A 56952-nucleotide genomic window follows, 5' to 3' on the forward strand; every position below is an offset into this window, starting at 1 on the left:
GCCGCAGCGGCAGCGCCCAGGCGGCCACCGCCGCCGTGGCCGCCACGCCGGCCGAGACCACGCGCAGCCGGGACGTGGCCAGCGAACACAGCACCCCCAGCAGCGCCAGGATGCCGGCGAAGCCCAGCCCCCAGGACAGCGGCACCATGTTGGCCAGCAGGACGCCGGCCACGCTCGCCACCATCCAGGCCACGTAATTGACCGCGCAGTTGCCCATCAGGTAGGCCTGCTGCTGCGCCAGCTCCTCGGCATTGCGGCCAGGGTGCGGGTAGCGTTTGGCGAAAAACACGTAGCTCAGGTCCCCGGTCACGTAGCCGCTGATCAGGCGCTGCCAGCGCGGCAGGTGCATCAGATAGGGCCGCAGGTGCGCGGAAAACACCACAAAGCGCAGGTTCACGCAGAACGCCGCCGCCAGGATCACCCACATCGGCGCGCCCGCACCGATCATCGGCACCGCAGCCAGCTGGGCGCTGCCAGCGTAGACGATCAGTGTCATCAGCAGCGCCTCCAGCGGCGACATGCCCGACTGCACCATGGCCACGCCGGTCATCAGGCCCCAGGCCGCAATGCCCATGGCCACCGAGCCCTGGTCGGTGATGCCTTCGCGGAATTCCGGTCGGCGGCGGTGCTCGGCCAGGAAAAACATCAAGCAGTCTGCGCGCCGAAGACCTGTCCCGGGGTCAGCGCGAAGCCCTGCAGGAACTCCCGGGCCGGCAAACGCTTGCCACCAGCACGCTGCAGTTCCAGCAGGGTGAGCACGCCGTCGCCGGTCGCCACGCGGATGCCCTGCGCCCCGGCGGACAGGATCTGGCCGGGCGCGGCAATGCCGCCATCGGCGCTGTCAACCGCCACCCGCCACACCTTGACCGCCTCGCCGGCCAGCTCGGTGACCAGCCCGGGAGCGGGCGAGAAGGCCCGTGCCCGGCGCTCGATCTCTGCCGCCGGTCGGCGCCAGTCGATCAGCGACTCCGCCTTCTCGATCTTGGCCGCGTAGGTCACGCCCTCGGCCGGCTGAGGCACCGGCCGCAGGCCACCGCAGGAGGCCAGTTCCAGCGCCTCGACGATCATCCGCCCCCCCAGGTCGGCCAGACGGTCGTGCAGGCCGCCGGTGGTGTCGGTGGCGCCGATGGACAGGGACTCGGCCAGCAGCATGTCGCCCGTGTCCAGCCCCGCGTCCATCTGCATGATGGTCACGCCGGTCTCGGCATCGCCGGCCTCGATGGCCCGGTGGATGGGTGCCGCACCGCGCCAGCGCGGCAGCAGCGAGGCGTGGATGTTCAGGCAGCCCAGGCGTGGCAGGTCCAGCACCCACTGCGGCAGGATCAGACCATAGGCGGCCACCACCATCACGTCGGGCCGCGCGGCCAGCAGGGCCTGGCGCGCCGTGGCGGCGTCGTCCGGAAACTTGCCGTCCAGCCGCAGGCTGCGGGGCTGCGCCACCTCGATGCCCTGCGCCAGGGCGAACTGCTTGACTGGCGAGGCCTGCAGCTTCATGCCGCGACCGGCCGGTCGGTCGGGTTGCGTCAACACCAGCGGCACCGCGAAACCGGCCGCATGCAGCCGCTCCAGGGCCACACGCGCAAATTCCGGCGTGCCGGCAAACACCACGCGCATGGGTGTCATCCGCGCTGCGCTTCGCGCTGGGATTTCAGCAGCTTGCTCTTGATCCGGTTGCGCTTGAGCGGCGAGAGGTATTCCACAAACACCTTGCCCATGAGGTGGTCCATCTCGTGCTGGATGCAGACCGCCAGCATGCCTTCGGCCTCAATGACCCGGTTTTTTCCTTGTTCATCCAGCGCGCTGACGCGGATGGCCAGGGAACGCTCCACACCGTCGTAGATGCCGGGCACGGAAAGACAGCCTTCTTCGCCCTTGCGGGTTTCCGGGCTGGCCCATTCGATCACCGGGTTGATCAGCACCATCGGCTGGTCGCGCGATTCGCTGACGTCGATCACGATCAGGCGCTCGTGCACGTCCACCTGCGTGGCCGCCAGCCCGATGCCATGGGCGTCGTACATGGTGGCCAGCATGCGGTCGGCGAGTGCGCGCACCCGGTCGTCCACATCCCCCACCGGTTTTGCCACGGTGTTCAGGCGCGGATCAGGGTACCGCAGGATGGGGAGCAGTTCGGGTGCGTTCATTTCAATGCCATGGGCCGGCGGGCCATTTCGCCGGAAAAGCAGCCGTGCGGCGATTTGCGCCGGGCCACCGTTGGGTCGGGACGTTTGTCGCTATTTTCGCCACTTTTGCATTCCCGGGTGGATGCCAGGACCTATTAATATTGCCTAATCAAGGGCTTGGGCGCAAAATCAAATGCGAATTGTCAAGTCCGACGCGCCAATTTTCGCCAGCCCCAGGGGCCCACACATGCGATTGAAATACCTTCCGACTGCCCTGCGCCTGACAGGCCCCGCATCCGCCTGCCTGGTGGCCATGGCCACCCTCGCCGGCGCCGCCTCGGCACAAAATCTTCCGGTCAGCGCCAGCCAGCGCGCCACTGCCAACCAGGTGGCGCAAGCCGGCGTGCCCCTGTCGGAACTGGCCCCCAATGCGCCAGACAGCCACACGGTCAAACGTGGCGACACACTCTGGGCCATCTCCAAGATCTTCCTCAAGAGCCCCTGGCGCTGGCCGGAGCTCTGGGGCATGAACCTGGAGGAGATCAAGAATCCCCACCGCATCTATCCCGGCCAGGTCCTGTACCTGGACAGGAGCGGCGGCCGCGCCCGGCTGAGCACCCGCAAACCCGGCGATGGCAGCGACATGCCCACCGTGCGGGTGTCACCGCGCGTGCGCAGCGAGAGCCTGTCCGAATCGGCCATCCCGCCGGTGAACATGCAGGCCATCGAGGCCTTCCTGACCGAACCCCTGATCGTCGATGAGGCCACCTACGCGCGCGCGGCGCGCATCGTGGCAACGCCCGAAAACCGCGTGCTGCTGAGCCTGGGCGACCGCGCCTACGCCCGGGGACAGTACGGCGACGCCGGCAACCTCACCGAAGAGGCCTTGACCCTGGGTGCCGGCAAGTCCATCACCTACCGCGTCTTCCGCAACGCCGTGCCCCTGAAAGACCCGGGCACTGGCGAGGTGCTGGCCTATGAGGCGCAGTACGTCGGGAAGGCGGAAATCGTGCGTCCGGAAACACGCCGCGAGATCGAGGAGCCGGCGTCGGCCAAGAAGCCCGAAGGCAAGGACACGTTCAAGCCCCAGTACGAGAACACGACGCACAACTTCGCACGCGTTCCGGTTGAAGAAAAAGCCCCGCTCAAGCCCGTGGCAACCGGCGAGATCGTCCCCGCCACGATCGACATCGTCAAGGCCAAGGAAGAGATCCGCGTGGGTGACCGGCTGCTTCCAGAGCCGCCGCGCGAGTTCCCCAACTACGTGCCGCGTGCCCCAGGCAAGCCCACATCGGGCCAGATCGTGTCGGTGTACGGCAATGCGGTGCGCTACGCCGCCCAGAACCAGGTGGTCTCCATCAACCGCGGTCGCGCGCATGGCGTTGAAGAGGGCCACGTGCTGGCCCTGATCCGCGACTCCAGCACCCGCATCGACAAGACCGACGAAAGCCGCCCCCAGATCCGTCTGCCCGGCGAGCCCAATGGGCTCATGCTGGTCTTCAAGACCTTCGACAAGGTGTCCTACGCTCTGGTACTGGACATCGTCGACGGGGTCAAGGTCGGCGACCACTTCTCCAACCCCTGACGGCAGCCCATGGAGCGGGACGAATGGGCCGCCTGGCTCAGGTTGCTGCTCACCCCGGGCGTCGGCCGCGACACGGCGCGGCGACTGCTGGCGGCATTCGGTCTGCCAGCCGACATCTGGAAGCACAGTCCCAGCGCCTGGGAGACGGTCACCAGCGCCCGCATTGCGCGTGCGCTGCAGTCAGAGCCCGCAACACTCGTCGATGCCCTTGACCGGTTGCAGGCCTGGCTGACGGAAGGCAGCGACCGGCATGTCATCACACTGGCCGATCCGCGCTATCCCACCAGCCTGCTGCAGACGGCCGATCCCCCACTGCTGCTGCATGTGCAAGGTCGGCTCGATGCCTTGAGCCATCCCCAGAAGCTGGCGGTCGTGGGCAGCCGCAACCCCACCCCTCAGGGGGAAGCCAACGCGCGCGAGTTCGCACGGAGCCTGGCGGAATCGGGGCTGTGTGTCGTGTCGGGCCTGGCCCTGGGCGTCGACGGTGCCGCCCACACCGGCGCGCTGGAAGGCGGCGGCCTGACGCTCGCCGTGGTCGGCACCGGACTGGACACGGTCTACCCCCAGCGGCACGCGGCGCTGGCCTGTCGCATCGCGGCATCCGGCGCGCTCATCAGCGAATACCTGCTCGGCACGTCGCCGCTGGGAGCCAATTTCCCGCAGCGCAACCGGATCATCGCCGGCCTGAGCCAGGGCACCCTGGTGGTCGAAGCCGCGGTGCGGTCCGGATCCCTGATCACCGCCAGACTGGCCGCAGAACAGGGCCGGGAAGTGTTTGCCATTCCCGGGTCGATCCATGCCCCGCAGTCGCGGGGCTGCCATGCACTGATCCGGCAAGGCGCCAAACTGGTCGAGTCGGCACAGGACATTCTGGAGGATCTGCACCTGTCAGAGCCATCGCAGCCAAAGCACGAGCCGGCATTGCCCACGGACGAAGACGGGCTGTTGCGCGCGATGGGCTTTGACCCCATCGGACTGGATGCCCTTCAGGCTCGAACCGGACTGGACACCGCAGCGCTGCAGGCCCGTCTGCTGGAGCTGGAGCTGGACGGGCAGGTCGGGCGGCTACAGGGCGGCCTGTTCCAGCGCACCGGCCAGGTGTGACTCAGCCGAGCAGTCGCTCGGGGTTGGCGTCGAGTTTGGCCAGCGCGTCGCGGGTTGCGCGCACGGTCAGCGCCTCGTCCTCGCTGGGCACCAGCAGACCTGCCTGGAGGTAGGCGGCCACGCGCGTGGCCTGGATCAGGAAGCAGCGACCAACGCTCGTCACGAACAGGTACAGCTGTCCCCGCTCGCTGCGCCAGGCAAACTGCACGCTGTTGAGCTTGCCGTTGTGATCAAGGCCAAACCAGGACCCGATCTGCAACTCCTGGGCCCAGGCCCTCATGGCTTCGGTGGGCTGACTGCCGCCCTGGCGAATCACCTCGATGTTGGTGGCGTCCACCCCAGTGATCATCTCGATGCTTTCGTTGTCCAGGTCGAGGTCGCCGACGCCGCTGTCGGGCAGGTAGTCCTCCAGATTCGTCAGGCGATCGGACAACTTGTCCAGGCTTTCCTGTGAGATCGCCTCGGTGCGCGACATGAAGGCATCGGCCAGCGTGTCGCTCACGGACTTGATGTGTCCATCCTGCATGCTGGGCGAGTACCCCAGCAGGCTCATGCCCTGTCGCAGCCGCTGCAGCAAACCCGGCAACTGCTGGATCACGCGCGCCCGATCGTTGCGATTGGGTTTGGCACTGGCCGCCCAGAGCAGGTCGGATGCCACCCGCTTGAGCGAGGCGGTTTCTTCGTGCTTGACGCCGTACTTGACGCTAGCGACTGCCAGAACCTCGACCCAGACCTTGAACAGAAACTCGCGCACCTCTTCGCGCACGGTGATGTCGTCCAGCAGCTTGCGCAGCTCGATGGTGTACTGCACCGACAGTGTTTCCTTCTGCTCCACCTGCTGTGCGACGCTGACAAAGCGGCTGGCGCCGCCCTGCTCGGTGAGGTACGTGGACAAGAACTTCTGGAACTCGTCCAGCACAAGCTGGAACACTCGGCGGCCGGTTTCGGGGTACTGCTCGATGACCTGCACCACCCGCTTGATCTCCGCCTCCAGCGCCACAGAGCTGACATTGGATTCAAAGCCCAGCACACAGGATCCCATCCGATCGATGAGCTGGCGCGCCGGATGCTGAAGTGCACTGAAGAACTCGGGTTCGGCCAGGGCCACGCGCAACACGGGTATCTGCAAACGCGCGAACCAGACCCGCACACTGGGCGGAATCCGCTCCTCTGCCAGGATGCTCTGGAACATCAGGGCCACCACCTCGATAGTGGCCTTTTCGGAGGGCGTCGAAGCCGCCTGCTTGAGCTCGACCGTGCGCTGGCGCAGGGCGGTTGCCGCTTGGGCCACATGCGAGTGGTCCATGGGAGGAGCGACCGACCGAACGCCACCTGAGCCGGTGGTGACCACATCCGGCATCGGAATCGGGGCCGCGTCCATCATGGCCTGCTGCAGCCGCGGGGACGAGGGCAGCAGCTGTGTGGCTTCGAAGTCGCCGCCGATCTTGTCAGCCAGCAGACGCCGCAGGCGCCCCACAACACCTTGCGCCCTCATCCGGGCTCTCGCCAGCGGCGACGAATGGGTCATCATGCGGGTTTCGTCATGAACCCCCATGCCCGAGGGCGCACGCCCCGTTGGAGGGGCGCCTGCAAAGGCGCTGCCCCCGGAACCTCCGGTGCCAAGCCCGCCGCCGGACTCGCCATGGGAAAACGCTGCAGCGCCCGCTGGGGTATGACCCGACGCCCGCCCCCAGCCCGATCCTGCAGCCGGCGCTTCCGGTGTGGCGTCCCGGGCAGAGGAGGGCGCTGGTGACCGGCTGCCGGGCGCGCGCCTGACCAGCGCCTGCAGATCAATCTCCTTCATCACACCGCTGGACACAAGAAACTCGTTGGCAGCCTTGTAGGCTTCCAGCATCGACTTCGCCAACACCGGTGAAATGGCGTCCTGCACCAGTGACCAGGCCTCACGGGTCATCTGCACATCCAGCCACTGGTCCACCAGAATGCGGCACACCACATCCGGCAGCAGCACGTCGCCTCGCGGCAGCTCCTGCCGCTTCTCCAGGTGTTGAATGCGCAGCCGCAACTCGTTGAGTTCGCTGGCCACCTGCTCCAGCACACGCATGGCCAAGCGGGAGGCCAGAATCTGATCGTCGATCGCGCCTTCGGCCAGCAGCTCCAGACGGCCCGTCAGAGGCAACTGCCCGGAGTGTTGCGAAGTGGTGCGGGGCAACAGGGTGCGCTGCAGGGCCTTGCGACTCTGGTTCAGCCACATGCCCTGGGACTTCTGGAACGCGGTCCACGCGTCGCGGCGCTCCTGCATTTCACGCGCCGGGCCAGCCTGGTCCAGGATGGCTGTCAACCGGTTTTCAGCCGCCTTGACCAGTTCGGGCAAGACCCGTCCCACATGAACCACGAAGAGTTCACGCGCCTGCTTGGCCAGAGACGAAACATGCTGATCGGGGGTTGCCACAGGAAGTCAGTATGACACGAAAGACAACGCTCACATTCCTCTTCAACCCGGGCTTTTCCCTCGGCTCAAGAGCGCAGACAAACCCCGGAAGCTCAGACCACCGCCCCGCTGTTCGGATCGTCCGGATCGCCCGATGCAGACTTGGCGGACGTCTTGATCAGGTCTTCGCGCTTGATGCCCAGCCACATCGCGATGGCCGCCGCCACGAATACGGAGGAATAGATGCCGAACAGGATGCCGATGGTCAGCGCCATGGCGAAGTAGTGCAGCGTCGGGCCACCGAACAGCAGCATGGACATCACCATGATCTGGGTCGAACCGTGAGTGATGATGGTCCGGCTGATGGTCGAGGTGATGGCGCGGTCGATGATCTGGACCGTGGACATCTTTCGCTGGCGGCGGAATGTTTCACGGATGCGGTCAAAGATCACCACAGATTCGTTGACCGAATAGCCCAGCACGGCCAGCACGGCCGCCAGCACCGCCAGCGAGAACTCCCACTGGAAGAAGGCGAAGAAGCCCAGGATGATGATCACGTCGTGCAGGTTGGCGATGATGGCCGACACCGCGTACTTCCACTCGAAGCGCACCGCCAGATAGATCATGATGCCCACGATCACCAGACCCAGCGCCATGAGGCCGTGCTGCACCAGTTCCTGCCCGACCTGCGGGCCGACAAACTCGGTGCGGCGCAGCTGGACGGCAGGGTCCTGCGCCTTCAGCGCGGCCATGACCGCCTCGCTCTGCTGGCCGGAGCTCAGCCCCTCCCGGGCGGGCAGGCGCAGCAGCACGTCCTGCGAGGTGCCGAAGTTCTGCACCGGCACATCGGCGTAGCCCAGCCCCTCGATCACCGAACGCACGGACTCCAGATCGGCAGGTTGCTGATAGGCGACCTCCATCACGGTGCCACCGGTGAACTCCACCGACAGGTTCAGGCCGCGCGAGACGAGGAAGAACACTGCCAGCACGAAGGTGATGGCCGAGATCGCGTTGAGCACCAGCGCGTGGCGCATGAACGGGATGTCCTTGCGGATACGGAACAGTTCCATCTTCGTATTCCCGGTCAGTCGGCCTTGGCCACCGCACTACCGCCCTCGGGGCGCCACACCGTGCCGATGGACACGCTCTTGAGTTTCTTCTGCCGGCCGTACCAGAGGTTGACCAGGCCGCGCGAGAACACCACGGCCGAGAACATGCTGGTCAGGATGCCGATGCAGTGCACCACGGCGAAGCCGCGCACCGGGCCGGAACCGAAGATCAGCAGTGCGATGCCGGCGATCAGCGAAGTGACGTTGGAGTCCAGGATGGTGCCCCAGGCGTGGTCGTAGCCGATGTTGATCGCTGTCTGGGGCGAAGATCCGTTGCGCAGCTCCTCGCGCACCCGCTCGTTGATCAGCACGTTGGCGTCGATGGCCATGCCCAGCGCCAGCGCCATGGCCGCAATGCCCGGCAGCGTCAGCGTGGCCTGCAGCATCGACAGCACCGCCACCAGCAGCACGAGGTTGAAGCCCAGTGCCAGGCTGGAGAACACGCCGAACAGCATGTAATAGATGCACATGAAGACGACGATCACGACGAAGCCCCAGATCACGCTGTTGAAGCCTCGCTCGATGTTCTCTTTGCCCAGGCTCGGGCCGATGGTGCGCTCCTCGATGATTTCCATCGGCGCGGCCAGCGAACCGGCGCGCAGCAGCAGCGCGGTGTCGTTGGCTTCGACCGTCGTCATGCTGCCGGAAATCTGCACGCGCCCGCCGCCGATCTCGGAGCGGATCACCGGGGCCGTCACGACCTCGCCCTTGCCCTTCTCGAACAGGATGATGGCCATGCGCTTGTTGATGTTCTCGCGCGTCACGTCGCGGAAGATGCGCGCGCCCTTGCCGTCGAGCGTCAGGTGAACCGCCGGCTGCTGCTGGTCGTCGAAGCCGGCCTGCGCGTCGGTGAGGTTCTCGCCCGTGAGCAGCACCTCGCGCTTGACGATCACCGGGCGGCCATTGCGCTCCAGGTACTTCTCGGAACCGAAGGGCACCATGCCGGAACCGCTCTCGGCCGCCAGACCTTCCGTGCTTTCGTCCACCAGGCGCAGCTCCAGGGTGGCCGTGCGGCCCAGGATGTCCTTGGCCTTGGCCGTGTCCTGCACGCCGGGCAGCTGCACCACGATGCGGTCGGCGCCCTGCTGCTGGATCACCGGCTCGGCCACGCCAAGTTCGTTGATCCGGTTGTGCAGTGTGGTGATGTTCTGCTTGACCGCCTGGGACTGCACCGCCAGCGCGGCCTGCGGCTTGAGCGTGGCGGTGAGGCGGAATTCGGCGCCGTCGGGTGTGCGCACCACCTGCAGATCGGCGAACTGGTCGGCGATCAGGTTTTCGATGGCCGTGGCGGTCGCCTCGTCGCGGGCGCGCAACTCGATGGTCGTCGCGTTGCGCTGAATGCCACCGTGGCGCACGTTCTTCTCGCGCAGCGCGGTGCGCAGGTCGGTGGCCAGCACATCGGCCTTGCGCTGCAGCGCCGCCGGCATGTCGACCTGCAGCATGAAGTGCACCCCACCGCGCAGGTCCAGGCCCAAGTACATCGGCGACGCGCCGATGCTCGCCAGCCAGGCCGGTGTGCGCGGCACCAGGTTCAGTGCCACCACGAAACCCGGGTTGGCCGGATCGGGGTTGAGCGTGCGCTCGATGGCGTCGCGGGCCTTGAGCTGGTTGTCGGTGGAATCGAAACGGGCCCTGACCGAGCCGCCCTCCAGCTGGATCAGCGTGGGCGCCAGGCTCTCGCGCCCGAGGGCCTGCTCCACACGCGTCAGCGTGGTCTCGTCGACCTTGACGGAGGAGCGGGCGGCCGAGACCTGCACCGCCGGCGATTCGCCGAACAGGTTGGGCAGCGAATACAGCACCCCGACCACCAGCGTGACCGCGATGATCAGGTACTTCCAGAGCGGATAACGGTTCATGTCAGGGCCTTCGGCGCCGGCTGGTTACTTGATGGTTCCCTTGGGCAGCACCTGGACAACCGCCGTGCGCTGCATCTGGACTTCCATGCCGTCGGCGAGTTCCACGCCGATGTAGGTTTCACCGATCTTGGACACCTTGCCCAGGAAGCCACCGGCGGTCACGATCTCGTCGCCCTTGGCCAGCGCTTCGATCATGGCCTTGTGCTCTTTCTGGCGCTTCATCTGGGGCCGGATCATCACGAAATACAGCACCACGAACATCAGCACCAGGGGCAGCATGCTGATCAGGGTGCTCTGGGTGTCACCGGCGCCAGCGGCGGCCTGGGCATAAGCAGAAGAAATGAACACGGGACGGTCTCCAACGAAAAGGTCAGGGGACAAACCGAAGGCCCGGCGGGCGCACCCAGCCGGGCCTTGCGGCGGAACCGGTCATTGTAAGTCGCGGTCTCCCCCGGCCGGCGACCGGGGGATTGGCCGGAAAGGGCCGCCTCAGGCGGCTTGGCTGCGCAGCGCACCAGCGGCACTGTCGCGCCACTGGGCCAGCAGCTGCTCGCGCCGGGTCTGCACGGCCGCCAGGTGCCGGGCCTTGACGTGGCCGAAGCCGCGGATCTGCTCGGGCAGGCGCGCGACCTCCAGCACCAGGGCATGCGAGTCGGCGTTGAGACCGGCCAGCAGGCCCTCGATGTCGGCGCGGTACTGCACGATCAGCTCGCGCTCGGTGCGGCGCTCCTCGGTGCGGCCGAACACATCCAGCGCGGTGCCACGCAGGCCCTTGAAGCGGGCCAGCACCGACATGGCCTTGAGCATCCAGGGTCCATAGGTCTGCTTGATCAGCTCGCCCTTGTCGTTCGTCTTCGCGAACAGCGGCGGCGCCAGGTGCAGCTGCAAGCGATAGTCGCCCTCGAACTGCTCGGCGATCTGCGCCCGGAAGGCCGGGTCGGTGTGCAGGCGCGCCACCTCGTACTCGTCCTTGTAGGCCATCAGCTTGAACAGGTAGCGCGCCACCGCCTCGGTCAGCGAGGTCTTGCCCAGGCGGCTCTCGGCCTGACGCACCTTCTCCACGAAGTCCTGGTAGGTCTGGGCGTAGGCGGCGTTCTGGTACGCGGTCAGGAAGTCCACGCGGCGGGCCACCAGCTCCTCGACGGTGTCGCGCTTTTTGAACTGGATCACCTGCGCCGGGGTGGCCGGCGCCAGCAGCGCGGCCATGGCCTGCGGGTCGTGGGCCGCGCGGCGGCCCCAGTCGAAGGCCTGCTTGTTCTTCTCCACCTGCACCGCGTTGAGCTCGATGGCGCGCATCAGCGACTCCAGCCCCAGCGGCACCCAGCCCTTCTGCCACGCGTAGCCCAGGATCATGGGGTTGGTGTAGATCGAGTCGCCCATCAGGCGTGTGGCAGCGGCTTCGGCGTCGAAGCGGCCGACCGCGGCCTCGCCCAAGGCAGCGACCAGCGAGTCCACGCAGGCCTGCGCCGGGTTCTGCCACTGCGGGTTCTTCACAAACGCAGCCGTGGGGGTGGCGCTGGTGTTCAGGGCCACATGGCTGCGGCCCGCGCGCAGGCGCTGCAGCGTCTCCTTGCCGGCGGCCACGAGGGGGTCGCAGCCGATCACCAGGTCGGCCGAGGCCGTGCCCACGCGCGTGGTCCGGATGTGGTCCTGGCTGGCACCGATGAGCACATGGCTCCAGGTCGCGCCGCCCTTCTGCGCCAGGCCCGCCGCGTCCTGCGTGACGATGCCCCGGCCCTCGATGTGGGCAGCCATGCCCAGCAGCTGACCAATGGTGATGACGCCCGTGCCCCCCACGCCGGCCACCACGATGCCCCAGGCCTCGTCGGTCAGCTGGGGCAGGCGTGGCAGCGGCGGCTCGGCGCCGGACCAGGCCAGGGCCGCACCCTTCTTGTCCTTCTTGCGCAGCTGCCCGCCCTGGACGGTGACGAAGCTGGGGCAGAAGCCCTTGACGCAGGAGAAGTCCTTGTTGCAGCTGCTCTGGTTGATGCGGCGCTTGCGACCGAATTCGGTTTCCAGCGGCTCGACGCTCAGGCAGTTGCTCTGCTCGCCACAGTCGCCGCAGCCCTCGCAGACCAGCTCGTTGATGACCACCCGCTTGTCGGGCTCGACCATGGTGCCGCGCTTGCGGCGGCGGCGCTTTTCGGTAGCGCAGGTCTGGTCGTAGATGATGACCGTGGTGCCCTTGATCTCGCGGAACTCGCGCTGCACCGCGTCCAGCGTGTCGCGGTGCTGGATCGCGATGCCGCTGGGCAGGCCCTGCACGGACGCGTACTTCTCCGGCTCGTCGGTGACGATGGTGATCTTCACCGCGCCCTCGGCGCGCATGCTCTGCGCGATCTGCACCACGCTGTGGCCCTCGGGCCGCTCGCCGACCTGCTGGCCGCCGGTCATCGCGACCGCGTCGTTGTAGAGGATCTTGTAGGTGATGTTCACGCCCGCGGCGATGCTCTGGCGCACCGCCAGCAGGCCGCTGTGGAAGTAGGTACCGTCGCCCAGGTTGGCGAACATGTGCTGGTCGCTGCTGAAGGGCTGCTGGCCGACCCAGGGCACGCCCTCGCCGCCCATCTGGGTGAAGCCCACGGTGGCGCGGTCCATCCAGATGGTCATGAAGTGGCAGCCGATGCCGGCCATGGCGCGCGAGCCTTCGGGCACGCGGGTCGAGGTGTTGTGCGGGCAGCCCGAGCAGAACCAGGGCTGGCGGTTGGCGTCGGCCGAGGCACCGGCCAGCAGGGTCTGGGTCGAGCGCTCCTGTGCGTCCAGGATGGCCAGTTGCGCATCGATGCGGGCCTCGATGTCCGAGGGAATGCCCAGTTTCTTCAGACGCCGCGCGATGGCCCGAGCGATCAGGGCCGGGTTCAGGTCGGCGTTGGCGCGCAGCAGCTGGTTGCCGCTGGGGTTGGGCCGGCTCCATTCGCCGCCCGAGTAGTCGCCCTCGACCTCGTCGAACTTGCCCAGCACGTTGGGGCGCACGTCCGGCCGCCAGTTGTAGAGCTCTTCCTTGAGCTGGTATTCGATGACCTGGCGCTTCTCTTCCACCACCAGAATCTCGCGCAGCCCGGTGGCGAACTCGCGCGTGATGCCCGCCTCCAGCGGCCACACCACGGCCACCTTGTGCAGGCGGATGCCCAGCTGGCGGCAGGTGGCGTCGTCCAGACCCAGGTCGAGCAGGGCCTGGCGCGTGTCGTTGAAGGCCTTGCCGCTGGCGATGATGCCGAAGCGGTCGTGCGGGCCGGCGATCACGTTGTGGTTGAGCTTGTTGGCGCGCACGTAGGCCAGCGCCGCGTACCACTTGTAGTCGAACAGCCGGGCCTCCTGGTCCAGCGCCGCGTCGGGCCAGCGGATGTGCAGGCCGCCCGGCGGCATGTCGAACTCGGGAATCACGATCTGCACCCGCTCGGGATCGATCATGGCGGTGGCGCTGGACTCGACGATCTCCTGGATCGTCTTCATGCCGGTCCACACGCCGCTGAAGCGGCTCATGGCAAACGCGTGCAGGCCGAGGTCGAGGATTTCCTGCACCGTGGACGGGAAGAACACCGGCAGGCCGCAGGCCTTGAAAATGTGGTCGCTCTGGTGCGCGGCGGTCGAGCTCTTGGCCACGTGGTCGTCGCCGGCCACCGCGATCACGCCGCCCCAGGGCGTGGTGCCGGCCATGTTGGCGTGCTTGAACACGTCGGAGCAGCGGTCCACGCCCGGGCCTTTGCCGTACCAGATGCCGAACACGCCGTCGAACTTGTTGCTGCCCTTGGGCGCGAAGCCCAGCTGCTGCGTGCCCCACACGGCCGTGGCCGCCAGCTCTTCGTTGACCCCGGGCTGGAACACCACGTTTTGCTGCTTCAGGTAGGGCGCGGCCTTCTGCAGCGCCTGGTCGTAGCCGCCCAGCGGCGAGCCCCGGTAGCCGCTGACGAAGCCCGCGGTGTTCTTGCCGACCATGGCGTCGCGCTGGCGCTGCAGCATCGGCAGCTTCACCAGGGCCTGGACCCCGCTCATGAAGGCGGGCCCGTGGTCGAGGGCGTACTTGTCGTCCAGCGTGACGGTTTCGAGCGCGCGACGGATGTGCTCGGGCAGTGGGGCGTTCATCTTGTTGTCTCCTGCGGGGGTGGAAGTGCCCGCCTTGTGGGCGGATCGGTGACCAACAGACAGCCGGGTAGGCTGGTGCCAGTGTGCCGCTCAGTGTATGGCCCGGTCGCCGACAGGTGTTTGCTTTTCGTGCCCAGTTTTGCGATATTTAAGAAAGAGTCTTTCTCAAAATACGGATTCATGGAAACACTGGACAAGTTCGACCTGGCCATCCTGAACGAACTGCAGGCCGATGGCCGTCTGACCAACGCCGAACTGGCCAACCGCGTGGGCCTGTCGGCCGCGCCCTGCTGGCGCCGGGTGCGGGCGCTGGAAGAGGCGGGCTTCATCACCGGCTACCGGGCCGAGCTCAACCGCAACAAGATCGGCCTGGGCGTGCTGGCCTTCGTGCGGCTGGACGCCGAACGCAACAGCGGCGACGCGCTGGGCCAGATGGAGAAGGCCATCCGGCAGATCCCGGAGATCGTCAGCTGCCACTACATCAGTGGCTCGGGCACCTTCGAGCTGCAGGTGGTGTGCCCCGACCTGGCCGAGTTCAGCCGTTTTGCGCGCGAGGTGCTGATCCACCTGCCCAACGTCAAGGACCTGCACACCAGCTTTTCGCTCGGGGAGGTCAAGGCCAGCAGCGCGCTGCCGCTGGGACATCTTGTGAACCAAAGTGTCGACTCGGCGAACCGCACCAAAACTTGAGCACTTTTTGTTACCGTTTATCCCCTTGGTTTGACCGCCGGGTCGGAAATGGCGGCCAAGTCTTTGAAAAGTGTGACTTTTTCCCACCGTGTCTCTTGGCTCCAGGGGACTGGCTGCGTACAGTGCGGCCTGCTCAGCAGCGGGACGATGGCATCAGAAAGTGTTCATCGGCGCTGCGCAACCCTGAAGAAGGAAACGTCGTGAACAAGTCCTCCCTGATCCTCAAGTCCGCCCTGGCCCTGGCCCTGGCCACCCCCCTGCTCGCATCGGCCGAGTCGCAGCTGACCGTCGGCACCGGCGATGCCAACGCCCGTCTGGATTTCCGCATCGTGGTCCCGCGCGTGCTGTTCCTCGGCGTGGGCACCGGCGCTGCCGGCCTGACCGCCAACTCCACCATCGACACGGTGACCTTCGACTACAGCAGCAACCCCTCGGCCATCGGCACGGGTGCGGCGGCAGGCGCCATCACCGGCAACGTGGTGCCGGTGCGTGTGGTGGGCAACAACGGCCAGATCACCCTGACCGCCAACACCACCGGCGCCCTGACCAACGGCACGGCCGACACCATTGCCTGGTCGCAGATCACGGCCACCTCCAGCCTGGCGGCCCTGCCCAGCCCGGCCATCCCCCTGACCGGCGCCGGCGTGGCCAGCAACGTCACCCTGTCGTCGGGCACCAAGATCACCGACCGCTCGGCCAACTGGACCTTCAGCTACGCCAACTCTGCCGTGGTCGCTCCCGGCACCTACGGCACCACCAACGGCCGCGTGACCTACACCGCGGCCATGCCCTGACCCGGCGCCGCCCGACCGCTGGCCGGCCTGCGCCGGCGGTCGCCCGCTCCCAGGTGTCCGCACCACCGGTGGCGGAACACGACACAGCCATGAAGACCGCCCCGACCCCCTCCCTGCTGCGCCTGATCGGCGCCGGTCTGGTGGTGAGCGCCGGGCTGCAGGCGCTGCCGGCACAGGCCTGGTCGCTGACCATCGCCGCGGCCTCGCGCCGGGTCTTCCTGCACGTCGGCAACGGCACCGCCGACGACAACAATGGCACGGTCAATCGCGTCTCGGCCAACCTCACCGCCGCCCAGCTGCTGTCGGGCGCTCCGCAGGCCATGACCAGCAACAGCACGCAGTCCGCCAGCCTCTACGGTGACAACTACAACACCTGCCCGACACCGTCCGCGCAGGTGATGATCGGCGCCTCCTACCGGCGCAGCAATCCCGGCAACGGGCCCGCCAGCGCCATGCTGCGCGTCACCTCGCCCGCCAGCCTGACCACCACTGCGGGCGACACCATCCCGTTCAGCGAGATCAGCTGGACCGTCTCGGCGGCGGGCAGCGGCGTGCCCAACGTGATCCCGGCCGGGACCTTCAGCGGTGGCACCCAGACCCTGACCACGATCCCGGCCAATACCTATATAGAGAACTGTCACACGTTCCGCTACGCCAACAGCGCCATCCGCGCCGCCGGCACCTACGACGGCCGGGTGACCTACACCCTGAGCAGCCCGTGAACACAAGTCTCCTGACCGGCCTGGTGCTGGCCCTGGCCTGCGCCTCCGCCAGCGCGGGCACCCACCGCCTGGACGACTCGCTGAGCCACACCACGCCGCCCACCGCGCAGATGGAGTGGCTGCCCCAGACCCCGGGCGACCGCGACGGCGGCATGGAAACCTGGGTCCGTGTGCACCTGCACATCGACACCCGCGACTGGGTGGGCCGCAGCGGGCGCATCTACATGGTGCTGCCGCTCGACCAGGCCTCGTCCATCGAAGCCGTGTGGACCACCAACGGCCCGCTGCGCTCGGGCCGCCTGGTCTCGGGCGAGCGCGCGCTGGTCTGGGCCGGCACCATCGGCGCCGACAGCCTGCGCGACCAGATGCAAGTGCGCCTGCGCTCCGGCCCCGACTGGCAGAGCGCCAGCCGCCGGCTGAACTTCCACTTCGAGTTCGACACCGACTGACCCGCCGACATGCGCCGCCTCGTTTCCCTCTGCCTGCTCGTCCTGTTGCCCGCGATGGCCTGGGCCCAGGGCTTTGCCGCCTTCATCTCGCCGCCGCGCTTCGAGGTCCGGACCGCGGCCGGCCAGCCGCTGCGCCAAGTGCTCGAAATCCAGCACGTCGGCCGCGCCGCCGGCAACTACCGCATCTACACCAACGACTGGACGCTCGATGCCGACCACCAGGTCGCGTTCACGAACGAGCTGGCCCCGGACAGCTGCCGCCCCTGGGTGGCGATCGAACGGCGCGAGCTGACCCTGCAGCCCGGGGCCCGCTACCGCTACCGATTCGAGATCGCCCCGCCGGCCGGCACCCCGCCGCGCGAGTGCCGCTTCGCCATCATGGTCGAGGGCCTGGAGGCCGCCAAGGTCGAGGGCGCGGTGAGCTTCCCCGTGGGCGGGCGCATCGGCGTCATCGTCTACGCCGCCATCGGCGACGTGGCGCCGGCCCTGTCGATCGCCGGCACCGAGACTGTCCAGGCCAACGGCCAGCCCACCGCCACCGTGCGGGTGCGCAACACCGGTACCGCCACCGGCCGGGTCGAGGGTTTCCTGGACGCCACCGACGCTGCCGGCCAGAGCGCCGAGATGTCGCCCGCCGACCTGCCCATCCTGCCCGGCGAGACCCGCCGCATCGCCCTCGCGCCGGTGGCGGTCGACGGCAAGAACGCACCCACGCTGCGTTTTCCGATCAAGGTCCGGGGCCAGCTGGAATCCGGCAAGAACAAGCTGCCGCTGGACGCGAGCTTCGCCCCATGATCCGGGGAGGTTGGCTGCTGGCCGGCGCCCTGGCACTGGGCGCGGCGCAGGCGCAGGCGCAGAACGCGGCCAACGCCCCCGCTCCGGCGCCCTACGAGGACCGGATCATTGAGGGCCTGGCGCCACTGGCCGACGAAAACGACGGCCAGAACGACTACGACCGCGGCGGCTGGCCGCGCTACCTGCGCCTGGAGACCCGGCTTGGCAACCAGGCCTTTGACGCCTCGCGCCGCACCCGCCTGGCCTACGCCCTGGAAGGCCTGATCGAAACCCCCAACCACGGCATGCTGTCGATGGACGGCAGCGTCTCGCCCAGCCCGCGCGAATACACCCTGACGCTGCGCCAGCGCGCACTGCCGCTGCCCGGCGGCTGGACCGGCGACCACGATCTGGGCGTGATCACCGCCCCCGGCACCGACCTGTCGCGCCTGCCCTCGCGCGTGCTGCTCCCGAGCACCCAGCTGCGCGGGCTCAGCGGCCAGTGGGAACACACGGGACAGGGGCTGCAGCTGCTGGCCGCGGGCGGTGAGCCCGGCCAGCTCACCAGCCAGCCGGTGACCGGATTCCAGGGCCTGGGCGGACGGCGCCACCTGGCTGGCGCGCAGTGGCGCAGCCCCGGCGCGCGCGCCACCGAGCCGGACGGCTGGACGCTCGCCCTGCAGCACGAACGCGCCACCGATGTGCTCACCAGCGCCACGCTGGACAACCCCTCGGGACGCACCGACGCCGACGCCAGCCACCTCGCCCTGCGGCGGGACAGCGCCAGCCACCGCAGCCAGGCCCAGCTGGTGAGCAGCCGCACCGGCGCGGGCGGCGTGAGCGCCCAGGGCGTCTGGGTGGACAGCGAATGGGACGAGGGCCCGCGCCAGCACGGCCTGAGCCTGTACCGGCTCGACCCCGGTCTGAGCTGGGCCGCGCAGGCCATGCCCTCGGACGTGCAGGGCGCCACCCTGCGCAGCCAGTGGCGCACCCGCCAGTGGTCGGCAGAAGCCTCCTACGACTGGCTGCGCTCGGTCAGCGGGCGGGTGGGCAACGGCAGCTACGCCTCGGCCAGCGCGCGCTGGCGCATCGACCGGGACAACCAGTTCAGCGTCGGTGCCGCATTGCGCCGTTTCGACGGCCAGGCCTGGAACAGCTTCGCCGACTGGCGCCGCACCAACGACTGGGGCCAGAGCGGATGGCGACTCGAACTGGCCGGCGGCGCCGACCTCCAGGGCCCCGCGCGGGTGCTGAGCTACGACCAGGAATGGGCCGTGCCACTGGGCTGGACCCTGTCGTCCACCCTGGGCATGGGCCGCTACGCCGCCAACCAGGACAGCGACAACTTCTGGTCCGGTGCGCTCGCGCTGCAGGCTCCGCTGAGCAACGGTGCCGACCTGCGCGGCCAGCTCGGCACCGAGCGGCGCGACAACGGGCAGCAGCGCCACAACCTGAACCTGGGCGCCCAGTGGCGCCTGAACCGCCACTGGAGCATCAGCGGCCAGTACACCCGCGCCATCGGTCAGACACCGGAGCGCCGGCCGCTGGACCCGCTGGCGCCGCTGCCCACGACCACCACCGGCAACAGCGACCGCAGCTTCCTGGTGCTGCTGCGGTACGAGGACGAAGCGGGCAGCCGCAATGTTCCGCTGGGCGGCCGGCCCCAGGAGGGCGGTGGCCGCATCGAAGGCATCGTGTATTTCGACGACAACGCCAGCGGCACGCAGGACGCCAACGAGACCGGGGTGCCCGGCGTCACGGTCGCGCTGGACAACCGGTATTCGGTGCGCACCGACGCCCAGGGCCGCTTCAGCTTCCCCTTCGTGGCCTCCGGCCCGCGCACGGTGAGCGTGCGCAACGACACCCTGCCCCTGCCGTGGAGCGTGGTCGACGACGGGCAGGTCACGATCGACCTGCGCCTGCGCGAGACCACCCGCCTGAGCCTGCCGGTGCAGCGGCCCCGCTGACACCGCACGTCGGCAAGGGGTCAAGTCCGCGCCCGGAGCGCCGATACAGCGGGCATGAAGCCCGCACACCGCCTCCTGTCCGCCCTGGCTGTCGGCCTGGGCCTGGTGCTGGCCCCCGCGGCCAGCCAGGGGGAAGCGCAACTCACGACCCTGGCGCCCGCCACCAGCGGGGCACTGGATTTCCGCATCGTCGTGCCGCCCGTCATGCGGGTGCTTGAAAACAGCCACCCGTCGCAACTCACCAGCGGCGCCGACGGCTTGCTCGGCGGCCAGCAGCGCCTGGTGGTGCTCTCGAACATGAAACGGGGCTTCTGCGTCACCTTGCGGCTGCGCTCACCGGATGTCGACCAGTGGCAGGTGCGCGCCGCCCCCGAATCCGGTGTCACGCTGCAGGCGGCGGGCCAGGCCTACCGCCTGTGCAGCGACCGCCCGGGGCGCTACACCATGGTGTTGCAACACCAGTTCGGCCCGTCGGCCCATGTCCCCGGTGCCGGTCAGGACTGGCCGGTGCAGACCGACATCACCACCCTCTGAAACCCGCTGTCAGCGCGGCCAGAGCACCCACATCTGCAGCGGCTGCTTGAGCCGTGAGGCCAGCTGGTAGGGCGCGTCGCCCCAGTTGCCCCAACCGGTGAACAGGTCGGCGCGCACCGCGCCGGTGATGGCGCCGCCGGTGTCCTGCGCCATCACCAGGCGCTGCTGGTTGAAGACCACCCCTTTGGAGGCCAGCCAGACCGGCGTGCCGTAGGGGATGCTCTGCGGATCGACGGCGATCGAGCGGCCCGGCGTGAGCGGCACGCCCTGCGCACCGGGTGGGCCGAAGCGGGCGTTGAGATCGGTCAGCGGCACCTCGCGGAAGAACACCGTGCGCGGATTGCTCCAGAGCAGCTCGTTGAGCCGGCCGGGGTTCTGCGCGGCCCAGGCGCGGATGCCCTCCCAGTTGCCCTCGCGGATCTCGCGCCGGTCCAGCAGCCACTTGCCCACGCTCTGGTACGGGTGGCCGTTGTGCGCCGCGAACTCCACCCGGACCTGGCGGACCGTGCCATCGGGCTCCTTGATGTTGAGCCGGCCCGAGCCCTGGATCTGCAGCACCAGGGCGTCGATGGGATCGGACAGCCAGGCGATGACGCGCCCCCGGAGCGCGGCCTGCGCCGCGGGCAGGGTGTCGATCTCCTGCCGGGTGTACCAGGGCGGCTCGTTGCTGCCCAGCCGCACGCCGACCGGCCGCGCGTACACCGGCACGCGGTGGCTGAAGGTGGTGGTGCGCGAAGCGTCCAGCACCGGCTCGTAGTAGCCGGTGAGCAGGCCCTGCGGCGCACTGCCGTCGGGCTCGACCACGCGGTAGGGCTGGAAGCGGCTTTCGATCCAGGCCTGCTGCTCGGCGGTGCCGGCCATGATCAGCGGCCGCAGCTCGGCGCACAGCGGTGCCTGCACCGGCGAGGGCTTCTCGCAGCCGCGCACCCAGGCGCCCCAGACCTCGTGCAGGCTGTCCAGGCCCCATCCGGGCAGGTCGCTCCAGCGCACCGGCACCCAGCGGCTGGCCGGCTGCTGGATGGCGGGCGGCAGGCTGCCGTCGGCCGGGCGGGCGCCCGGCGCGGGCGTCGAGGGCGGCACCTCGACGGTGGTGCAGGCGGCCAGGCTGCCTACAATCAGCGCCGTCGTCCACCGAACCAGTGCGCTCCGGCCCCTGTCCATGACCCTGTTGCTGCTCGAAGCGCTCGCTGCGCTGGTACTGCTGATCTTCATCGTGTGGTGGACCATGTTCTCGGGTCGGAAAAACGGGGAACTGCCCGAGGAGCGCAAGGCCGAGAGGCCCGATCCGCGGGACGACTGAGCCTCAGCGCGCCCCCAGCTGGCGCAGCGCGTTGGCCAGTTCGACGGCCGACTTCACGCCCATCTTGTCGAACACGCGCGAGCGGTGGACCTCGACCGTGCGCACGCTGATGTTGAGCCGGTCGGCCACCAGCTTGTTGGGCAGGCCTTCGATCACCAGGTCCATCACGTCGCGCTCGCGCTCGGTCAGGCTGTCCAGGCGCTGCTGCACGCTGCGCTGCGCGCGCCGCCCCTCCTGCACCTGGGCCGACAGCGCCAGCGCCTGCTCGACGCGGTCGACCAGGGCGTTGTCGGAAAACGGCTTCTCGCAGAAGTCGAAGGCGCCGCGCTTGACGGCGTCGACGGCGGTCGGCACGTCGGCGTGGCCGGAGAGGAAGATCACCGGCAGGGTCGCCTGCCAGGGCAGCGCCAGCAGCTGCTCGAACAGCGCCAGACCGCTGGTGCCGGGCATGCGCACGTCCAGCAGCAGGCAGCTCGGCACCGAGGGCTCGGACGGCCAGCGGGCGATCTCGGCCAGGAAGGCGTCGGCGCTGTCGTAGCGCTCGCTCAGCAGGCGCCGCGTGCGCAGCAGCCAGGCCAGCGCATCGCGCACGCCCGCATCGTCGTCGACGATGAACACCTTGGCGTCGGGATGCTGGGTCATGGGCGGGATGATAGCGACCCGCGCAGCGGCGGAGGGTGGGGGTTACACCCCCGGCAGCGTGAAGCGGAAGACCGTGCCGCGCGGCTGGGCCGGCTCGAAGGTCAGGGCGCCGCCGTGCTGCTCGATCACGGTGCGGCACAGCGACAGGCCCAGGCCCATGCCCTCGGCCTTGGTGGTGAAGAAGGGCGTGAACAGCTTCTCGCGCACCTCGTCGCTCAGCCCCTTCCCGTGGTCGGTGACCGCGAACTCGACCCAGGTCTTGCGCAGCGGCTCGCCATCGGCGGACTGCGCGCGGCGCGGCGCGATGTGGATCTGGATGCTGCGCAGGCCCGAGGCCAGCGGCGGATCGCCCTCCGGCATCGCCTGCATGCCGTTGCGCGCCAGGTTCAGCAGCACCTGCTCGACCATGGTGCGGTCGCACAGCACCGCCGGACAACCGGGCGCGATGCGGGTCTCCACCCGGATGCCCAGTTTCTTGGCCTGCAGGCCCAGCAGCGGCAGGATGGCCTCCAGCAGGTCGGCCGGCGCCACCGCCTCGCGCACCTGTTCGCGCCGCCGCACGAAGTCGGCCACGCTCTTGATGACGCGGCCGGCGCGTTCGGCCTGTTCGCTCACGCGCTGCATGGCCTGGCGCAGCAGATCGGGCGGTGCATCGGCGTCGTCCAGCAGATTGAGCGAGCCGCTGGCGTAGCTGGCGATGGCGGCCAGCGGCTGGTTCAGTTCGTGGCTCAGCAGCGAGGCCATCTCGCCCACGGTGGCCAGGCGCGCGGTGGCCTGCAGCCGCTCCTGCGAGGCGCGGTTGAGCTCCTCGACGCGGCGCTGCTCGCTCAGGTCGAGGATGGCGCTCATGAAGCCGGTCTGCGTGCCCTGGGCATCGATCAGCGGCGCCTCGATGATCAGCACCGGAAAGCGCGTGCCGTCCTTGCGCTGGAACACCGATTCGTAGCCCTCGCGCGGGAGCACCTGGCCGGCCAGCCGCACCGCCTGGCGCTGCTGGTACTCGTTCACCAGCTCGGGTGGCCACCAGGGCGCGGGCAGGCCCGAGCCGATCAGCTCGCTGGCGGAGAAGCCCACCATCTGGCAGAACGCGGGGTTCACATAGGTCACGCGGCCGTTCATGTCTCGCGCGCGCAGCCCGGTCACGAGCGAGTTCTCCATCGCCTTGCGGAAGGCCAGCGCCTCGGCCACCTCGGTCTCGGCGCGCTGGCGCCGCCGCATGTCGCGCCCCAGCAGCACCAGCACCGCCAGCAGGGCCAGCGAGAGCGCACCCACCACCGCCGTCAGCACGTTGGGGAACAGGCCGACGACCCGGCGCGGGCTCTCCAGCCGCAGCATCAGCGTGTGGCCCGGCAGGTCCAGCAGGGCGCTGGCCACCTGCAGGCTGCGGCTGCCCGAGACGGTGCTGTGCAGCGCCAGCCGGGTGCCATCGACCTCGGTGAAGGCCAGGCCGCGGTTGCGCAGCAGCGCCTTGTTGGTCAGCTCCGACAACAGGCCGGGCAGGGCGTAGGTCGCCACCAGGTAGCCTTCGGCTGCGCCGGCGCGCACGACCGGCAGGCACATCTCCATCAGCTCCATGCCCAGGCCGCTGCTCATGGGCCAGAAGTAGCTGGGCGAGAAGGAGGGGCCGGACACCCGCTGGGCGCTCTCGCAGGCCTGGCGCACGTCGGGCAGGGCCTGGGTGCGCGCCATCTGCCCGTACAGGTCGGACACATAGGACGAGTCGCGCTCGGCCAGCAGCCGCAGACCGGCGTCGCGCCACTCCAGCCGCACCAGTTCGCGGTGCTGCTCCAGCAGCTCGGCGGCCGGGTCCTGCCACGAGGCGGCTGTGGGGGCCACGCTGTGCAGCGCCTGCAGGGTCTGCACGTTGCGCACCAGTCCGCTGCGAATGTCGCCGGCCAGTGCGGCGGCGTCGCGCTCCAGCGCCTCCTGGTCGCGCGATTCCTCGTACTCGGCGGCCAGGAACACCAGCACGCCCAGCAGCAGCACCACCAGCAGCAGCAGCGCGCCCCACAGCAGCCATCGCCGCGGCGGTCGTTTCATAGGCTCACAGCCTGCGGTGCTGGAGGGACGGCAGCTGTTCGCGCACGCTGCGCAGGCGTTCAAGGTCGATGTCGGCCAGCACCACGCCCGGGCCTTCGGCCTGCATCGCCATCACCTGGCCCCAGGGGTCGATCACCATGCTGTGGCCCCAGGTGCGGCGGCCGTTCTCGTGCACGCCACCCTGGGCGCTGGCGATCACATAGGCCTGGTTCTCGATCGCGCGGGCGCGCAGCAGCACCTCCCAGTGCGCCTGGCCGGTGGTGTGGGTGAAGGCGGCGGGCACCAGCAGCAGGTCGGCGGCGAGCATGCGGTAGAGCTCGCCGAAGCGCAGGTCGTAGCAGACGCTCATGCCGATCCGCCAGTGTTCGCCGTGGCGCGTGGGCATCTCGAAGGAGACCGGCGTGTCGCCGGCCCGCAGCACCGCCGCCTCGTCGTAGGCCTCGCGGCCGTTGTCGTAGCGGAACAGGTGGATCTTGTCGTAGCGGGTGACGCAGTGGCCCTTGTGGTCGTAGACCAGCGAGGCGTTGGCCGCGTGCGCGGGGTCGTCGGTGGCCATGGGCAGCGTGCCGCCGACGATCCACAGCTTGAGCTCGCGCGCCGCGTCGGAGAGGAAGTCCTGCACCGTACCCAGGCCGGTCTGTTCGGCCAGCAGCAGCTTGTCGGCGTCGTGCTGGCCCATGAAGCAGAAGTACTCGGGCAGCACCGCGAGTTCGGCGCCGGCGCGGGCGGCCTGGTCGAGCAGCGCGCGCGCGGCGCTGAGGTTGGCGTCCAGGCTGATGCCCGAGACCATCTGGATGGCGGCGACTTTCATGGGTGCTCCTTGGTATCGGTGTGCGTTTTTACTTCTTTTCGATCTTCTCGACCTTGGGGTCGGCCCAGCCGCCGTTGATGTGGAACTGCTGGGTGGTGGCGGACTGCAGCGGTTCGCGCAGCAGGAACTGGGCCAGGAAGGTGCCCAGGCCGATGGCGGGGTTGATGGCGGTGGCGATCAGCGAGGCGGTGCCGGCGTTGAGTTCGGGCACCACCACCACCTTGAGGTCCTGCTGCTCGCGCACGATGTCGGCGCTGCCTTCCATCAGCACGGCGGCGTTCACCCCCTTCATCTGCAGGTTGTTGGTGGTCGCCACGCCCTGCGCGATCTTGGCGTCGCCGCGCACGAAGTCGAAGGCGAAGCCTTCGGAGAACACGTCGCGGAAGTCCAGCGTCAGCCGCCGCGGCAGGGCCTGCAGGCTCAGCACGCCCAGCAGCTTGGCCGCACCCGGCTCGACCTTGAGGAACTGGCCGGTCTCGAAGTTGGCCGCCATCTCGCCCGAGAGGCTGGGGTAGTCCAGCGTGAAGGGCGAACCGAGCCAGCCGATCTCGCCCTCGATGTGGCCGCTGCCACCGCGCACCACGCCCGCACGGCCGAAGCGCGTCAGCAGCTGGCCCGCGTCGTCCACATCCAGCCGGAAGTCCAGCCTGGTGCGGCGCGCGGCACCCTCGTCCCCGGTGGCCGCCCAGTTGCCGCTGGCGATCAGCCGTGCCTCGGGCACACGCACGTTGAGCTTGTTCAGGCGCCACTCCCGGTTGCGTCCCACGCCGCGGTTGACGGCCTGGATGTCCACCAGCCCGAGCTGGCGGCCCGAGAGCACCAGGTTCTCCACCGTGATGTCCAGCGCCGGCACGCTGCTGGGCTGCTGCAGCAGCTGCTCGACATCGGCCGCGGCGCTGGGCGCCAGGTCCAGCCGCGCCAGCCGCGCGTAGACGCTGCCGGCGCTGCCGCCCGCCGCCTGGCGGTATTCGACATAGCCGTTGAGCTCATCGGCGTCGACGTTGGCGCGCCACTGCGTGCCCTCGCGCGAGCCGCCCAGCACCACGTTGTTGAAGCTGCGGCCGTCGACATCCACCTGGCCGGCGCGCACCGCCAGCACGGTGGGCAGGTAGTTCAGGCTGGCCGCCTGGGCCGTCGGCGCGGTCGTGCCCGCGCTGGTGCTGCGCACGTCGACGCCGCTGGCCTCGCTGAACACGCGCTCCCAGGCGTCCACGTCGATACGGGCAAAGCGCAGGTTGGCCGCCACGCCCTGCAGCGGCAGCGGCGCGGCCTCACCCGCCTGCAGACCCACGCCCAGGCTGCCGCGCAGCACCCGTGCCTCGGTCCCGGTGACGTCGCGCTCGTACTGCAGCGACAGCAGGGGCTGCGCTGCGGGGCCGATCTCGACCGCCAGCCGGTCGGTGCGGGCCACCTCGCCAGCACCCTCGGGCGCCACCCCCACCACAGCGTTGTCGTAGCGCAGCGACAGGCTGTCCTCGGCCTTCTTGGAAAGCGGTGCCGGCAGGTCCACCGCCAGGCCCTGCAGCGAGCTGCTCACGCTGATCTCCGGCGCGCCGCCCCGGAAGCCCAGGCGCGCGGTGTAGGCCGCGCTGCCGCTGGCGCTGGCGAACAGGCGCGAGACAAAACCCAGCCCGCCATCGCGCAGCCCTTCGGCGGTGGCGCTGCCCTGGCCGCGGAATTCCACCTTGGCCACGCCGCGCGGGTCGGGCTGCAGGCCGCCTTCCAGCACCACGTCGCCGCCATACAGGCGGGCGCGGGCGTCGGCCAGCCGGAAGCCGCGCTCGGTGAAGGAGATGCTGCCGCTGCTGCGCTCCAGCAAGGGCGCATCGGGCGTGATGCGCAGGTCGTTGCCACCCAGCTGCACGCTGCCCTGCAGCGCGAAGTCCTCGATCTTCTCAAGGGGCAGCTGCAGCTTGAACGACACCCCGGCATTGCCGGTGCCCGTGGCCCTGGACAGGGCGCCGGAGAGCAAGCCGTCGAGCGGCGAGGTCTGCACGAAGCGCAGCACCTCGGCGGCCGGCCCCTGGGTGCGCGCGCCGACCTCGACCCGCGGCGAGCCCATGAGGTCGGGGATCAGCACCTCACCCTCGCCCAGCCGCACCTGCGGCAGGCCCTCGACCCCGGCGCTGAGCCCGCTGAGTTTCAGCGAGGCCTTTTCGAGCACCAGCTGGCCATTGACCGCCTTGAGCGCCGGCCAGGCCGGTGCGCCCTCGTCCTGCAGGTAGGGCGGCAGGTAGGCAAAGTCGACGCCCTTGAGCGCCGCGGTGATGCGGAACTCGCCGTCGGCGCCGGCCTGGTGGAAGGGCAGGTCCCAGAGGTCGCCGCGCACGCGGAACTCGACGCGGTCGGACGCCCCCCCGCGGATCGCCTCGCGCACGTAGCGGCGCGCGTCGGTGCCCACCGACAGCGGCATGTAGCGGTGCACCTGGGCGGCGTCGGCGCGGGTGAGGGTGGTGCTGAGGTCGAGCACGCCGGGGAAGCGGGACTTGGCGTTGCTGCGCGCCGGGTCTGCCGTGGTCCAGTGCAGGCGGCCGGTGCCGGCGGCGTCGGCGTTGGCCAGGCGCATGTTGTCCAGCCAGACCTCGATGCGCTCACCCGAGACGCTCCAGCGGGCGTCGGCCTGGAGGCTGCTCAGGGGGATCTGCGGTTGCTCGAACATGCCCGGCAGCTCCAGCGCGCCATCGGTGATCGAGACGCGCGCGGTGCCGCCGTCCTGGTCGAGGTCGAAGTCGGCGCTGGCGCCCGCCACCCCGGGCCGGCCCAGTTCGGGGTAGGGCCCGTAGGCCGACATGCGGCCGCTGGGCTGGCCGGCCAGCGCCAGGCCGCTGACCCGCCCCCTGGCCTTGTAGGCGGTGACGGCCGGGGCCGGCGGCGGCTGGCCCGCGGCCGCCGCGGGCACCACCGGCTGCTGCCAGCGCGCCGACAGGCCCTGCACCTGACCGGCCGGGCGCAGGCTGGTGAGCAGGTCGCGGCTGGCCTGGGGCAGGGGCACGCGCGTGGCCAGCGCGGCCAGCGCCGCCAGGTCCAGGCGGTCGGCCTCGACGGTGGTCGTCGCGCTGGCATTCGCGCCGCGGGACAGGCCGTTGTCGTGCGCCAGCCGCAGCTTGCTGGCGGGCCAGTCCAGGCCGTCCTGGGTGCGGAAGCTCAGGTCGTCGCTGGCCACCTGGAAGCCCTGGGCGCCCCAGCTGGCCACCACCCGGCCATCGACCCGCTCCAGCGCCAGCTCCGGCAGCTGTTCGCCCAGCCGCGTGGCGACCTCGCGCAGACCCATGTCGACGGTGGCGCCGGCCACCTGGCCGCGCTCGACATCGGCCCAGGCGCGCAGGCGGCCCTGGCCGGCGCGCACCTCGACGCCCCATTCGGACAGGTCGACATAGGCCCTCAGGCGCGAGACATCGACCGCCGGGAAATCGCCGTAGACCTCACCGCTCCAGTTGTGCCAGGGCGCCTGGTTCGGCGGCTGCGGCCCCAGGTCCAGCAGGGGTTCGCGCATCTGCGCCATCAAGCTGAAGGTCTGTCCCCACTCGGGCGGCGGTGTCGCATCCAGCCGCAGCAGGTGGCTGCGCACTCGGTTGCGGGCCACGAAGCTCAGCTGGTTCAGGGCCAGCGGGGGCTGGCCCTTGAGTTCGTCGGTCCAGCGCACGGTGCCGCCCCGGATCACGAACTCGGACTGCGAGAAGAACCAGTCCGCGGCGCGGTGGTCGCCGGTCTGCGGCCCCGAAAAATCCTGGCCGGCGATTTCGATGCGCCCCTGCGGCGTGCGGCGGATGTCGAGCACCGGCGCTTCAATCAGCAGCTGCTCGAAGCCCAGGCGCCAGAGCGAGGTGACCGACACCGCCGCCCGCACCTTGGGCAGCCGGAGGGCTTCGCGGCCCTGGGGGTCGAGCAGGCGCACGTCGCTGAGTTCGAGCGTCGGCACCAGGCGCAGCAGGAAGCCGGCGCGGGCACTGGCGTCGCCCTGCGATTCGGCGCGGATGGCACCCACCTGGACAGGTACCCCCACCGCCGCACTGGCCCAGCGCTCCAGGTCGGGGCGCCATTCGCCGATTCGCGGCACAATCCAAAAATGCAAGGTGCCCCAGGTGAGTGCGAACAGGAGCCAGACCGTCAGCACCATCCACAGCAACAGCCGAGTGATCGCCGACCAGGTCTTCTGGGTTCTTGAGGCAGGGGCGGCTGGGGCCGGGCTTTGATTCATATCCAACGCAAATTATGACGGTCAGCCCTCTCGACGGTTCCGCAGCGTCGGTTTCTCCTTTGTCGCCAAATGTGAACCCCGCCGACACCCCGCTGCCGCCCCGGCTGGCCGAGCACTCTCGCTTTGTGCAACGGGTGCGCCGCCGCTACGAGAACGAGCTGGCCTGCCTGCCGCCGGGCCCGCCGGTCAAGGCGGCCATGAACACCTGCCTGGCCACCCTCACCGGCCGCGGCCTGCCCATGCCCGCCGCCCTGCGCGTGCTGCGCCAGCTGGTGATGGAGCGGCTGGTGGTGCTGGACTGCGAAGAGGGTGCGTCCCTGCAGGACATCACCCGCGCAGTGACCGAGCTGGCCGAGCTGGCGCTGGACCAGGCCTGCCGGCTGGCGTTTGCCGACCTGGACGATCTGCACGGTGCGCCGCTGGACGAGAACGGCCAGCGCGCCCAGCTCTGGGTGATCGGCATGGGCAAGCTCGGCGCGCGCGAGCTGAACGTTTCCAGCGACATCGACCTCATCTATGTGTACGACGCCGACGGCGAAACCGCCGGCAACACGGCGGGCCGCAACCGCATCAGCAACCACGAGTACTTCGGCAAGGCGGTCAAGCACATCTACAACACGGTGGGCGAGACCACCGAACACGGCCAGGTGTTCCGGGTCGACCTGGCGCTGCGGCCCAACGGCAACTCGGGGCCGGCCGCAGTGTCGCTGGGCGCGCTGGAGGAGTACTTCCTGGTGCAGGGCCGCGAGTGGGAGCGTTTCGCCTGGCTCAAGAGCCGCGTCGTCGCGCCGGCCGCCTGCATCGCCGACAAGAGCGCCAGCGCACTGCGCGGGGCCGTGCTGCCATTCGTGTTCCGCAAGTACCTGGACTACAACGTCTTCGATTCGCTGCGCACCCTGCACCGCCAGATCCGCGACCACGCGTCCAAGCGCGCCGCCGGCAACCCGGGCCGGGCCAACGATGTCAAGCTCTCGCGCGGCGGCATCCGCGAGATCGAGTTCACCGTACAGCTGCTGCAGGTGGTGCGCGGCGGGCAGTTCCCCGAACTGCGCACCCGCCCCACGCTGGACGCGCTGCAGCGCGTGGCCAAGGCCGGCCTGATGCCGCGCGCCACCGCCGACGCGCTGGCCGCGGCCTACGACTTCCTGCGCAAGGTCGAGCACCGCATCCAGTACCTGGACGACCAGCAGACCCACCTGATCCCCACCCGCGACGACGACCTGGCCTGGATCGCCGCCACCCTGGGCTTCCCCGACATTTGCGCCTTCCTGTGCGCGCTGGACGCCCACCGCGAGACCGTGGCCCACGAGTTCGACATCCTGCTGGGCGGCGCGCCCGGCGGCGGCTGCAACGGCAAGGGCTGCAACAAGAACGGCTCGCGCGGCGCCGTGGAAGACCTGCAGGGCGTCATGGCCGGTCTCCCCGAGGCCTTCGCCGCCAAGGTCGCGCAGTGGTGCGAGCATCCGCGGGTGCTGGCACTGCGCGAGGACGCCCGCCTGCGCCTGGTGCGCCTGGTCCAGCGCACCGGCGCCTGGCTCGACGAAGGCCGCGTCAACGAACAGGCCGCGCTGCGCCTGGCCGACTGGATCGAGCCGCTGCTGCGCCGCGAGAGTTACCTGGCCCTGCTGCAGGAGCGGCCCTCGGTGCACGAGCGGCTGCTGCGCATCCTTGGTGCGGCCAAATGGCCGGCGCGCTACCTGCTCAAGCACCCGGGCGTGATCGACGAGCTGGCCGGGCGCCAGCTGATGGAAGAACGCTTTGACGCCGCCCAGTTCGAGGCCGACCTCGAAGACCGCCGCACCGCGCTGCGCCGCACCGGCGAGGACGACGAGGAAGAGCTGCTGAACCTGCTGCGCCGCGCCCACCACGCCGAGGTGTTCCGCACCCTGGCGCGCGACATCGAGGGCGTGCTGACGGTGGAACAGGTGGCCGACGACCTGTCGGCCCTGGCCGACGCGGTGCTGCGCGTGACCGCGCGCTGGTGCTGGGCGCGGCTGAAGAACCGCCACCGCGAGGAGCCGGCCTTCGCCATCATTGGTTACGGCAAGCTCGGCGGCAAGGAGCTGGGCTATGGCAGCGACCTGGACATCGTGTTCGTCTACGAGGACGAGGACGAGAACGCCAGCGAGATCTACGCCGCCTTCGTGCGCAAGCTGATCAACTGGCTGCAGGTCAAGACCGGCGAGGGCGACCTGTTCGAAATCGACACCGCGCTGCGGCCCAATGGCAACTCGGGCCTGCTGGTGACCACCTTCACCGCCTACGAGAACTACCAGCGCGGCCGTGGCAGCAACACCGCCTGGACCTGGGAACACCAGGCCATGACCCGCGCGCGCTTCGTGATGGGCATGGCCGGTCTGCAGCCGCGCTTCGACGCCGTGCGCGAGGCGGTCATCACCGCCGAACGGGACCGCGCGGCGCTGGCGCAGGAAATCACCGCCATGCGCGAGAAGGTGCGCAGCGCCCACCCGGTGCGCGGCGAGCAGTTCGACGTCAAGCACAGCCCGGGCGGCATGGTCGATGTGGAGTTCGTGGTGCAGTACCTGGTGCTGGCGCATTCGGGCGAACACCCGGAACTGCGCGGCAACCTGGGCAACATCGCGCTGCTGCAGCGCGCCGAGGCCGTGGGCCTGCTGCCCAAGGGCGTGGGCCAGGAAGCCGCCGACGCCTACCGCGAGCTGCGTGCCATCCAGCACCGCGCGCGGCTGGACGAGGCGCCCCCGCAGATCGGCGCCGACGCGGCCGCCGGCATGGCGGCCGCGGTGCAGGCACTCTGGCGCCACGCGCTGGGCAAGACGGCATAGCCCCAGCGCTCCGCCGCTGCGCGGGTCGCTGCCCCACGAGGGGGCGCGAACTCAGCCTGGGGCGGCCCGGCGCTGAGTTCCCTGGCCCCACGCTCCGCCGCTGCGCGGGCCATTCCGACCGATAACCATTCTCCCTTCATGGGTGTTGAAAAGAATGTTTCGGCTGTTTTGTGACTGATCAGTCACAATAAAACCAATCAGTTCATTTTGGTACACCAGCCACCGGAGAGCACATGGTCATCCACCCGCGGAACTTTTCCGCCACGAATCCTCTCAATGCTTTCACGATGGCGCCAAAGTTGGTGCTGTCGGATGTTCAGGTTTTTGCACTGCGAAGCCTTCCGCCGATCGCGGCGGATGAAATCCCGAGGCGCTTCTCCTCCTCCTCCCTCCCTCCCTCCTTCGCGTCGGGGCGCTTCGCAGGCTTTTCTTCTTCCCCCCTCCGCCGCCCCCAGCGGGTGGCGGCACGTCTGGGCTGAGCCATGTACTCGGTCCCCACCCCCTCCCCGATCGGCGGTGCGCCCGCGAATCCTCCGCAGCGCCCGCGCGTGGCCATCGTCGGCTCTGGCATCTCCGGCCTGGCAGCCGCCCACACCCTCAGCGGCCTGGCCGATCTGACCCTGTTCGAGGCCGGCGACTACTTCGGCGGCCACACCCACACGGTGGACGTGACCCTGCCCGACCCCCTGGGCCGCCCGACCACCTTCGGCGTCGACACCGGTTTTCTCGTCCTGAACGAGCGCACCTACCCCAACCTGCTGGCGCTGTTCGACCAGCTGCAGGTGCCGGTGGCACCGTCCGACATGTCGTTCTCGGTCCAGGCACCGGGCGCCGGGCCACGCGGCTCGGCGCTGGAATGGAGCGGCAGCGACCTCTCCACCGTGTTCGCCCAGCGCGAAAACCTGGGCAACGCCCGCTTCTGGCGCATGCTGGCGGACATCGTCCGGTTCAACCGCCTGACCACCCGACTGGCCAAGCGCGGCGACGACCTCGGCGCCGACAGCCCGCTGCTGGAACCGCTGGGCGATTTTCTGGAGCGCCACCGCTTCTCGGCCGCCTTCCGCGACTGGTACTTCCTGCCCATGATGGGCTGCATCTGGAGCTGCCCGACCGACCAGATGCTGCGCTTCCCGGTCGCGACCATGGTGCGCTTCTGCCACAACCACGGCCTGATCCAGGTGACCAACCGGCCGCAGTGGTACACGGTGGCCGGCGGTGCGCGGCAGTACGTGGAAAAAATCGTCGCCCGTATTCCCGACCGGCGCCTGAACACCCCCGTGCAGCAGGTGCTGCGCGACGCCCAGGGCGTGCGCGTGGTGAGCGAAGGCCGGGTCGAGCGCTTCGACGCCATCGTCATGGCCTGCCACAGCGACCAGGCGCTGGCCATCCTGGGCGAGGCCGCCACGCCCGAAGAGCGTGCGGCCCTGGGCGCGGTGCGCTACCAGCCCAACCGCGCGGTGCTGCACACCGACGCCTCGGTGCTGCCGCAGCGCGAGAAGGCCTGGGCGGCCTGGAACTACGAGGCCGGCGGCGCCGGTGACGAGCCGCGGGTCTGCCTGCACTACCTGATCAACCGGCTGCAGCCGCTGCCGCTGAAGACCCCGGTGATCGTCTCGCTCAACCCGCAGCGCGCCATCGACCCGGCCACCGTGATCGGCGAATACGAGTACGCCCACCCGGTGTTCGACCTGGCCGCCATCCGCGCCCAGAAGGCCATGGTCGACCTGCAGGGCCGGCACGACACCTTCTACGCCGGCGCCTGGATGGGCTACGGCTTCCACGAAGACGGCCTCAAGGCCGGCCTGCGCGCCGCGCGCGAACTCATCATGGCGCACGACCTGCTGCCGCAGCGCACCGCCACCGAAACCCGCGACGCCGCGCTGCCGGGGGTGTTTGCATGACAGCGGGAGCTCAGAGCGCCGCGCCGGGCCGCCCCAAGCCAGCTCGCGCCCCCTCGGGGGGCAGCGCAGTACACGCAGTGACAAGCGTGGGGGCGAACAACGCCCCGCAAGCCCTGGTCGGCTTCGGCCAGGTGCGCCACGCCCGCTCGCGCCCGAAGGCGCACGCCTTCGCCTACCCGACCTTCTTCCTGATGCTGCCGCTGCGCAGCCTTCGGAAAAACGGCCCCGGCGCGCTCGCACGCAACCGCTGGGCAGCACTGGCCTTCCACGACCGCGACCACGGCGACGGCCGCGACGACTGCCTGGCCTGGCTCGACGGCCTGCTGGCCGAGCACGGCATCGGCGACGCGGATGGCGAGGTCTGGCTGCACACCTACCCGCGCGTGCTGGGCTACGTGTTCAAGCCGGTGAGCTTCTGGTACTGCCACCGCGCCGACGGCACGCTGCGCGCGGTGGTCGCCGAGGTCAACAACACCTTCGGCGAGCGCCACTGCTACCTGCTGGACGCGCCGCGCCACGGCGTGCCGGCCACGGCCGACAAGGTCTTCCACGTCTCGCCCTTCGCCCCGGTGCGCGGCGAATACCGCTTCGTCTTCATGCGCACGCAGCACGGCGGCGAAGACCGCACCGTGGTGCGCATCGACTTCCACGACGAGCCCGGCGCGGAGGCCCTGATCCGCACCAGCGTCAGCGGCACGCTGCAGCCGCTGGACGCCGCGACTGCGCGGCGCGCGCTGTGGGGCCACCCGCTGATGACGCTGGGCGTGATCGCCCGCATCCACTGGCAGGCCCTGCGCCTGTGGCTCAAGCAGGCGCCCTTCTTCCGCCAACCCGCCGCACCGGCGGACTTCGTGACCCCGGGCCACCCGGCCTCCCGCTGACCCTTGCCTTCCGACACGACATGAACAGCACCACCGCCCCGCAGAGCGCCGGCCTCTCCCTGCCCCGCCACGCCCCGGCCGCCGCCCGCACCACGCTGCAGCTGCTGCAGCGCCTGCGCCACGGCTCGCTCACGCTGCAGCTGCCCGACGGCACGGTGCAGCGCTTCGGTGGCGGCGCCGGGCCGCTGGCGGAGATGCCCACCGCAGGGCCGCCCCAAGGTGGACAAGCCCCCTCGGGGGGCAGCGACCCGGTTCACCGGCGGAGCGTGGGGGCCACGATGCGGCTTACCAACTGGAACGTGTTCGGAGCGGCTTTGAAATCGGGCGACATCGGCTTCGCCGAGAGCTACATCGCCGGCGACTGGAGCACGCCGCAGCTGTCCGACCTGCTGCGCCTGCTGATCGCCAACCGCGAGGCGCTGGAAGACGTGGTCTACGGCTCGTGGATCGGCCGCCTGGCCTACCGCCTGCGCCACCTGCTCAACCGCAACAGCAAGGCCAACAGCCGCAAGAACATCCACGCCCATTACGACCTGGGCAACGCCTTCTACGGGCTCTGGCTGGACGAGACCATGAACTACTCGTCGGCGCTGTACGAGCAGCCGGGCCAGGACATGGTGGACGCACAACACGCCAAGGTGCGGCGCGCCCTGCGCATGGCCGGCGTACAGCCGGGCCACCGCGTGCTGGAGATCGGCTGCGGCTGGGGTGCGCTGGCCGAAAAGGCCATCACCGAGTTCGGCGCCTCGGTGACCGGCGTGACGCTCTCGACCGAACAGCTGGCCTTCGCGCAGCGGCGCAACCCGGGCGCCGACCTGCGGCTGCAGGACTACCGCGACATCGGCGACGCCCCTTTCGATGCCATCTGCTCCATCGAGATGGTCGAGGCCGTGGGCCGCGAGTACTGGGACACCTATTTCAATACCGTCGCGCGCCTGCTCAAGCCGGGTGGCCGGGCCTGCATCCAGAGCATCACCATCCGCGACGACCTGTTCGACCGCTACGTCGCCGGCACCGACTTCATCCAGCAGTACATCTTCCCGGGTGGCTGCCTGCCCAGCCCCTCGCAGTTCCGCGCCGCGGCCGAACGCGCCGGCCTGCAGGTGGTGGACCAGTTCCACTTCGGCCCCGACTACGCGCAGACGCTGCGGGTCTGGCGCCAGCAGTTCCTGCTGAACCAGGAGCGCGTGCTGCAGCAAGGCTTCGATCAGCGCTTCCTGCGCACCTGGGAGTTCTACCTCGCCTACTGCGAGGCCGCCTTCGACGAAGGCAACACCGACGTCGTGCAGTTCACCCTGCGCCAACCCGACTGATCCGGGAGGACCGGCCGTGCGACACCAACTGCCCCAGCGCGCCTTCACCGTGGTGGCCATCACCGCGGCACTGTGGCTGCACCTGGCCGCCCCGGTGCACGCCAACGCGCCGGCCGAGGCGGCCGAGGCCGCGCTTGCCGGCAAGGCACCGCGCGGGCAGTCGCTGTTCCGCTACTGGGGCTTCGAGGTCTATGTCGCCACGCTCTACACCACGCCAGCGTTCCGGCCCGAGGGCTTCGAGCAGCAGCGCCTGGCGCTGGAGCTGCAGTACCGGCGCGCCTTCAAGGGCACCGACATCGCCCAGCGTTCGATCGACGAGATGCAGGACATCGCCCCGCTGGCGCCGGCCCAGGCCGCCGAGTGGAAAGCCGCCATGGAGCGTGTGTTTCCCGACGTGGCACCCGGCGACCGGCTGATGGGTGTGCACCTGCCCGGCCGGGGCGCGCACTTCTACTACAACGGCCGCCTGCGCGGCGTGGTCGACGACCCGGTGTTCGCCGAGCGCTTCTTCGGCATCTGGCTCTCGCCCCGCACCTCGCAGCCCCGGCTGCGCGAGGCCCTGATCGCCGGCGCCGCACGCTGAGCCGCCCATGGTCACCACCACCGCCTCCGCCGACGCCGCGCGCTTCACCGCGCCCGGGGCCTGGCGCGAGGGCCTGCGCTACGGACTGCTCGGCCTGCCGCTGGCCTTCGTGGCGCTGCCGCTCTACGTGGTGCTGCCCAACCACTACGCGCGCTCATTCGGTGTGCCGCTGGCGGCGCTGGGCGCGGTGCTGCTGGCGGCGCGCCTGTTCGACGCGGTGCTGGACCCGTGGATCGGACGATGGATCGACCGCCTGTTCGCCCGCAGCCACCGCCGCGTGCTGGGCGCGGGCGCGGTGGCCGCGCTGGTGCTGGCGTTCGGCCTGTGGGGCCTGCTGTTCCCGCCCCCGGCCCTGCGCGGCGAGGTGGTGCCGCTGCTGGCCTGGGCCGGTGTGCTGATGGCCGTCACCTACACCGCCTACAGCGTGGCCAGTGTGGCGCACCAGACCTGGGGCACGCGCCTGGGCGGCAACGAGGCACAGCGCAGCCGCATCAGCGCCTGGCGCGAAGGCCTGGCCCTGGTGGGCGTGCTGACCGCCGCGGTGCTGCCGGGCACCCTGGGCCTGGGCGCCACCGTGGCCGCCTTTGCGGTGCTGCTGGCGCTGGGCTGGTGGGCCTGGAGCGCCGCCGTGGTGCCCACGGCGCGCGGCCTGACGCTGGGCGCGCTGGCGCACCAGAACACGCTGGCCCATCCGCTGCGCCAACCCCGCTTCGTGCGCCTGCTGGCGGTGTTCGTGGTCAACGGCACGGCCAGCGCGGTTCCCGCCACGCTCGTCCTGTTTTTTGTGCAGGACCGGCTGCAGGCGCCGGCTAGCGTGGAGCCGGCCTTCCTGGCCACCTACTTCCTGTGCGCCGCGCTCTCGTTGCCGCTGTGGGTGCGGCTGGTGCCGCGCCTGGGCCTGGCGCGTTGCTGGCTGGCGGGCATGGCGCTCTCGGTGGCGGTCTTCATCTGGGCCGCCACGCTGGGCGCGGGCGATGTGACCGCTTTCCTGGTCGTCTGCGCGCTCTCCGGCGTGGCCCTGGGTACCGACCTGGCCCTGCCCTCGGCGCTGCTGACAGGCCTGATGGACGAACTGGGCGAACGCGGCCAGCGCGAGGGCGCCTACCTCGGCTGGTGGAACTTCGCCGCCAAGCTCAACCTGGCCCTGGCCGCCGGCCTGGCCCTGCCGCTGCTGGGCGCCTTCGGCTACCAGCCCGGCGCGCGCGATCCGCAGGCCCTGTGGACCCTCACCGTGGCCTATTGCCTGCTGCCCTGCGGCCTGAAGCTGCTGGCCGCCGGCCTGCTGCAGGTGCTGGTCATCCGCCCCGCCGCGCCCCGCGCGCCACTGCCCGACACCCTGAAAGCCCTCCCATGAAACGACGACTGCTGCTCACCGCAGGCGCTGCCACGGTCACCCTGGCCATCACCGGCTGCGCCGGCCCGCAGGTTGGCGACTACGCCACCGAAAAACCCGTGCTGGACCTGCGCCAGTACTTCAACGGCACGCTGGACGCCTACGGTGTGTTCACCGACCGCAGCGGCCAGGTGGTGCGGCGCTTCACCGTGGTCATGCGCTGCACCTGGAACGGCGACGAAGGCGTGCTCGACGAGGACTTCACTTACTCGGACGGCACGACCCAGAAGCGCATCTGGCGCCTCAAGCACGAGGGCAACGGCCGCTACACCGGCCGGGCCGACGACGTGGTCGGCGTGGCCGAGGGCCAGACCGCGGGCAACGCCTTCCGCTGGGGCTACACGCTGGCGCTGCCGGTGGACGGCCGGGTCTGGAACGTGCAGTTCGACGACTGGATGTATCTGCTGGACGAGCGCGTGATGCTCAACAAGGCCGTGATGAGCAAGTTCGGCATCCGCCTGGGCGAGGTCACGCTCAGTTTTGTACGGCGATCCTCATGAGCCTCCACCGCAGCTTCGTCGACCCCACCACCGCCGATGGTGCGGCCCGGCCGCGCCGCGGCCCAGGCCTGTGGCGGCCGTTCAACCCGCGCATCGCCTCCTGGCGAGGCCTGCGGGTCTGGGTGGTGGGCGCCTCCAGCGGCATCGGCCTGGCCGCGGCCGAGCAACTGATCGGCCTGGGCGCCACCGTGCTGGTGTCCGCACGCAGCGAGGCCGGCCTGCAGGCGCTGGTGGACCGCCACACCCGGCCCGGCCAGCCCGCGCCGGTCCAAGCCTGGCCGATGGACGTGACCGATGCGCGGGCCGTGGCGCTCACCGCCCGCGCCGTGCTGGCCGAAGGACCGGTCGACCTGGTGCTGTTCTGCGCCGGCCACTACCGCGCCCTGCGCGCCGAGGCCTTCGACCTGGCCGAGATGCAGCGCCACATGGCGATCAACTACGGCGGCGCGCTGAACCTGCTGGACGCCCTGCTGCCGGCCATGATCGGCCGTGGCCAGGGCCACATCAGCCTGGTCAGCAGCGTGGCCGGGTTCCGCGGCCTGCCCAAGGGCCTGGCCTACGGCCCGACCAAGGCCGCGCTGACCCACCTGGCCGAGACGCTGCACCTCGACCTGGCGCCGCGCGGCATCGGCGTGAGCGTGGTGCACCCCGGGTTCGTGAAGACACCACTGACGGCGCAGAACGATTTTTCGATGCCGGCCCTCATCTCGCCGGACGAGGCGGCCCGAACCATGCTCGACGGCATCGCGGCCGGCCGGTTCGAGGTGCACTTCCCGCGCCGCTTCACGGTCTGGATGAAGCTGCTGCGCCTGCTGCCCTACCGGGCCTACTTCCCGCTCGTGCACCGCGCCACCGGTCTATAAAGCGGCATGACCCCATCGAACGACCTGCGCGAAGCCGTCCTGCGGCTGGCGGACTTCTATGCGCGGCTGCAGCCGCAGGACCTGGACCGGCTGGACCACTTCTACACACCCGACGCCCGCTTCAAGGACCCGTTCAACGAGGTGCGCGGGCTGCCCGCCATCCGCCGCATCTTCGAGCACATGTTCGCGTCGCTGCACCAGCCGCACTTCGTCGTCACCAGCCAGCTGGTCGATGGCGACCAAGCCTTCCTGGTCTGGGAGTTCCGCTTCCGCATGCGCCGCTTCGACACCACCACCGAACAGGTGGTGCGCGGCGGCTCGCACCTGCGGCTGGCGGCGGACGGCCGCGTGCTCGACCACCGCGACTACTGGGACGCGGCCGAAGAGTTGTACGAAAAACTGCCCGTGCTGGGCGCGCTGATGCGCTGGCTCAGGCGCCAGGCCAGCCGGTGACCATCGGGTGACGGTCAGCTGGGGCGGGTGTCGGCAAAGCTCTGGCGCAGCGCCAGCTTGTCGGCCAGACGCGCCAGGTTGGGGTGCGTGGTGCGCCACTCCAGCTGCGGGAAGCGGAAGCTGAGGTAGCCCAGCGCACAACCCACTGCCAGGTCGGAGAGGCTGAGGTGGATGCCCGAGCAGAAGGGCTTGTCGCCCAGACCACGCGCCATGGCCACCAGCGAGGCGTCGACCTTGGCCATCTGGCGGTCGATCCAGGCCTGGCAACGCTGCTCCTCGCTGCGGCCGGCCCAGGTGGACTCCAGCCGCGCCAGGATGGCGGCGTCCATCACGCCGTCCGCCAGCGCCTCCCAGGTCCTGACCTCGGCGCGCTCGCGGCCCGAGGGCGGGATCAGCTTGCCCACCGGCGAGAGCGTGTCCAGGTACTCGACGATCACGCGCGAATCGAACACCGCCTCGCCGCCTTCCATGATCAGGCAGGGCACCTTGCCCAGCGGGTTGGAGGTGGCGATCGAGGTGTCGGCCGACCACACATCTTCCTGGATGAACTGGTAGTCGAGCTTTTTCTCGGCCATGACGACCCGCACTTTGCGGACGTAAGGGCTGGTGACGGCGCCGATGAGTTTCATGAGGAGTGGAGTTGTGGGGGTCCCTGGGCGAGCCATTTTAGCGAGCGGCTCCGCCGCCCGTGCCGGCCTGGGGGATCCGCCGGGCGCCGGACCCGCCTTCTACAATCCGGGGATGCGCCCGACCTCTGCCCCCTCCGCCGCTGCCTCCGGCAGCCTCACCCCCGTCTCCGCCCTCTCGCCGCTGGACGGCCGCTACGCCGGCAAGCTGGCGCCGCTGCGCCCGTTCATGAGCGAGCAGGGCTACATGCACCGCCGCGTGCAGGTCGAGATCGCCTGGTTCATCGCCCTGTCCGACGCGGGCTTCAACGAGTTCCAGCCGCTCTCGCCCGGTGCCCGCACCTACCTGATGGGCCTGGTCAAGAACTTCTCCGAAGCCGATGCCATGGCCATCAAGGAGATCGAGAAAACCACCAACCACGACGTCAAGGCTGTCGAGTACTGGATCAAGTCCAAGTTCGACGCGCGCCCCGAGCTGGAGAAGGCCGCCGAGTTCGTGCACTTCGCCTGCACCAGCGAAGACATCAACAACACCAGCCATGCCCTGCAGCTCAAGGGCGGCCGCGACGCCGTGCTGCTGCCCGCGCTGGACCAGGTGATCGCCCGCCTGCGCGAGATGGCGCACCAGTTCGCCGACGTGCCCATGCTCAGCCGCACCCACGGCCAGACCGCCAGCCCGACCACGGTCGGCAAGGAACTGGGCAACGTGGTCGTGCGCCTGGCCGGCGCCCGCGAGCGCATCGCGGCCGTCAAGCTCATGGGCAAGATGAACGGCGCCGTGGGCAACTACAACGCGCACCTGAGCGCCTGGCCCGACTTCGACTGGGAAGCCTTCAGCAGGAAGGTCATCGAGACACCCGAGCCGCTGGGCCTGGGCCTGACCTTCCAGCCGTATTCGATCCAGATCGAGCCGCACGACTACATGGCCGAGCTGTTCGACGCGATCGCCCGCACCAACACCATCCTGATCGACCTGTCGCGCGACATCTGGGGCTACGTCAGCCTGGGCTACTTCAAGCAGCGCCTGAAGGCCGGCGAGATTGGCTCCTCGACCATGCCGCACAAGGTCAACCCGATCGACTTCGAGAACGCCGAAGGCAACCTGGGCCTGGCCAATGCCGTGCTCAAGCACCTGTCGGAGAAGCTGCCCATCAGCCGCTGGCAGCGCGACCTGACCGATTCGACCGTGCTGCGCAACATGGGCGTGGGCCTGGGCTATGCGGTGCTGGCCTACAGCTCGCTCATGACCGGCCTGAACAAGCTGGAACTCAATGAAGAAGCCCTGGCCGCCGACCTGGACGCCGCCTGGGAAGTGCTGGCCGAACCGATCCAGACCGTGATGCGCCGTTTTGGCGTGCAAGGTGCCTACGAGAAGCTCAAGGAGGTCACGCGCGGCAAGACCGTGACCGCCGAGGCACTGCACACGCTGATCCGCAGCCTGGAGATCCCCCAGGCCGAGAAGGACCGGCTGCTGGCCATGACGCCGGCCAGCTACGTCGGCAAGGCCGCCGAACTGGCGCGTCGAACGTAATTCTTTTGCATGAATCTGGCCGGGGCCGGGCACCAGTTGTCCGGCCTTTTTGCGTTTTGGGCGGACAACCCCCTGAAGTTGTGCGGTTTTTCATGCACAGTCCGTGACACGTTTGACATATCGCAACCGGCACTTGGATGCCGCTGCATAAAGTCCGGCGCTTGTTTTTTTATCAGCCGCCGCCCGACGCAGGGCGCACGCGCCCCAGGAGCCCCCGTCATGGCCATTGAACTGTTCAACCAGAACGGGCACGTCTGCCTGATGTTCGCCCATCTCAGCGACGAGGGCGGCGAAGCTGTGCAGGCCAACCAGTTCCTGGTGATCGATGGCGACCAGGGAGCGGTGATCGACCCGGGCGGCAACATGGCGTTCAACGAGTTGCTGCTCACCATCGGCCGCTATTTCCCGCCCAACAAGCTCACCGAGATCCTGGCCTCGCACGCCGACCCGGACATCATCGCCTCGCTGGACCGCTGGATGACCAGCACCCAGGCCACGCTCTACATCTCCAAGCTGTGGGAGCGCTTTGCGCCCCACTTCTGCAAGCCGGGCAAGACCGCGGGCCGCATCATCGGCATCCCCGACCCTGGCATGCGCATCAAGCTCGGGCGCAGCGAAATCATTGCGCTGCCGGCGCACTTCATGCACGCCGAGGGCAACTTCCAGTTCTGGGACCCGGTCAGCAAGATCCTGTTCTCCGGCGACCTGGGCGTGTCGCTGGGCACGTCCAAGGACGCGTCCGCCCCCATCACCAGCCTGGGTCCCCACCTGGCCCGCATGGAAGCCTTCCACCGCCGCTACATGGTGTCGCAGAAGATCCTGCGCCTGTGGGCGAACATGGTGCGGGACCTGCCGATCAAGATGATCGTGCCGCAGCACGGCGCGCCGCTGGCGGGCGACGCGGTCAAGGAGTTCATCGGCTGGATCGGCGACCTGACCTGCGGGATCGACAACGTGACGCAGGCGAACTACACGATTCCGGCCTGACCCGTCTTCTCCTCAATCGCGCGCTCGGCATAGCGGTTGAAGCGCCAGGCGTCGCCTTGCAGGGTGATGCGCCGCCACACCCCCCGTTTTTCGGCCGGACTCATGGCTGTCCAGTGCTGGACTTCATCGAAACTGCGGCCGCAGCCCTTGCACACCTCGTCGCCCTGGCTGGTCGAGCAGATGGCGATGCAGGGCGTGTCCGGCGTGGTGTCGAACCAGGCCAGCCAGGCCTGGCGGGCCGCGGGCGGCAGGGCCGCCTCGTCGGTGTCGGTCTGCCGGTGGTAGACCATCAGTGCATAGACCTCGGCCAGAGCACGCAGGGGCAGTGTCAGAGGCATGGCTGCGTCGGACGAGGGTGAGCGCTCACGCCAGTAGTTGATGGCTGCCTCGATGTCGGTGATGTGGATGCCGGCCATGGGACGGCGATGATACGGTGTGGAAAGTGCTTACCTGCAATCAGGGTCGAACAGGAAACCGCGCCGCTACAATCGCCGGACTCGAAGGGGAGTAGCTCTCCGGGAGGAAACCGCGCCAGGCGCACCGTTTCAACCCGTTCGGGTCGTCGTCAGGACGAAGCACATGCTTCCGGCGATCCGAGCCCGGTGCCCGCCACCGGCCTGAGCAAGACCTTTGGACCGTCCCTGCGGACCGATCTAGGCCTCACTGCCCCTTCGCGCCGATGTTCACCATCTGGCGCCGAGGGTCGGTCTGCGCCGGAACCGGCCTGTCAGGGGCCCACCACCACACAACGAGGCATCCAATGGATTTCCTGACTTCACCCGAGTTCTGGGTCGCTCTGGGACAGATCATCATCATCGACATCCTGCTCGGGGGCGACAACGCGGTCGTGATCGCGCTGGCCTGCCGCAAGCTGCCGCCTGCGCAGCGCACCAAGGGCATCATCTGGGGCACGGCGGGCGCCATCGTCCTGCGCGTGGTCCTGATCGCGTTCGCCATGACGCTGCTGAACGTGCCCTTCCTCAAGCTGGTCGGCGCCATCCTGCTGGTCTGGATCGGCATCAAGCTGATCGCGCCTGACGAAGATGGTCACGGTGACATCCAGGGCAGCGACAAGCTGTTCGCCGCCATCAAGACCATCATCGTGGCCGACCTGGTAATGAGCGTGGACAACGTGATCGCCATCGCCGGCGCCGCCCAGAACGCAGGCGAGCACTCGCTGCTGCTGGTGGTGCTGGGCCTGCTGATCTCCATCCCCATCATCGTCTGGGGCAGCACCCTGGTCATCAAGCTGATGGCCCGCTTCCCGGTGATCATCGTGGCCGGCGGCATGCTGCTGGGCTGGATCGCGGGCGGCATGCTGGTCACCGACCCCGCCTTCGTGAACCCGGACAAGTGGACCTGGATGCCCAAGCTGGGCTCGGTGGACACCCAGGGTCTGGCGGTCATCTCCGACACGCTGTACTGGACCGCCCACGTCGCCGGCGCCCTGCTGGTGCTGGCCGTCGGCAAGTTCGTGGCCTCGCGCCAGAAGCCCGCGGAAGAAGCCGGCGCCTGATCGCCCGAGCGCTGAACGCCCCCTGGGCGGCCTTCCGAAAGGGGGCCGCCTTTTTTCATGGCCGGTGCTATGCTGGCCGCATGAAAACAATCGTGACCTGGCTGCTCGCCGCCTGCGCCTTGCTTCTGGTGGCCTACCTGTACCCCGGCGTGCAGGTGCAGAGTTTCACCTCGGCCCTGATCGCCGCCTTTGTGATCGGCCTGTTCAACATGGTGCTGCGCCCGATCCTCGTGCTGCTGACCCTGCCGGTCACGCTGATCACGCTGGGGCTGTTCCTGTTCGTGATCAACGCCCTGCTGTTCTGGGCAGCCGCCAGCGTGCTGGACGGCTTCCACGTCAACGGTTTCGGCGCCGCGCTGCTGGGCTCGCTGATCTACTCGGCGATCATGCTGGTGGTGGATGCCGCGGTGAAATCACTCCTGTCGCGCTGAGTCGCGCAACAGCTCCTCGACTTCGCGCCGGCGCACGTCGACGATGGCCAGTTCCATCGGGTCGGCGTTGCGGTCCGCCGGCGGCAGCATCTGCGCGGCGCGCAGGCGGTCGAGCGCCCCGCCGTAGTCCATCTGCGCCGCCCGCGCTTCGGCCTCCGAGCGCACGGAGCGCAGGCGCTGACCCAGCGCGGCCTGCATGCGCGAAAGGGTCTGCCAGGCCTGCGCATCCTTCGGCTGTGCCACCACCCAGGCCTGCAGGCGGGCGGCGGCCCCGGCCAGGGCCCCCTGGCTGGCCAGCGCCGCCTGAGCGCCGAACAGCAGATCGGCCCGCGTGCTGCCGGCGAGCGCCTGGTCCCGCAGTGTGGCCAGCGAAGCGTCGTTGAGCGCCCGGGCATTCGGCCCAACCAGAATCTCCAGCTGCAGCAGAGCCCAGGCGTCCTGGGTACCCGGCGCTGCGGCGGCGCGGCCCTGGCGCGCGATGGACAAGGCCTGCGCCGACTGCCCGAGCCGGTGGGCGGAGAGGGCTGCCGCGTACTGGGCCGCGGGCGCGGCGTTGGGCGCCTGCCCGGCCTGCAGCCAGGCGCGCTGGCGGTCTGGCCCGTTCTCCGACAGCACCCGGGCACGGGCCGCCATCAGTGAATGCAAGGCCTTGGGTGGCGTAGCCGCCGGCCCTGTGACCGGAGCACCAACGCGTGGTCCGGCCAGTGGCGCTTCGGCCAGCGGCACCCGGGCCCGCATGTCGGCCATGCGCTCGCTGGTCAGCGGGTGGCTGCGCAGATAGGGGAACGACCCGTCGTCATTCAGCCGGGCCGCCTGCTGCAGCTTTTCGAACATGGTCACAAAGCCCAGTGGCTCAAATCCGGCGCCGGTGAGCACACCGAAACCGACGCGGTCGGCCTCGCGTTCCATGTCGCGCGAGAAGTTGAGCTGGTTCTGGATCGCCACCGCCTGGCTGCCGGCGATGGCGGCGTTGGCCACATCCACATTGGCCCGCGCCGCCAGCACCCCGAGGATCATGGCCCCCATCAGCCAGGGCGCTGCCTGGTCCTGTTTGGTGAGCATGCGCGCGATGTGGCGCTGCGAGACGTGGCTGAGCTCGTGCGCGAGCACGCTGGCCAGCTCCGCAGACGACTCGGTCGCCGCCACCAGCCCCAGGTGCACCCCCAGGTACCCTCCCGGCAGGGCGAATGCGTTGACCCGCTTGTCGCGCGAGATCAGCAGTTGCCAGGCCAGCCGGTCCGACAGCTCGGGCGGCACGTCGCCCCTGGCCCGCGCAGCGCCCAGCAGCGGCTGCCAGAGCGTCTGCAGGTAGTCGACCAGCACCGGGTCGTCCAGATAGTCCGGGTCGCGGTAGATGTCGCGCGCGATGCTGTCGCCCAGCCGTCGCTCGGCCGCGATCGACATGCCCGCGCCGTCGCCCAGCGAGGGCAGGTTGACACCGGACTGCGCGCGCGTGCCCGCCGAGGGCGGTAGCAGCAGCGCGGCAGCGAGCACGGCGACGGACCAGCGGCGGAAACGCGGCGACAGCGGGGGGCGGGCGTGGAAAACCATCCCCGTATGATGCCGCCAAGCCCCAGAGGTTTCTGTAAAGACCGCGCAAAGAACCGCCACCATGTCCGACGCACCCACCCAGCCGCCCAGCCCGCTCACCCACTTCGACGCCCAGGGCCAGGCCCACATGGTCGACGTGTCGGCCAAGGCCAGCACCCACCGAGTGGCCATCGCGGAAGGCTGCATCACCATGCTGCCCGCCACGCTGGCGCTCATCCGCAGCGGCAGCGCCAAGAAGGGCGACGTGCTGGGCATCGCCCGCATCGCGGGCATCCAGGGCGCCAAGAAAACCAGCGACCTGATCCCCCTGTGCCACCCGATTGCACTCACCCGCGTGGCGGTGGAGTTCGAGGTGGACGAGGCGTCAAGCAGCGTGCAATGCCGCGCAACCGCCGAATGCACCGGCCAGACCGGCGTGGAGATGGAAGCCCTGTCCGCCGCCAGCGTGGCGCTGCTGACGATCTACGACATGTGCAAGGCCGTGGACCGCGGCATGACCATCAGCGGGGTACGGCTGATGGAGAAGCATGGCGGGAAGAGCGGGCGTTTTGTGGCGGGGTAGCCCGACCCTCCGAGACGGCCTGACCGTCAGAAGAAACCGTCCTTCAACAGGAAGCCGGCCAATTCGCCTTGCTGGTCAAGAATGGCTACGGCATCAACCCGTGCGCGCACCGGCAAGAAGCGGGCTTCGTTGACGGAGACCCCCATCAAGCCCAGTTCAGCAAGCAGCTGGTCGCGGTCTCCAGCGTAGCGGTCCAACAGAACAGTCACCGGGTGCGCAATCTTCAAAGCCGTATCGCGCACCGCAGCGTCGTATGGAATCCAGAAGCCAGGCCGCTGGCTGGTATCAACCCCGTCAAAAATGGCTGCCGTCAAGGCGTCGTTGCGCTCTTTTCCGGCCTCGGTCTTGCGAATCGCAATCAATCGAGGGCCATCCCAGGGCAGCGACCGAAAGGCTGGCAACGCGTCCGGCAACTCCTTCTCCACAACCTCGGCGGCAGCGATGACACGAAAGCGATCGTTTTCAAACACAAGCGCCACAGGCCGAGCCAGCTGAACCGAATACAGCCCGTAAAAAAGAGCGGCCAATTGCAGCCCCGCAATGGTGGCGATGTCTTTGCGCAAATGGTTGGCTGACTTGCGCCGGTCATAGACCGCCAATGTCAACAAAGGCCCCATGACCACATCCACGGTAACGATCAAACTCAGCAGGCGGGTGCCGCCGGCCAAGTCGCGATAGGCACCTGGGAACCAGACACCAAAGACCAATGCAGCGACCGCGCTGGCCACCACCAGCGAAACCAGCAAATGCAGGCCAGAGGCCTTCAAACGCTCGATGATTTGTGTCGAGAGATCCATGTTGCCCGAAAGTCTAGCGCCTTGGCCCAGGGGCTCGGGCCATGCTGTGGCGTGCGGCAACTGTAGGTGATCAGGCAACGCCCTTACCCATGTGGCATCAACGACATTCGCTGGGTGCAAACCTGCCCGGCAGGGTGCCCGCTGTGCCCAGCATGCCTCGCGCCGTGGCCACGCCAACGTCGGCCGACTGGCAACTCCAGTCTATCGGGCCCGTGACGTTGGCCGCGAATGCCAACCCGAGCGCCACCGGCCCGCCTCCCGCCTGCACCCACGGTGTCAGCACCAAGGTCTGACCATCGATCGGTCCGGCATTCCCGCTGAAGGTGATGATGATCTCTCCGTCGGTGGCGGCATCGGGGGCACTGGTGACCAGCACACTATTGACATATTTGCTGCGAGCACCCATGCCCCCAGCCTGGTCGTTCCATGTCATGGCTGTTGCGGTCAGGTTCTGCTGTGTGGCCGACCCCACACCGACCTGGCTCTTGACATTCGCGGCCAATGAAAGGCCTTCGGTCACACGGGCCCGAACCGTGAAATCCTGATAAGCAGGAAGCGCCACCGCCGCCAAGATGCCGATGATGGCCACCACGATCATCAGTTCGATCAGGGTAAAGCCTTGTTGTCCGGTTGAGCGAGTCATGACAGCCATCCTTGAAGCAGATTCCACGTGCACAGCACTGGCATTTCCTGTGCCAAGTCCAGGTTGAATGCTTTTGGATTTGTTTTTCAGATGCACCGCCGTGTTTGCGACAAAATGTGTCAGCGTCATTGACGGTTTCTGTTCGTCGCAGTCAAATTCCGTCCACACGCCCCCGGATTGATCACGGGACGTGAGCACCGCCTTTCCCGCATGGGGCTGGCAGAAACAAAAAAAAGGAGTGCACGAGGCACTCCTTTTTTTGGGGCGTGGACCGGTTTGAGCGGTCCAGACACTACCGGATCAGCGGCAATCGTTCGGAGCGAACTTGGCCGGCAGGGTACCTGCGGTCAGAGCGGGCAAACCACGGGCGGTACCCACGAGGTTCGTATCGGAGGCGCAGCCCCAGTCCACCTGACCGGTCACACCCGCGGCGTAGCTGGCGCCCAGCTGCTCAACTGCAGCGACGTTACCAGCGCCACTGCCGTTGATGTACGGGGTCAGCACCAAGGTGGAAGCGTCAGGGATGCTACCGATGTTGGTTTCGTCGAACTCGATCGTGACTTCACCGGTATCTTCAGCGATCTGAACACTCTGCACGTACTTGCTCTTCGCACCGTCGCCACCAGCTTGTGCGTTCCAAGTTGCAGCAGCTGCCTGCAGTTCGGGCAGGGTCGCAGCGCTGTCACCAATCAGGGTCTTGGCTCCACCAGCCACCGACAGACCTTCCGTCACGCGGGCGCGGATCGTGTAGTCCTGATACGCCGGCAGCGCCACCGCAGCCAGGATACCGATGATGGCCACCACGATCATCAGTTCGATCAGGGTGAAACCTTTTTGCAGGGAACGCTTCATTGAAAACTCCTTGAAGGGGGTTGTGGGTTGAGACGGTTGCTCCTTCGCATGGAGCGTGCCAGTCCGATTTGCCCTGTTTTTTGAGTGCTATTTCACGCCTCGCCCGCTGCAAGTGACGATTTGTGTCCTCTGTCGCCTGCGGTCACTGACAATTTTTGTCACCCGACCCTCGGGGGACAAAAATTGTCACAGATCGAAGGTCTGCCCCGCGCTGAGCCAGCGGATGTCGTGGCGCACATCGTTCGGGCGGTTGGGTGCGTCGTCGAAGCGGCGGATCTCTTCCATGATCAGCCCGGTTTCCGCCGGCTTGGTGTGGGTGATGTAGATCGGGAAGCGGCGGCCGCGGTCGATCTGGTCCAGTTCGTCGGCCAGCGAACTGGGCGCCAGATGCAGGCTGCGCTGGGCCAGTTCGCGTTCGCGGTCGCTGAACGCGGTCTCGATGATCAGCATGGCCACATCGATCCGGTTGACGCGCTGCCAGAACGCCGGGTTGCGCTCGGTGTCGCCGCTGAACACCCAGTGGCCGCTGGGGCTGTCCACCGCATAGCCCACGGCCGGGACGGTGTGCACCGCCGGCAGCACCTCGATGCGTTTGCCCCCCACGCGCAGCAGTTCGCCCACGGTGATGGACACAAAGCGCATCAGCGGCGTCTCTGCGCTGGGGATGGTCGAAAAATCGGGCCAGATCAGGTTGTTGAAGATGTGCACCCGCAGCGCGGAGATGGTGCCCGGCAGGGCGTGTACCACCAGCGGCGCGGCGCCCGCCGCCAGCCGCCGCGCGGCGACGGCATCGAGCATCAGGGGCAGGCTGGCCACATGGTCGAGGTGGGAATGGGTGAGCAGCACATGGTCGACCCGGGCCATTTCGTCGAGGCTGAGGTCGCCCACCCCTGTCCCGGCGTCGATCAGCACATCGTCGTCGAGCAGGAAAGAGGTCGTCCGGCAGCCTTGCGATATGGCGCCCGAGCAGCCCAGTACGCGTACCCTCATCAATGTTCCAGGAGTTGGTGGCCCGTTCGGGCGGGTTATTTGGTGTCGAACGCGGTGGAGCCGTCCCAGTCGGGCGGTGCCGGCTCGATCCGCATGGAGACTACCCGTTCGGCGTAGAGCCGGTAAAGGACTTTTTTGGCATTCTTCCGCTGCAGCTTCTCCAAATGAGCAAGGCAGCGGTCCCAGTTCTGCTGGCGCCAGGCCTGCAGTGCCTGCTCCCATTCTCTCAACTCGTCCGAAAGTTCCGGCGTCATCTGATCGCCGGCGCACAGGGGCGTGTGGATCTCCACAACCTGCGCCTTGCCCTTGACCCGCACCCGGTCCAGCTCCTGCCAGACGAAGTCCGGCGCCTGCTGGCGCGTGGACCCGCTGGCCACCACGTCGACGCCGTACACACGGGTCAGCCCCTCCAGCCGGGCGCCAAGGTTCACGGCGTCGCCGACCACGGTGTAGCTGCGCCGCACGTCCGATCCCATGTCACCCACGCACATGTCGCCGGTATTCAGCCCGATGCCCACACCGATGGCAGGCTGATTCGCTGCCTGGCGTTCGCGGTTGATGGTCGTTATCTCGGCCGCCATGTCCAGCGCCGCCTGCACGGCCAGCGCCGCATGCCCCCGGGTGTCGACAGGAGCACCCCAGAAGGCCATCACACAGTCCCCCATGTATTTGTCGATGGTGCCGCGGTGGTGACGGATCACCCGCGTGAGTCGGCTGAACACGGTGTTGAGCAGCGACTGCAGCCCGGTGGGCGTCATGGATTCGGCAATGGCCGTGAAGCCGCGCATGTCGCAGAACAGCACGGTCAGTTCCCGCGTACTGGCTTCCATGCTGTAGCTGTCGGGGTCCCTGACCATCTCGTCGACCAGCTCCGGCGGCACATAGGTGCCGAACAGCTGGACCAGCTCCCGCTTGGCCCGGCTTTCCACCAAGTAGCCGTAGCTCATGTTGATCACGAAGGTGAGCCCTGCCATCACCAGGGTGCCGGCCATGGGCAGTGCCAGACCATGGCCCAGGTACAGCCAGGTGTTGAGCCCCACCACGGCGGCGAATACCGCCAGGCTCAGGCCTACGGCACCGGCAGCGCCCACCAGAGGCAGCCCGAACGCCAGCACCATGCCGGCCAGCAACAGCACGACCAGCTCGTAGCCGGCGGCGTAGTCGGGCCGGGCGACCAGGCGACCATCCATCAGCGCGGTCAGCACGTTGGCATGGGTTTCGACGCCTGGATAGGCCTCGCCCACCGGGGTGGCGCGCAGGTCCAGCAGCCCAGGCGCGGTGGTGCCCAGAAGCACGATGCGGCCCTTCAGCAAGTCAGGCGCCACCCGATTGGCCAGCACATCAGACGCCGAGACATAGCGGAACGAGCCGCCCTGCGGGCCACCGGGTCCGCGGAAAGGCACCAGCACCGCCACTCGTTCGTCCACCGGGATCTCCAGCGTTCCGCCGTTCTTGCGCAGAGCGATGCTGCGGGGCCAGTCGTAGCGATCACCCACTGCGGGCTGCGGCGGATAACGCGGCTCGACCGTCGGCATGCCGGTGATCGTCCGGAACATGGCAAGGGACAAGGATTCGTAGTACGCCCCGCCGTGCTCGGCCAGCAGGGGGAGGGAGCGCACCATTCCGTCGTCACCGGGCACGGCATTGAAGAATCCCGCCAGTGGCGCAGCAGACGCCAGACCCGGCAGGTTGGCGCCGTAGCCCGTCCACTGCGTGGCCTGCAGAGCGCGGCCCTGCAGGTCGGCGCGCCTGAGCACGGGCTCTGGCAAAGTCCCGGATGTCCGCCCGCCGGATTCGTTGCTGAAATAGAACCCCATCACCACCGGCCGTCCGCGCAAGGCGTCGGCCAGGCGCCGGTCGTGGTCCAGCCCCTGGCGCAGACGTGAGAGCGCCCCTGAGAACTCTGGAAGATCTTTGAGGTCTTCGCGTGCCAGCCGCTCCAGTTGCGGCAGGCCGGAACTTTCGTCCGGCTCGGCAAACACCGTGTCCATGCCGAGCAAGGCGATCTGGTGGCGATCAAACAGCGCATCCACCAAGTCCGCCACGCGGTTCCTGGGCCAGGGCCAGCGCCCCACCTCGGCCAGGCTCTGTTCATCAATGTCCACGATCACCACGCGCTCGTCCAGGGTCGCCGGCATGGTCCAGAGCAGGCGCGCGTCATAGAGATGGTCGTCGAGCCGCTGCAGGCTGTCCAGAGGCAGCAGACCCAGGACGTGCAGCACACCCAGCAGAAGCGGCAGCAGGGAAACGGCCACGCGCCGGCCATGTCTGCTCAAGGCCCGCATGAGGCGTTTCATGACAAGCGGGCCGCCTAGGCGGCGACTCCCGCAGACAGAACGTCAGGCCTGGACGAACTGCATCTGGGTGCCGGCCAGTTCGATCATGTCGCCGTTCTGGAGGTTCACGGCCTCGGTGGTCAGCGCCTTGCCGTTCACCGTGGGCTTGACCGCCCCCTCCACCAGCGCCACAACGAAGCCATGCGGACGGCGAGTGATGGCCGCCACGGCAACACCGGGCTTGCCGATCGTGGTCACCACCTTGACCAGCGGCACCTCGCGGCCAGCCGCCGCCCCCGACATGACCCGGATGGAGGCTTCACCCACCGTCGAAGGCTCGGATGCCACCACCGCACCCGAATTGATCACTGTCGTTTTTTCCTGCTGATCGGAAGCCCCTTCGTGGAAAAACTTGATCTTGTACTTGCCGATCTCGACGGTATCGCCGTTCTGCAACTGCTGCTTCTTGATCGCCTTGCCGTTGACGTACGTTCCGTTGGTGCTGTTGAGATCTTCCAGGAACACATCTGCACCCGACATCTGCATGACGGCATGCTCGCCGCTGACCGCCAGGTTGTCGATCACGATGTCGTTGTAGGGCCGACGGCCCAGCGTCGTGCGATCCTTGGTGAGCTGCACTTCCTTGATGACGACGCCGTCGATGGAAACGATCATTTTCGGCATGGCCGACTCCTCTGGAACCTAATAACTAATGCCAATTGTTTACGGCTGCCCCAGCATACGCGACAACAGGCCCCTCTTGACCGGTTTGGCGCGGGCCTGGGCCAGTATCACCGAAATATTATCGCGACCCCCGTTGCCATTGGCGCAGTCGACCAGGCTGCGACCCGAGGCCTCGAGCCCAGCCTCCTCCAGCAGGATCTCTGCGATGCGCTCGTCGGGCACCATGTCGCTCAGACCGTCGGAACAGAACAGGTAGATGTCGCCGTCCTCGACCCGGAACTCGTTGACTTCAAGCAGCACAGTGTCTTCAACACCCAGCGCCCTCGTCACCAGATTCTTGTGGGTGGCAAATTGCGCCTGCTCCACCGAGATCAGCCCGGCATCGATCTGCTCCTGCAGCAGCGAATGGTCTCTGGTGATCTGCTGAAGGGTCCCGCCCCGCAGGCGGTAGCAACGCGAATCGCCCACGTGCCCAATCATGACCCGGGCGCCCTGGAACACCCCCATGACCAGCGTGGTGCCCATCCCCGCATACAGCGGATTGGAATTGGCCGCATTGAAAATCGACCGGTTGGCGTTGTCGACGCAGATCTCCATGGCCCGCTTGAGCTCGCGCGCATGCGCCTCGTGACCGCCCTCGGTCATCCAGCGGCCCAGTTCGTTGTGAATGAAGCCCGTGGCCATGGCACTGGCCACTTCGCCAGCGTTGTACCCACCCATGCCATCAGCCAGAACGACCACCTGATTGGCAGGATCGAGCGCGACCGAGTCTTCGTTGTTTTCACGAATCAGGCCGGGATCTGTCTGGCTGTAATACTCGAAGATCATGTAGACCGGTTTTATAGCTTGAATCAGATTCCGCGGCCGTTGCTCGCTGAGACATTTGTCACGCTTTGAAGACAGTCACCTGTCTTTTCTCGGCTTCAAACCCGGATGCCAGACTTTGAACCATCGACCGCCAACGGAACAAAAAAAGGCCACGAATGCGTGGCCTTTTCTCTCGTTGTTGACGCTGATTACAGCTGTGCCTTGAGCAGCTTGCCCAGCTCGGACGGGTTGCGCGTGATCACGAAACCACACTCTTCCATGATGGCCAGCTTGGCGTCGGCTGTGTCGGCACCGCCAGAGATCAGCGCGCCGGCGTGGCCCATGCGCTTGCCGGGAGGGGCCGTCACGCCAGCGATGAAGCCCACCACGGGCTTCTTCATGTTGGCCTTGCACCACTGGGCCGCTTCGGCTTCGTCCGGGCCGCCGATTTCGCCAATCATGATCACCGCGTCGGTGTCTGGATCGTCGTTGAAAGCCTTCATCACGTCGATGTGCTTCAGGCCGTTGATGGGGTCGCCACCAATGCCCACGGCGCTCGACTGGCCGAGGCCGACTTCGGTCAGCATGGCCACGGCTTCGTACGTGAGCGTGCCCGAACGTGACACCACGCCGATGCGGCCCTTGCGGTGGATGTGGCCGGGCATGATGCCGATCTTGATCTCGTCTGGGGTGATCAGGCCAGGGCAATTGGGGCCCAGCAGCAGGGTCTTCTTGCCGCCGGCAGCTTCCTTCGCCTTCATCTTGTTGCGCACCATCAGCATGTCCTTGACGGGAATGCCCTCGGTGATGCAGATGGCCAGATCCAGGTCGGCTTCCACGGCTTCCCAGATCGCATCTGCAGCGCCTGCTGGAGGCACGTAGATCACCGACACGGTCGCGCCGGTCTGCTGGGCTGCTTCCTTCACGGAGGCGTAGATAGGGATGTTGAAGATCGACTCGCCAGCCTTCTTGGGGTTCACGCCAGCGACAAAGCAGTTCTTGCCGTTCGCGTATTCCTGGCACTTCTCGGTGTGGAACTGGCCAGTCTTGCCCGTGATGCCCTGGGTGATGACCTTGGTGTCTTTGTTGATGTAGATCGACATGTGTGTTCTCCGGGCTTACTTGACGGCAGCAACGATCTTGGTCGCTGCTTCGGCCATGGTGTCTGCAGCGATGATGGGCAGGCCGGACTCGGCCAGCATCTTCTTGCCCAGCTCTTCGTTCGTGCCCTTCATGCGCACGACCAGCGGCACGCTCAGGTTCACGGCCTTGCAGGCGGTGATCACGCCGGTGGCGATGGTGTCGCACTTCATGATGCCGCCGAAGATGTTGACCAGGATGCCCTTGACTTTGGGGTTCTTGAGCATGATCTTGAAGGCTTCGGTGACCTTCTCGGGGGTGGCGCCGCCGCCCACGTCCAGGAAGTTGGCCGGCTCGCCGCCGAACAGCTTGATGGTGTCCATGGTGGCCATGGCCAGGCCAGCACCGTTGACCAAGCAACCGATGTTGCCGTCCAGGCTGATGTAGGCCAGGTCAAACTTGGAAGCCTCGATTTCGGCCGGATCTTCCTCGTCCAGATCGCGGAAGGCCACGATTTCGGGATGGCGGAACAGGGCGTTGGCGTCGAAGTTGAACTTCGCGTCCAGGGCCATCAGGTTGCCCTTGGAGTCGCAGTTCAGCGGGTTGATTTCCACCAGCGATGCGTCGGTGTCCATGTAGCACTTGTAGATCTTGGCAAACAGATCGACCGCCTGGTCCACGGAGCCGCCTGTCAGGCCGATGGCGGTCGCCACCTTGCGCGACTGCGCTTCGGTGATGCCGGTCAGCGGATCGATCATCTCGGTGATGATCTTCTCGGGCGTGGAGTGGGCCACTTCCTCGATGTCCATGCCGCCTTCGCTCGACGCGATCAGGGCCACCTTCTGCGTGGCGCGGTCGGTGACCAGCGACACGTACAGTTCGTTCTTGATGTCGGCGCCGTCTTCGATGTAGAGGCGGCGGACCTTCTGGCCTTCTGGACCTGTCTGGTGCGTGACCAGTTGCATGCCCAGGATATCCGTGGCGCGGGCCTTGACGTCGTCAATGCTCTTGGCCACCTTCACACCACCGCCCTTGCCACGGCCACCGGCGTGGATCTGTGCCTTGACCACCCAGACCGGGCCACCGAGTTTCTGCGCGGCTTCAACGGCTTCCTGCACCGTGAACGCGGGAATGCCGCGGGGGACCGGCACACCAAACTGACGCAAGATTTCCTTGCCTTGGTACTCGTGAATCTTCATGAGGTTTCTCTCGGACTGGGGTTGTTCGATCCGGCCAAAGGGCACAGCCGGTGCGCGGACTCGTGGACACGGCAACCGACGACTGTATCATGTTGCGACGCACCAATATATAAGCGCTAGCTTACATAATGCATAATTATCGAGCCCGTCGCTGAACCCTGACTGACACCAACAGGAGCCGCCATGACCAGAATCTTCATCGACGGCGAGGCCGGGACCACCGGCCTGCAGATACGCGAGCGTCTGCAACAGATGCCCGTCATCGAAATGTTGAGCATTGCGCCCGAACGGCGCAAGGACCCCGAGGCCAAGAAGGCCCTCATGGCAGAAGCCGACCTGGTGATCCTGTGCCTGCACGACGATGCGGCCATCGAGTCGGTCGCCATGGTCGACAGCCTGCCGGGCCGCAAACCCCGCATCATCGACGCCTCCACCGCACACCGCTGTCACGATGGCTGGATCTACGGCTTCCCCGAACTGAGCGCGGGTCAACGCGAGGCCGTGCAGAAGGCGGACCGCGTCGCCAACCCCGGGTGCTACGCCACAGGAGCCATCGCGA

General features: G+C 68.3%; 50 protein-coding genes (2 of these 50 cut by a window edge). 25 read left to right on the forward strand and 25 right to left on the reverse strand.

From position 1 onward, the window contains the following. The 3 genes in view from HPF_RS22720 to def are tightly spaced (at most 5 nt apart) and all read right to left on the reverse strand, a layout consistent with a single transcriptional unit that may run on beyond the window. On the reverse strand, positions 1–646 hold the 5' portion of the coding sequence (locus HPF_RS22720) for an AzlC family ABC transporter permease (protein ID WP_066159260.1). It extends 92 nt beyond the left edge of the window; 646 of the gene's 738 nt are visible here — the first part of the coding sequence; it begins with the start codon at positions 644–646; the stop codon falls past the left edge of the window. Next, a complete protein-coding gene (fmt, locus tag HPF_RS22725; RefSeq protein WP_133157914.1) occupies positions 646–1614 on the reverse strand; it encodes a methionyl-tRNA formyltransferase in 969 nt (322 codons plus the stop codon). The genes HPF_RS22720 and fmt overlap by 1 nt, the downstream gene beginning before the upstream one ends. Positions 1615–1619: 5 nt before the next feature. Further along, positions 1620–2141 carry a peptide deformylase gene (def, locus tag HPF_RS22730; protein WP_133157915.1) on the reverse strand — a complete coding sequence of 174 codons (522 nt, stop codon included), beginning with the start codon at positions 2139–2141 and terminating at the stop codon, positions 1620–1622. 226 nt (positions 2142–2367) lie between these two features. On the opposite strand from def, the gene HPF_RS22735 reads away from it, so the two are divergent. Then, positions 2368–3705: a LysM peptidoglycan-binding domain-containing protein gene (locus HPF_RS22735; RefSeq protein WP_133157916.1), complete on the forward strand. Its 1338-nt coding sequence runs from the start codon at positions 2368–2370 to the stop codon at positions 3703–3705. Positions 3706–3714: 9 nt separating this feature from the next. Next, entirely contained in the window at positions 3715–4809 is a 1095-nt protein-coding gene (gene dprA, locus HPF_RS22740) for a DNA-processing protein DprA (protein ID WP_133157917.1), read from the forward strand. Between the two features lies 1 nt (position 4810). Here the strand turns inward: dprA and HPF_RS22745 are convergent, their stop codons facing one another. From HPF_RS22745 to HPF_RS22765, 5 genes are all read right to left on the reverse strand, one after another. Next, a complete protein-coding gene (locus HPF_RS22745) occupies positions 4811–7222 on the reverse strand; it encodes a DUF1631 family protein (RefSeq protein ID WP_133157918.1) in 2412 nt (803 codons plus the stop codon). A 92-nt stretch (positions 7223–7314) separates the two neighbouring features. Then, the gene (gene secF / locus HPF_RS22750; protein ID WP_066159277.1) at positions 7315–8271 is read right to left on the reverse strand and encodes a protein translocase subunit SecF; all 957 of its coding nucleotides are present in this window, start codon (positions 8269–8271) and stop codon (positions 7315–7317) included. 14 nt (positions 8272–8285) lie between these two features. Then, complete coding sequence (secD, locus tag HPF_RS22755; RefSeq protein WP_066159280.1) at positions 8286–10166, reverse strand: protein translocase subunit SecD; 1881 nt, start codon at positions 10164–10166, stop codon at positions 8286–8288. Positions 10167–10190: 24 nt separating this feature from the next. After that, positions 10191–10514 carry a preprotein translocase subunit YajC gene (yajC, locus tag HPF_RS22760; protein WP_066159282.1) on the reverse strand — a complete coding sequence of 108 codons (324 nt, stop codon included), beginning with the start codon at positions 10512–10514 and terminating at the stop codon, positions 10191–10193. A gap of 141 nt (positions 10515–10655) precedes the next feature. After that, the gene (locus HPF_RS22765) at positions 10656–14249 is read right to left on the reverse strand and encodes an indolepyruvate ferredoxin oxidoreductase family protein (RefSeq protein ID WP_133157919.1); all 3594 of its coding nucleotides are present in this window, start codon (positions 14247–14249) and stop codon (positions 10656–10658) included. Between the two features lie 180 nt (positions 14250–14429). On the opposite strand from HPF_RS22765, the gene HPF_RS22770 reads away from it, so the two are divergent. From HPF_RS22770 to HPF_RS22800, 7 genes are all read left to right on the forward strand, one after another. Beyond that, positions 14430–14939 (forward strand): Lrp/AsnC family transcriptional regulator, encoded by a 510-nt coding sequence (locus tag HPF_RS22770; RefSeq protein ID WP_133157920.1) that lies wholly within the window; start codon positions 14430–14432, stop codon positions 14937–14939. A 200-nt stretch (positions 14940–15139) separates the two neighbouring features. Next, positions 15140–15733, forward strand: coding sequence for a hypothetical protein (locus HPF_RS22775; protein ID WP_133157921.1), 594 nt, complete (start codon positions 15140–15142; stop codon positions 15731–15733). Positions 15734–15822: 89 nt separating this feature from the next. Further along, positions 15823–16455 carry a hypothetical protein gene (locus tag HPF_RS22780; protein ID WP_133157922.1) on the forward strand — a complete coding sequence of 211 codons (633 nt, stop codon included), beginning with the start codon at positions 15823–15825 and terminating at the stop codon, positions 16453–16455. Next, positions 16452–16904, forward strand: coding sequence for a hypothetical protein (locus HPF_RS22785; RefSeq protein WP_079364849.1), 453 nt, complete (start codon positions 16452–16454; stop codon positions 16902–16904). Before HPF_RS22780 ends, HPF_RS22785 begins: the two co-directional genes overlap by 4 nt. A gap of 9 nt (positions 16905–16913) precedes the next feature. After that, positions 16914–17699, forward strand: a complete 786-nt coding sequence (locus HPF_RS22790; protein ID WP_133157923.1) for a COG1470 family protein — start codon at positions 16914–16916, stop codon at positions 17697–17699. After that, complete coding sequence (locus HPF_RS22795) at positions 17696–19645, forward strand: SdrD B-like domain-containing protein (protein WP_133157924.1); 1950 nt, start codon at positions 17696–17698, stop codon at positions 19643–19645. Before HPF_RS22790 ends, HPF_RS22795 begins: the two co-directional genes overlap by 4 nt. A 54-nt stretch (positions 19646–19699) precedes the next feature. After that, complete coding sequence (locus HPF_RS22800; RefSeq protein WP_133157925.1) at positions 19700–20179, forward strand: hypothetical protein; 480 nt, start codon at positions 19700–19702, stop codon at positions 20177–20179. 9 nt (positions 20180–20188) lie between these two features. On the opposite strand, the gene mltA is transcribed toward HPF_RS22800, so the two are convergent. Further along, positions 20189–21406, reverse strand: coding sequence for a murein transglycosylase A (gene mltA / locus HPF_RS22805; protein ID WP_133157926.1), 1218 nt, complete (start codon positions 21404–21406; stop codon positions 20189–20191). Between mltA and HPF_RS23730 the strand changes: the two genes are divergently transcribed. After that, on the forward strand, positions 21339–21479 hold the full coding sequence (locus HPF_RS23730; RefSeq protein ID WP_164868308.1) for a hypothetical protein: 141 nt from the start codon (positions 21339–21341) through the stop codon (positions 21477–21479). The two genes, mltA and HPF_RS23730, sit on opposite strands and share 68 nt — an antisense overlap. Positions 21480–21482: 3 nt before the next feature. Here HPF_RS23730 and HPF_RS22810 read toward each other — a convergent pair whose 3' ends face one another. Genes HPF_RS22810 through HPF_RS22825 form a run of 4 tightly spaced genes read right to left on the reverse strand, consistent with a single transcriptional unit; the run spans position 21483 to position 29170 of the window. Then, complete coding sequence (locus HPF_RS22810; protein ID WP_133157927.1) at positions 21483–22121, reverse strand: response regulator transcription factor; 639 nt, start codon at positions 22119–22121, stop codon at positions 21483–21485. Positions 22122–22163: 42 nt separating this feature from the next. Then, a complete protein-coding gene (locus HPF_RS22815; RefSeq protein ID WP_079364844.1) occupies positions 22164–24161 on the reverse strand; it encodes a two-component system sensor histidine kinase NtrB in 1998 nt (665 codons plus the stop codon). A gap of 4 nt (positions 24162–24165) precedes the next feature. Next, on the reverse strand, positions 24166–24972 hold the full coding sequence (locus HPF_RS22820; protein WP_066159315.1) for a carbon-nitrogen hydrolase family protein: 807 nt from the start codon (positions 24970–24972) through the stop codon (positions 24166–24168). A 28-nt stretch (positions 24973–25000) separates the two neighbouring features. Beyond that, the gene (locus HPF_RS22825; protein ID WP_133157928.1) at positions 25001–29170 is read right to left on the reverse strand and encodes a YhdP family protein; all 4170 of its coding nucleotides are present in this window, start codon (positions 29168–29170) and stop codon (positions 25001–25003) included. Positions 29171–29184: 14 nt separating this feature from the next. Between HPF_RS22825 and glnE the strand changes: the two genes are divergently transcribed. From glnE to HPF_RS22870, 9 genes are all read left to right on the forward strand, one after another. Continuing rightward, the gene (gene glnE / locus HPF_RS22830) at positions 29185–31974 is read left to right on the forward strand and encodes a bifunctional [glutamate--ammonia ligase]-adenylyl-L-tyrosine phosphorylase/[glutamate--ammonia-ligase] adenylyltransferase (RefSeq protein WP_133157929.1); all 2790 of its coding nucleotides are present in this window, start codon (positions 29185–29187) and stop codon (positions 31972–31974) included. Between the two features lie 482 nt (positions 31975–32456). Next, positions 32457–33875 carry an NAD(P)/FAD-dependent oxidoreductase gene (locus HPF_RS22835; RefSeq protein ID WP_133157930.1) on the forward strand — a complete coding sequence of 473 codons (1419 nt, stop codon included), beginning with the start codon at positions 32457–32459 and terminating at the stop codon, positions 33873–33875. Positions 33876–33961: 86 nt separating this feature from the next. Then, the gene (locus tag HPF_RS22840; protein ID WP_243721650.1) at positions 33962–34756 is read left to right on the forward strand and encodes a DUF1365 domain-containing protein; all 795 of its coding nucleotides are present in this window, start codon (positions 33962–33964) and stop codon (positions 34754–34756) included. Positions 34757–34776: 20 nt separating this feature from the next. Further along, complete coding sequence (locus HPF_RS22845) at positions 34777–36069, forward strand: SAM-dependent methyltransferase (protein WP_133157932.1); 1293 nt, start codon at positions 34777–34779, stop codon at positions 36067–36069. Positions 36070–36085: 16 nt separating this feature from the next. Next, the gene (locus HPF_RS22850) at positions 36086–36652 is read left to right on the forward strand and encodes a chalcone isomerase family protein (RefSeq protein ID WP_243721651.1); all 567 of its coding nucleotides are present in this window, start codon (positions 36086–36088) and stop codon (positions 36650–36652) included. 7 nt (positions 36653–36659) lie between these two features. Next, positions 36660–38006 carry an MFS transporter gene (locus tag HPF_RS22855; RefSeq protein ID WP_133157933.1) on the forward strand — a complete coding sequence of 449 codons (1347 nt, stop codon included), beginning with the start codon at positions 36660–36662 and terminating at the stop codon, positions 38004–38006. Further along, positions 38003–38545 (forward strand): DUF3833 domain-containing protein, encoded by a 543-nt coding sequence (locus HPF_RS22860; RefSeq protein WP_133157934.1) that lies wholly within the window; start codon positions 38003–38005, stop codon positions 38543–38545. Before HPF_RS22855 ends, HPF_RS22860 begins: the two co-directional genes overlap by 4 nt. Next, a complete protein-coding gene (locus tag HPF_RS22865) occupies positions 38542–39408 on the forward strand; it encodes an SDR family NAD(P)-dependent oxidoreductase (protein ID WP_133157935.1) in 867 nt (288 codons plus the stop codon). The genes HPF_RS22860 and HPF_RS22865 overlap by 4 nt, the downstream gene beginning before the upstream one ends. A gap of 6 nt (positions 39409–39414) precedes the next feature. Beyond that, the gene (locus HPF_RS22870; protein ID WP_133157936.1) at positions 39415–39861 is read left to right on the forward strand and encodes a nuclear transport factor 2 family protein; all 447 of its coding nucleotides are present in this window, start codon (positions 39415–39417) and stop codon (positions 39859–39861) included. Positions 39862–39875: 14 nt separating this feature from the next. Here the strand turns inward: HPF_RS22870 and HPF_RS22875 are convergent, their stop codons facing one another. Further along, positions 39876–40490 (reverse strand): glutathione S-transferase N-terminal domain-containing protein, encoded by a 615-nt coding sequence (locus HPF_RS22875; protein WP_133157937.1) that lies wholly within the window; start codon positions 40488–40490, stop codon positions 39876–39878. A gap of 112 nt (positions 40491–40602) precedes the next feature. On the opposite strand from HPF_RS22875, the gene purB reads away from it, so the two are divergent. Together purB and HPF_RS22885 are read left to right on the forward strand one after the other, a co-directional pair. Then, the gene (gene purB, locus HPF_RS22880; RefSeq protein ID WP_133157938.1) at positions 40603–42018 is read left to right on the forward strand and encodes an adenylosuccinate lyase; all 1416 of its coding nucleotides are present in this window, start codon (positions 40603–40605) and stop codon (positions 42016–42018) included. A gap of 219 nt (positions 42019–42237) precedes the next feature. After that, the gene (locus HPF_RS22885; RefSeq protein ID WP_066159346.1) at positions 42238–43005 is read left to right on the forward strand and encodes an oxygen-binding di-iron domain-containing protein; all 768 of its coding nucleotides are present in this window, start codon (positions 42238–42240) and stop codon (positions 43003–43005) included. Here the strand turns inward: HPF_RS22885 and HPF_RS22890 are convergent. Continuing rightward, a complete protein-coding gene (locus HPF_RS22890) occupies positions 42987–43421 on the reverse strand; it encodes a DUF3717 domain-containing protein (RefSeq protein ID WP_133157939.1) in 435 nt (144 codons plus the stop codon). The two genes, HPF_RS22885 and HPF_RS22890, sit on opposite strands and share 19 nt — an antisense overlap. Before the next feature lie 344 nt (positions 43422–43765). Here HPF_RS22890 and HPF_RS22895 point away from each other — a divergent pair, with 344 nt between their 5' ends. Beyond that, a complete protein-coding gene (locus HPF_RS22895; RefSeq protein ID WP_079364831.1) occupies positions 43766–44521 on the forward strand; it encodes a TerC family protein in 756 nt (251 codons plus the stop codon). A gap of 80 nt (positions 44522–44601) precedes the next feature. After that, positions 44602–44952, forward strand: a complete 351-nt coding sequence (locus HPF_RS22900; RefSeq protein ID WP_066159355.1) for a phage holin family protein — start codon at positions 44602–44604, stop codon at positions 44950–44952. On the opposite strand, the gene HPF_RS22905 is transcribed toward HPF_RS22900, so the two are convergent. Further along, positions 44935–46503, reverse strand: a complete 1569-nt coding sequence (locus tag HPF_RS22905; protein ID WP_133157940.1) for a M48 family metalloprotease — start codon at positions 46501–46503, stop codon at positions 44935–44937. The two genes, HPF_RS22900 and HPF_RS22905, sit on opposite strands and share 18 nt — an antisense overlap. Before the next feature lie 61 nt (positions 46504–46564). Here HPF_RS22905 and moaC point away from each other — a divergent pair, with 61 nt between their 5' ends. Then, positions 46565–47065, forward strand: coding sequence for a cyclic pyranopterin monophosphate synthase MoaC (gene moaC, locus HPF_RS22910; RefSeq protein ID WP_133157941.1), 501 nt, complete (start codon positions 46565–46567; stop codon positions 47063–47065). 26 nt (positions 47066–47091) lie between these two features. Here moaC and tfpZ read toward each other — a convergent pair whose 3' ends face one another. The 9 genes from tfpZ to sucC form a co-directional block, all read right to left on the reverse strand. After that, complete coding sequence (gene tfpZ / locus HPF_RS22915) at positions 47092–47862, reverse strand: TfpX/TfpZ family type IV pilin accessory protein (RefSeq protein WP_133157942.1); 771 nt, start codon at positions 47860–47862, stop codon at positions 47092–47094. Between the two features lie 97 nt (positions 47863–47959). Continuing rightward, on the reverse strand, positions 47960–48505 hold the full coding sequence (locus HPF_RS24110; RefSeq protein WP_133158218.1) for a pilin: 546 nt from the start codon (positions 48503–48505) through the stop codon (positions 47960–47962). Positions 48506–48805: 300 nt separating this feature from the next. Next, positions 48806–49357: a pilin gene (locus tag HPF_RS22925; protein WP_133157943.1), complete on the reverse strand. Its 552-nt coding sequence runs from the start codon at positions 49355–49357 to the stop codon at positions 48806–48808. 186 nt (positions 49358–49543) lie between these two features. Next, positions 49544–50347: an MBL fold metallo-hydrolase gene (locus HPF_RS22930; RefSeq protein WP_133157944.1), complete on the reverse strand. Its 804-nt coding sequence runs from the start codon at positions 50345–50347 to the stop codon at positions 49544–49546. Between the two features lie 35 nt (positions 50348–50382). Beyond that, on the reverse strand, positions 50383–52632 hold the full coding sequence (locus HPF_RS22935; protein ID WP_133157945.1) for a CHASE2 domain-containing protein: 2250 nt from the start codon (positions 52630–52632) through the stop codon (positions 50383–50385). Positions 52633–52686: 54 nt separating this feature from the next. Beyond that, on the reverse strand, positions 52687–53307 hold the full coding sequence (locus tag HPF_RS22940) for an FHA domain-containing protein (protein WP_066159395.1): 621 nt from the start codon (positions 53305–53307) through the stop codon (positions 52687–52689). Between the two features lie 39 nt (positions 53308–53346). Next, on the reverse strand, positions 53347–54135 hold the full coding sequence (locus HPF_RS22945) for a Stp1/IreP family PP2C-type Ser/Thr phosphatase (protein ID WP_066159398.1): 789 nt from the start codon (positions 54133–54135) through the stop codon (positions 53347–53349). Between the two features lie 188 nt (positions 54136–54323). Then, positions 54324–55217 (reverse strand): succinate--CoA ligase subunit alpha, encoded by an 894-nt coding sequence (sucD, locus tag HPF_RS22950; RefSeq protein ID WP_066159401.1) that lies wholly within the window; start codon positions 55215–55217, stop codon positions 54324–54326. Between the two features lie 15 nt (positions 55218–55232). Next, positions 55233–56393 carry an ADP-forming succinate--CoA ligase subunit beta gene (gene sucC, locus HPF_RS22955; RefSeq protein WP_066159404.1) on the reverse strand — a complete coding sequence of 387 codons (1161 nt, stop codon included), beginning with the start codon at positions 56391–56393 and terminating at the stop codon, positions 55233–55235. 183 nt (positions 56394–56576) lie between these two features. Between sucC and argC the strand changes: the two genes are divergently transcribed. Beyond that, positions 56577–56952: the start of an N-acetyl-gamma-glutamyl-phosphate reductase gene (gene argC, locus HPF_RS22960; protein ID WP_133157946.1), read on the forward strand. The gene runs 548 nt beyond the window's last position; only the first 376 of its 924 coding nucleotides appear in the window; it begins with the start codon at positions 56577–56579; the stop codon falls past the right edge of the window.

The organism is Hydrogenophaga pseudoflava, from assembly GCF_004353865.1.
Lineage (GTDB): Bacteria > Pseudomonadota > Gammaproteobacteria > Burkholderiales > Burkholderiaceae_C > Hydrogenophaga > Hydrogenophaga pseudoflava.

What these genes read in the sequence shown, in the direction of transcription:
- tfpZ (WP_133157942.1), bottom strand. Translation starts at nt 47,862, where the DNA reads ATGGATCTCTCGACACAAATCATCGAGCGTTTGAAGGCCTCTGGCCTG.
- HPF_RS22905 (WP_133157940.1), bottom strand. Translation starts at nt 46,503, where the DNA reads ATGGTTTTCCACGCCCGCCCCCCGCTGTCGCCGCGTTTCCGCCGCTGG.
- HPF_RS22770 (WP_133157920.1), top strand. Translation starts at nt 14,430, where the DNA reads ATGGAAACACTGGACAAGTTCGACCTGGCCATCCTGAACGAACTGCAG.
- HPF_RS24110 (WP_133158218.1), bottom strand. Translation starts at nt 48,505, where the DNA reads ATGACTCGCTCAACCGGACAACAAGGCTTTACCCTGATCGAACTGATG.
- HPF_RS22890 (WP_133157939.1), bottom strand. Translation starts at nt 43,421, where the DNA reads ATGGCCGGCATCCACATCACCGACATCGAGGCAGCCATCAACTACTGG.
- HPF_RS22930 (WP_133157944.1), bottom strand. Translation starts at nt 50,347, where the DNA reads ATGAGGGTACGCGTACTGGGCTGCTCGGGCGCCATATCGCAAGGCTGC.
- HPF_RS22860 (WP_133157934.1), top strand. Translation starts at nt 38,003, where the DNA reads ATGAAACGACGACTGCTGCTCACCGCAGGCGCTGCCACGGTCACCCTG.
- HPF_RS22870 (WP_133157936.1), top strand. Translation starts at nt 39,415, where the DNA reads ATGACCCCATCGAACGACCTGCGCGAAGCCGTCCTGCGGCTGGCGGAC.
- secF (WP_066159277.1), bottom strand. Translation starts at nt 8,271, where the DNA reads ATGGAACTGTTCCGTATCCGCAAGGACATCCCGTTCATGCGCCACGCG.
- HPF_RS22940 (WP_066159395.1), bottom strand. Translation starts at nt 53,307, where the DNA reads ATGCCGAAAATGATCGTTTCCATCGACGGCGTCGTCATCAAGGAAGTG.
- HPF_RS22835 (WP_133157930.1), top strand. Translation starts at nt 32,457, where the DNA reads ATGTACTCGGTCCCCACCCCCTCCCCGATCGGCGGTGCGCCCGCGAAT.
- HPF_RS22800 (WP_133157925.1), top strand. Translation starts at nt 19,700, where the DNA reads ATGAAGCCCGCACACCGCCTCCTGTCCGCCCTGGCTGTCGGCCTGGGC.
- HPF_RS22900 (WP_066159355.1), top strand. Translation starts at nt 44,602, where the DNA reads ATGAAAACAATCGTGACCTGGCTGCTCGCCGCCTGCGCCTTGCTTCTG.
- secD (WP_066159280.1), bottom strand. Translation starts at nt 10,166, where the DNA reads ATGAACCGTTATCCGCTCTGGAAGTACCTGATCATCGCGGTCACGCTG.
- HPF_RS22735 (WP_133157916.1), top strand. Translation starts at nt 2,368, where the DNA reads ATGCGATTGAAATACCTTCCGACTGCCCTGCGCCTGACAGGCCCCGCA.
- HPF_RS22810 (WP_133157927.1), bottom strand. Translation starts at nt 22,121, where the DNA reads ATGACCCAGCATCCCGACGCCAAGGTGTTCATCGTCGACGACGATGCG.
- HPF_RS22765 (WP_133157919.1), bottom strand. Translation starts at nt 14,249, where the DNA reads ATGAACGCCCCACTGCCCGAGCACATCCGTCGCGCGCTCGAAACCGTC.
- sucD (WP_066159401.1), bottom strand. Translation starts at nt 55,217, where the DNA reads ATGTCGATCTACATCAACAAAGACACCAAGGTCATCACCCAGGGCATC.
- HPF_RS22865 (WP_133157935.1), top strand. Translation starts at nt 38,542, where the DNA reads ATGAGCCTCCACCGCAGCTTCGTCGACCCCACCACCGCCGATGGTGCG.
- HPF_RS22790 (WP_133157923.1), top strand. Translation starts at nt 16,914, where the DNA reads ATGCGCCGCCTCGTTTCCCTCTGCCTGCTCGTCCTGTTGCCCGCGATG.
- HPF_RS22945 (WP_066159398.1), bottom strand. Translation starts at nt 54,135, where the DNA reads ATGATCTTCGAGTATTACAGCCAGACAGATCCCGGCCTGATTCGTGAA.
- moaC (WP_133157941.1), top strand. Translation starts at nt 46,565, where the DNA reads ATGTCCGACGCACCCACCCAGCCGCCCAGCCCGCTCACCCACTTCGAC.
- HPF_RS22855 (WP_133157933.1), top strand. Translation starts at nt 36,660, where the DNA reads ATGGTCACCACCACCGCCTCCGCCGACGCCGCGCGCTTCACCGCGCCC.
- sucC (WP_066159404.1), bottom strand. Translation starts at nt 56,393, where the DNA reads ATGAAGATTCACGAGTACCAAGGCAAGGAAATCTTGCGTCAGTTTGGT.
- HPF_RS22895 (WP_079364831.1), top strand. Translation starts at nt 43,766, where the DNA reads ATGGATTTCCTGACTTCACCCGAGTTCTGGGTCGCTCTGGGACAGATC.
- dprA (WP_133157917.1), top strand. Translation starts at nt 3,715, where the DNA reads ATGGAGCGGGACGAATGGGCCGCCTGGCTCAGGTTGCTGCTCACCCCG.
- HPF_RS22925 (WP_133157943.1), bottom strand. Translation starts at nt 49,357, where the DNA reads ATGAAGCGTTCCCTGCAAAAAGGTTTCACCCTGATCGAACTGATGATC.
- HPF_RS22885 (WP_066159346.1), top strand. Translation starts at nt 42,238, where the DNA reads ATGGCCATTGAACTGTTCAACCAGAACGGGCACGTCTGCCTGATGTTC.
- def (WP_133157915.1), bottom strand. Translation starts at nt 2,141, where the DNA reads ATGAACGCACCCGAACTGCTCCCCATCCTGCGGTACCCTGATCCGCGC.
- HPF_RS22825 (WP_133157928.1), bottom strand. Translation starts at nt 29,170, where the DNA reads ATGAATCAAAGCCCGGCCCCAGCCGCCCCTGCCTCAAGAACCCAGAAG.
- HPF_RS22815 (WP_079364844.1), bottom strand. Translation starts at nt 24,161, where the DNA reads ATGAAACGACCGCCGCGGCGATGGCTGCTGTGGGGCGCGCTGCTGCTG.
- glnE (WP_133157929.1), top strand. Translation starts at nt 29,185, where the DNA reads ATGACGGTCAGCCCTCTCGACGGTTCCGCAGCGTCGGTTTCTCCTTTG.
- HPF_RS22795 (WP_133157924.1), top strand. Translation starts at nt 17,696, where the DNA reads ATGATCCGGGGAGGTTGGCTGCTGGCCGGCGCCCTGGCACTGGGCGCG.
- HPF_RS22780 (WP_133157922.1), top strand. Translation starts at nt 15,823, where the DNA reads ATGAAGACCGCCCCGACCCCCTCCCTGCTGCGCCTGATCGGCGCCGGT.
- HPF_RS22845 (WP_133157932.1), top strand. Translation starts at nt 34,777, where the DNA reads ATGAACAGCACCACCGCCCCGCAGAGCGCCGGCCTCTCCCTGCCCCGC.
- purB (WP_133157938.1), top strand. Translation starts at nt 40,603, where the DNA reads ATGCGCCCGACCTCTGCCCCCTCCGCCGCTGCCTCCGGCAGCCTCACC.
- HPF_RS22820 (WP_066159315.1), bottom strand. Translation starts at nt 24,972, where the DNA reads ATGAAAGTCGCCGCCATCCAGATGGTCTCGGGCATCAGCCTGGACGCC.
- fmt (WP_133157914.1), bottom strand. Translation starts at nt 1,614, where the DNA reads ATGCGCGTGGTGTTTGCCGGCACGCCGGAATTTGCGCGTGTGGCCCTG.
- HPF_RS22875 (WP_133157937.1), bottom strand. Translation starts at nt 40,490, where the DNA reads ATGAAACTCATCGGCGCCGTCACCAGCCCTTACGTCCGCAAAGTGCGG.
- HPF_RS23730 (WP_164868308.1), top strand. Translation starts at nt 21,339, where the DNA reads ATGACCCTGTTGCTGCTCGAAGCGCTCGCTGCGCTGGTACTGCTGATC.
- HPF_RS22935 (WP_133157945.1), bottom strand. Translation starts at nt 52,632, where the DNA reads ATGCGGGCCTTGAGCAGACATGGCCGGCGCGTGGCCGTTTCCCTGCTG.
- mltA (WP_133157926.1), bottom strand. Translation starts at nt 21,406, where the DNA reads ATGGTCCACCACACGATGAAGATCAGCAGTACCAGCGCAGCGAGCGCT.